This window comes from Streptomyces sp. NPDC052043 (assembly GCF_044548235.1).
GTDB lineage: Bacteria > Actinomycetota > Actinomycetes > Streptomycetales > Streptomycetaceae > Streptomyces.
On the sequence record NZ_JBIUBT010000006.1, the window covers coordinates 1 to 56,555 of the forward strand.

Consider the following 56,555-nt stretch of genomic DNA (forward strand, 5'->3'; position numbering starts at 1 on the left):
GTGCGTGCCGGTCGCGCACCGCGCACAAGACCACGATCAACAAGGTGATCACCGCGATAGCGATCACCTCCACCACCACGTTCCGCGAAGACACCCTTCCGGCGTACCAACCGTTGGCCGCCTCACCCGCCATGGCCAGAACCCCGATACCGGCCGTCGTCCAGGGGCCCGCGAACCACGCGGTGAGCGCGGGCGCGACCACCAGCAGGGGGCCGAGAACGATCTCTGGCCCAGTCGCGATGTCCGCGGCAGTGATCACCACGATGAGCACAACAGGAATCAGCAGCAGCAAATGGCTCGGCTGCCACGGCTGCCCAAGACCCACACGTCCCTGCCTGGAACCCACGCCTTCCACACTGCACCGCTACCGCGGCTCGCGCCACGACGGTTTTCAAGACCGCTGATCAAACGGCGCCTGCATGACGCCTGAGCTGCGCAAAGCGCCAACGCCGGACGTCGTGCAGGGATCACCGGCCCACATATGCAGGGCTGCGTCGTTCTGGCGGAGTGTCCAGTTTGATCACGTGATGCCGAGGGTGACGAGCGCTCGGGTGGCATCGCGTGCGTGGTGGCGTAGGCCGGCAGCGATGTTGTTGCGGCCGGTCAGCCGGAGTGCGCCGATGGCGAGGTTGCGCAGGGTCGCCATGGTGTGGGGTGCGTTCCCGTGCCGCACGCGGGAGGCGTCCTCGCCGTAGGTCACGTCCCTGACATGGTGGATCTTATTCTCGATGCCCCAGTGGTCCCGCGCCCGGTGGGCGATCTCGCCTGCATCTGCCTGATCTGCGCTCAGGCTGGTGACGGCGTAGATGCGTTCGAGGCTGACCTTGCCGGTGGTCACGATGCGTCGGCGGCGCACGACCTGCAGGGCCTGGGCGGCGTACGGGAAGGGCAGCTTGGCTACGGTCGCGGTCTTCATCCGCCGGATCTCATCGCGCCCGTGGGCGGTGGCGCGGGTCTTGTCAAGCAACGGCACCTCCTTCCACGGCAGGGTCTTCAGCAGCCGGTGCAGCGTGGGGTGGTTGCCCTTGACCAGCGCGATGTAGTGCGCGCTCTTGTCTTCCACCAGGAAGCGGGCGTGCTCGGTCTGGGTGTGCATCGCGTCGAAGGTGACCACGGTGCCGGTCAGGTCCAGCGGCGCGAGGAGGGGCTGGAAGACGGTGATTTCGTTGGTTTTGGCATTCACCTCGTGCTGGGCCAGCACCAGGCCGCGTCCGCTCATCGCGGACAGCAGGTGGACCTGGGTGCCGTCGGCGCGGACCGCACCGCGTACGGTCTTGCCGTCCACGGCGAGCGCGGGAGCGGCCGTATCCGCCGGGTCGCGAAATGGCGCCGCCCCTTCCTCCGACGAGGATCGGGCACGGTGGCCAGGCGGGCCAGCAGCCCGGGATGGTCATCGGGCGGAAGCGGTGCAGCGTCGGCTAGTTGGCCCAGGCCGGCGGGGATGGGCAATGATGAGGGGGCAGGCACGGTCTTCCGTCGCGGTGATCAGGGACTCGACACCTCGTGATCACCGGAAGCCGAGCCTGTGTGACTGAGCGCTTCAGTTGGCGAGTTGAGCACACCTCGCTCAGAAGCCATGGCCGGGAGTGGCCGCCAACTGGCGGGGACGTCGCGCATGACCAGAGCGCAGTCCAGGATCGCACTCCCCGACGGGAAGCGGTCCGGGTCGTCGAAGAAGGACGACGCAGCGGAGCGGACCCGGCCGGCTTCCACGTGCCAGACGTTGGTCCGCAGTTCCATACCGTCCAGGTGACGGCCAGAGCTGGTGGTCGAGAAGCCCTTTGCCCCGTCTCGGAAGAAACAGGAAGCCTCGGCGAGATCGGCGAAGAGCTCGCTGCCTCGCAGCTCGTCGGACAGCTCGACGGTGACATCCACTCGGGTATCGCCATCCCATGTCGCCAGCGCGACGCGCATCTGACCGGGCGTCTCGTGCACCTCGAAGTCGGCGCGGCCGTGTTCCCCGGGGAAGAGGCGGCCTCCGGCCCAGGCGTTGAGCCGCGAGGCGGTGTCGCGCCGTGGGATGTAGACGCCGGTCTCGACACCGTCCGGTCCGTCCCATTCGACGGCGATCCGATGCGCCGCGTTCTCGCTCCGCAGTCCGAACGCCTTGGGCGCCCAGGCGGGCCTGACACTTCCCAGGCGCAGCAGGCAGATACCCGCGACCGCGTAGCCGTGCACCAGTTGCGGGCGCAGTGGCCCGGGGAGCAGGCGTGCCGCAACATCCGGGGCAACTCGGTAGTTCACCAGTAGCCGTCGTTCAACGACGCTGGACAGTCGCGGCTGCCTCATGACCCCTCGCTCTGCGCCCCGGGGCGCCATTTGGTGTGGCGAAGCACGATCTGCTCGGGGCAGACGGCGCTGAGGAACCGACCGATGCAGGTGGCCAGGCGATCCTCGGCCAGCGCGTAGAAGATCCGGTTGCCTTCCCGTCGCTCGGTGACCAGTCCGGCTCCCTTGAGCACGCCGAGATGCCGTGAGATCGAGGGCGCACTGATCGCGAACCTGGCTGCGATCTCGCCGGCCGCGAGCTCACCGCCTCTGAGGTCCTCGAGGATCTGGCGCCTCGTCGGATCGGCGAGAGCACGGAAGGCTCCCGCCTCGTCTTGAGCTTCTGTCATACTTGATATTTAGCACCTTGGCTAAATATCTAACAAGGGGTCCTGCGGCCTCCGTCGGCAGTTGGCAGGCTGACCGCTTCGGCTCAGCCTGCCAACTGGACCGCTCACTCGCCAACTGGAGCACTTGAAGTCCCGGCAGGGCGAGACGCTCGGTCTGCGGTGGCCGTACGTCGACCTGGAGGCGGAGCTGTTCCGCCCGGAGTGGCAGCTCCAGCGCCTCACGTGGCGCCACGGCTGCAATGACCCGCGGGCCTGCGGCGCCCGTCTCCACCGGTTCGAGCCGTGCCCGCCCGACTACACCACGCACCGGAACTACAAGCGGGGCTGTCCGAAGCCCTGCCCCAAGACTTGCGTCAGGCACGCGAGCGCCTGCCCACAGCGCAAGGAAGGGGGACTCACCTTCACCCGGCCCAAGACCAAGAAGAGCCGGAATGCCTTCCCGGTCCCGCCCGTCTTCATCCCGTTCCTGCGCGACCACAAGGCACAGCAAGAGGAGATGCGAGCCGCGGCCGCGGAGCTGTGGGAGGAACACCACGTGGTGTTCTCACGCCCGGACGGGCGCCCTCTCGACCCACGACAGGACTACGAGGAATTCAAGGAGCTGCTTGCTGAGGCCGGAATCGACGACCGCCGCCTCTACGACGGGAGCCGCCACACGGCCGGCACGATCCTGAACGAGCTGGGCGTCGACATGCCCACGATCATGGAGATTCTGCGGCACACCCAGATCAGCCAGACCCGCCGCTACGTGAAGGGCAGATCTCACCTGTCGAAGGACGCGATGCGGCGCATGGGCGAGTTCTTCGTATCAGCTCCCCCGGACCCTGATTCGGGCCCCACTGAGACCAGAACTGAGACCGCCGACACCCGCGCGGCCCGCTCGCGGCGGCGCCGTCGTCTCCACTGAACGAAAAAGCCCAGCTCAGACGCTGTCTGAGCTGGGCTTCGGATGGAGCCGCTTTCGGGATTCGAACCCGAGACCTACGCATTACGAGTGCGTTGCTCTGGCCATCTGAGCTAAAGCGGCGTGCTGCCACACCAATGGTGCGATCGGCAACGTCCGTAAGTCTACACAGTTTCCGGGAGTGCTTCGTACACGCCCCCGGCCGCCCCCGGAACGGGGCGCGGGGGCGGGAGTGGCGGTTACGAGCAGCGCTTTCCGTTCGCCGGAGGGGTGCCCTGGAGGAGGTAGCTGTTGATCGCGGAGTCGATGCAGCGGCTGCCGCGGCGGTAGGCGGTGTGGCCGTCGCCGTCGAAGGTCAGCAGGCGGGCGGAGGAGAGCTGACGGGACAGGGACTGGGCCCAGCGGTAGGGGGTCGCCGGGTCGCGGGTGGTGCCGACGACCACGATGGGGGCCGCGCCCCTGGCCTCGATGCGGTGGGGCCTGCCGGTGTTCTTCACCGGCCAGTACGCGCAGTTCAGCGTGTTCCAGGCGAGGCCGCGGCCGAAGACCGGGGAGGCCTTCTCGAAGGCGGGGACGAATTCCTCCACCTGCTCCGGACTGGTGAAGGGGGCCGGCAGGTCCAGGCAGTTCACGGCGGCGTTGGCGTACATCAGGTTGGAGTAGTGGCCGCCGGAGTCGCGCTCGTAGTAGCTGTCGGCGAGGGCCAGCAGGGTGGCGCCGTCGTTCTTCTTCATCGCCGACGTGAGCGCCGCGCGCAGTTGCGGCCAGGCCGCCTGGTCGTACATCGCCGCGATCACCCCGAAGGTGGCGAGGGACTCGCCGAGGCGGCGGCCACCGGTGTCACCGGCAGGGATCGGGCGGGCGTCGAGTCTGCGGAAGAAGGCCGCGAGCTGGTCGCCGACCTGCTTCGGGGTCGCGGCGCGGCCGCCGAGCGAGCAGTCGCTCTGCCGTACGCAGTCCTTCGCGAACGACTGGAAGGCCGCGTCGAAGCCCGCCGCCTGGTCCAGGTTCGTCTGGCGTGCCGACAGCGAGGGGTCCAGGGCTCCGTCCAGGACCAGGCGGCCGACACGGTCCGGGAACAGGCCGGCGTACGTGGCCCCGAGGAACGTCCCGTACGAGGCGCCGACGTAGTTCAGTTTTCCGTCGCCCAGGATCGCGCGCAGGATGTCCATGTCGCGCGCCGCCTCCACGGTGGAGACGTGCCGCAGCAGGCGGGCGGAGCGCGCGCCGCAGCCCTCCGCGAACTTGCGGTACTCGGCGACGAGCGCGTCGACCTCCTCGCGGTCGTCGGGCGTGAAGTCGGTCTGCGTGTACGCGTCCATGTCCCGGTCGTCGAGGCACTGCACCGACTCGCTGCGGGCGACCCCGCGCGGGTCCATCGCGACCAGGTCGTAGCGGGCGCGGATCTCGTCCGGGTACCCGACACCGGCGTAGTGCTGGAGATAGGCGACGGCCGAGCCGCCCGGCCCGCCCGGGTTCAGCAGGAGCGAGCCGAGCCGCTTGCCCGGGCCGGTCGCCTTCTTGCGGGCCACGGCCAGCCGGACGTCGCCGGCGCCGGGCCGGTCGTAGTCGAGCGGCGCCCGCACCGTCGCGCACTCGAAGCCGGGCACCCCGCAGCTGCGCCAGGCCGGCTTCTGCCCGTAGTACGGCGACAGGGCGGGCGGCGTGGCCCGCGGCAGCGCGGCCAGCGCCGCGTCCGCCGCCGGTTCGGTCCGGCGATGCGTGGTGCCGGGCGTACAGGCCGAGACCAGCAGGGCGGCGGCCGCGAGGAGGGCGCCGCCCGCGCGAGCCGCGCGGAGGGAGGTTCGGGGCCGGGGGCCCGTGCTGCTGTTCGGACGAAGGGCGCGCCTGATGTGCATCCAGCGAGCGTAACTCTCCGCGATCGACTGGGTGCGATACGTGCGTAGCGTTGCCCGTACGAGTGACGCCGTCGACGCCGGTGTCCTCGTCAGCCCGCTCTCAGGGCCACGGTCATCGCCTCCACGGCCAGGAGCGGGGCCACATTGCGGTCGAGGGCGTCGCGGCAGGCGGCGATCGCCTCGATGCGGCGCAGGGTGGACTCGGGCGAGCTGCCGCGGGCGAGGCGCTCCAGGGTGTCCTCGACGTCCGCGTTGGCGATGGCCACGCGGGAGCCGAGCTGGAGGGCCAGGACGTCCCGGTAGAGGCCGGTGAGGTCGGTCAGGGCGAGGTCGAGGCTGTCGCGCTGGGTGCGGGTGCGGCGGCGCTTCTGCTTGTCCTCCAGGTCCTTCATCACGCCCGCCGTACCGCGGGGCAGCCTGCCGCCCTGGGCCGCGCCCAGCGCCGCCTTCAGCTCCTCGGCCTCCTTGGCGTCCATCTCCTCCGCGAGTGCCTTGGCGTCGTCCGCCGCCGCGTCGACCAGTTCCTGGGCCCCCCTGAGGCAGCCGCCTATCTCGTCGACGCGCAGCGGGAGCTTCAGGACGGCGGCGCGGCGTTCGCGTGCGGACGGGTCGGTGGCCAGGCGGCGGGCCCGGTCGATGTGGCCCTGGGTGGCGCGGGCCGCGGCGGCCGCGACGGCGGGTTCGACGCCCTCCCGGCGTACGAGCATGTCGGCGACCGCGTTCACCGACGGTGTGCGCAGGTTCACATGGCGGCAGCGGGAGCGGATCGTGGGCAGGACGTCCTCGACCGAGGGGGCGCACAGCAGCCAGACCGTGCGCGGGGCGGGCTCCTCGACGGCTTTCAGCACGGCGTTGGCGGACTTCTCGTTCAGCCGCTCGGCGTCCTCGACGAGGATCACCTGCCAGCGGCCGTTCGCCGGGGCGGTGAACGACTTGCGCACGGTGTCCCGCATGGCGTCGACGAGGATCTGCGTGCCCACGGCGGCGACCGTGTTGACGTCGGCGTGGGTGCCGATCAGCGCCGTATGGCAGCCGTCGCAGAAGCCGCAGCCGGGGACGCCGCCGAGGGCGCGGTCGGGGCTCACGCACTGGAGGGCGGCGGCGAAGGCCCGCGCCGTCTGTGTGATCCCCGCGCCGGGCGGTCCGGTGAACAGCCACGCGTGCGTCATTTTCGACGCCTCGGGCGGCGGCGCGGCCGCGGCGGCCGCGGTGACCAGGGCGTCGGCGTCCCGGGCAGCGGCGCTCAGCTGTTCGCCGACCTTCTCCTGCCCGACGAGGTCGTCCCACACGCTCATGGGTCACGCCGCCCTTTCGTCATGGTTCGTGATGCGGGATCCATTGTGCGGGGCGCCACTGACAACGCGGTGCGCGCCTCCGCCGGGCCCCACGCCGACCGCCTCCGGGACGCGGCCCGCTTCCGGGTCCGGTCGTCTCGGGTGCCGTGCTCGATCGGGCCTCCGGCGGCCTCACCGGAGCCCCGATCGGCCTCAGCCACGGCTCAGCGCTGCGGGCCCCGTCCCCGGCCGCCGTCGCCGAACTTCCCGCCGTCCTCGCGCGGGCCCAGCAGTTCGTCCGCCAGGGTCGGCAGATCGTCGAGCGGCGTCTCCTCGGCCCAGTCCGGCCGCGGCCGGCGCCGGGCGACCGCCTCGGCGTCGACCTGGGGCAGCTCCCGCGTACGGTCGTCGCCCTGGTCGGGCCGCGCGACCCGCGACCGCTCGCCCCGCTCGTCCCGGAAGAAACCGGGCGGAACCCGGTCCGTGGGGTCCTCCCCGCGCACCGGCGGCAGGACCGCCGTCTCGTCCGCGGCCCCCGGTGTGTAAGCGGGCAGTACGGCGGTCTCGTCGGCGGCCCCCGGCGGAACCACGGGCTGCGGCAGCTGCGCGGTCACCTCGGACTCCGACTCACCCGCCGTCCGCGGCCGCGACTCCGCCGACGCCTGTGACGCGCCACGGGAGTCGTCCCCCGAGCCCCGGCCCGAGCCCTCGCCCGAACCCTCACCCGAAGACCTGCCGCTTGCCCGCTCATCCCGCACCGGCGGCAGCACCGCCGTCTCGTCCGCGGGTCCGCCCGGCGCGTTCGTCGGCGTCACCACCGGCGTCGGCACGGTCAGCTCCTCCGGCGGCACCGCCGCGGGCTCGGTGGACCGACGCGGGCCCGCCTGCGCGCTGGCCGCGGCCTGCTCCGCCGCCCGCCGGGCCTCCTCGGCCCGCAGCAGGGCCTCCTCGGCCTTGCGCTGCTTCTCCAGCCGCCGCGCCTCGGCCTCGGCACGCAGCCGCTCCTCCTCCTCGGCCTGCCGGCGCCGCTGCTCCTCCTCGGCCTTGCGGCGTGCCTCGGCCTCCACCCGTGCCCGCTCCTCCGCGAGCAGCCGGGCCTGTTCCTCCTCGGCCTTGCGCCGGGCCTCCTCGGCGCGCTGCCGGGCCTCCTCGGCCTGCCGCTCCGCCTCGCGACGCTGCGCTTCCTCCAGCTCGCGCTGCTTGCGCTCCTCCTCCTCGACGCGCAGCCGCGCCAGCTGCTCCAGGCGCTCGCGCTCCAGGCGCTCCTCCTCGGCCTTGCGCCGGGCCTCCTCCTCGGCCTTGCGGCGCGCCTCCTCCTCGGCCTTCTTCCGCGCTTCCTCCTGCGCCTTCAGCTCGGCCTCGGACAGCGGCAGCATCTGGTCGAGCCGGTGCCGGACGACCGTGGTCACCGCCTCGGGCTCCTGCCCGGCGTCCACGACGAGGTAACGGCCGGGGTCGGCGGCGGCCAGCGCCAGGAAACCGGACCGCACGCGCGCGTGGAACTCGGCCGGCTCCGACTCCAGGCGGTCGGGCGCCTCCGTGAACCGTTCACGGGCGGTCTCCGGCGAGACGTCCAGCAGGACCGTCAGATGCGGCACCAGACCGTTCGTCGCCCAGCGGGAGATCCGCGCGATCTCCGTCGGGGACAGGTCGCGGCCCGCCCCCTGGTAGGCGACGGAGGAATCGATGTACCGGTCGGTGATCACCACGGCGCCCCGCTCCAGCGCGGGCCGTACGACGGTGTCGACGTGCTCCGCGCGGTCGGCGGCGTACAGCAGCGCCTCCGCGCGGTGGGACAGGCCCTGCGAGGACACGTCCAGCAGGATCGAGCGCAGCCGCTTGCCCACGGGCGTGGCGCCCGGCTCGCGGGTGAGGACGACCTCGTGGCCCTTAGACCTGATCCAGTCGGCGAGCGCCTCGGCCTGCGTGGACTTGCCGGCGCCGTCGCCGCCCTCCAGGGCGATGAAGAACCCGGACGCCGCGGGGGCCGTCACCGGGTCGTCGCCGCCCCGCAGAGCGTCGACGAGGTCCTGCCGCAGCGGCACGCCGGAGCGGTCGTCGACCTTGGCGAGGACCAGCGCGGCCACCGGCAGCAGCAGCGCGCCGACCAGCATCAGCGTGAACGCGGCGCCGCCGTGCGCGAACACGAACCGGCCGTCCTCCAGCCGGTGCGGGCCGATCCCGGCCGCGACCACGGGGGCGAGCACGACGCCGAGCGCCACGAAGACCCGTACCACCGTGTGCAGGTGCTCGGTCATGCGCGGCTTGCGGTAGTCCTCGGCCTCCTGGTCGAGCAGCGTGTGCCCGGTGTTGGCGGCGGCGCCCGCGCTCACCCCGGCCAGCGCGAGGAGCAGCAGCACCGTGGTGACGTCGGGGACCAGACCGGCCGCGAGCAGGGCGACGCCGGTGAGAGCGATCGTCAGGGCGAGCAGCCGCCGCCGCGACAGGGAGACCAGCGCCTTCGGCGCCGTACGGATGCCGACGACGACCCCGCCGGTCAGGGCGAGCACCGCAAGCCCGTACAGCACGGGGCCGCCGTGCAGGTCCGTGGCGTGCAGCACGCAGACGGCGACCGCGGCGGCGATCGCCCCGGCGACGGACGCGCAGGCGAGCACGAGCAGCGGAACGGCGCCCGTGCGGCCCTTGTCGACCCCGGTGCCCGTCTTCGGGCGGCGCAGCCCCTCCAACGGCGAGCGCGGGCGCGGGGTGCGTGTGCCGGGCAGTTCCAGATAGGTCAGCACGGACAGGGACCCGGCGAACAGTCCGGCCGCGACGTACGCGCCGAGAGCGGCCTGGTGCTGGTCGAACCAGACGACGCCGGTGCCCAGAAGGTTGTTGAGCAGGGAGGCGGCGACCAGGGCCGCGGCCGCCAGCGGGACCGCCAGGAAGGTGGTCCGCAGCGACAGGCGGCGCAGGGCGTCCATGTGGTCCGGCAGCGGGCGCACCGTGGCGCCCTCCGGGGGCGGGGCGGGCAGCAGCGCGGGGGCCGCGCTCTCCCGGCACACGCTCCAGAAACGCTCGGCGACCCCGGTCACGAAGACGGTGACCAGGAGGAAGGCCAGGGCGTCGTTCGGCGTCCAGTCGATCCACAGCGGCGCGACGATCAGCAGGGCGGCCCGCAGACCGTCGGCGCCGACCATGGTCCAGCGCCGGTCGAGCGGGCCCTCCTGGGAGGTGAGCGAGGTGAGCGGTCCGAGAAGGACCGCGCCGAAGAGCAGCGTCGCCAGGATGCGCACGCCGAAGATCGTCGCCACTGCGAAGGCCACGCCCCGGTAGCCGCCGCCGAAGGGGCTCGCGACGACCGCCGCCTGGAGGGCGAGGACGACCAGGACCAGGAGCGCGAGGGTGTCCCCCACGCCTCCCACCAGTTGGGCGCTCCACAGCCGTCGCACCTGCGGTCGGCGCAGCAGGGCGCGGACGGCGCGCTCCCGGGAGTCGACCAGGAGAGCGTCGTCGGAGGTGGAGGTGTGGGCCGTTGGCTGCTCGGCTCGCGTCATGCGTTCAGCCTATCGGGACCCACCGACACCACGGCGTGACGATCCGGGGGTGCGCACGCCCCGACACCAAAGTGATGCCGAGGCGTGCCTTTCGCAAAGGAGGCGCGAGGAATCCGCGGATCCGCGGGGATCCGCGGGGATCCACCCGCGGATCAGTCCTCCGCCGCCTTGGCGGCCGTCGCCTTCGCGGTGGTCTTCTTGGCGGCCGTCTTCTTGGCGGTGGTCGTCTTCTTCGCCGCGGTCTTCTTCGCCGCGGTCTTCTTCGCGGCCGTGGACGCCGTCTTCTTCGCGGGCGCCTTCTTGGCGGCGGCCTTCTTCGCGGTCTTCTTGGCCGGGCCCTTCGCGCGCTTCTCCGCGAGGAGCTCGAAACCGCGCTCCGGGGTGATCGTCTCGACACTGTCGCCGGAGCGCAGGGTGGCGTTGGTCTCGCCGTCGGTGACGTACGGGCCGAAACGCCCGTCCTTGACGACGACCGGCTTTCCGCTGACCGGGTCCTCGCCCAGCTCCTTCAGTGGCGGCTTGGCGGCCGCGCGGCCCCGCTGCTTGGGCTGGGCGTAGATCGCCAGCGCCTCCTCCAGCGTGATCGTGAAGAGCTGGTCCTCGGACTGGAGCGAACGCGAGTCCGTGCCCTTCTTCAGGTACGGGCCGTAGCGGCCGTTCTGCGCGGTGATCTCCTGGCCCTCCGCGTCGGTGCCGACGGTCCGCGGCAGCGACATGAGCTTCAGGGCGTCGTCCAGGGTCACGGTGTCCAGGGACATCGACTTGAACAGCGAGGCCGTGCGCGGCTTGACCGCGTTCTTGCCGGTCTTCGGGGTGCCCTCGGGGAGGACCTCCGTGACGTACGGGCCGTAGCGGCCGTCCTTGGCGACGATCGCGTGGCCGGTGTCCGGGTCGGTGCCCAGCTCGAAGTCGCCGCTCGGCTTGGCGAGCAGTTCCTCCGCGAGCTCGACGGTCAGCTCGTCGGGGGCCAGGTCGGCCGGGATGTCGGCGCGCTGGTGGGTGTCGGTCTCCTTCTCACCCCGCTCGATGTACGGGCCGTAGCGGCCGACCCGCAGCACGATGTCGTTGCCGACCGGGAACGACGACACCTCGCGCGCGTCGATCGCGCCCAGGTCGGTCACCAGTTCCTTGAGGCCGCCGAGGTGGTCGCCGTCGCCGTTGCCGGCCTCGGCGGCGCCGCCGTGGCCGGTGCCCTCGCCGAAGTAGAAGCGCCTCAGCCACGGCACGGCCTTCGCCTCACCGCGCGCGATGCGGTCGAGGTCGTCCTCCATCTTGGCGGTGAAGTCGTAGTCGACGAGCCGCCCGAAGTGCTTCTCCAGGAGGTTGACCACGGCGAAGGACAGGAAGGACGGCACCAGGGCCGTGCCCTTCTTGAAGACGTAGCCGCGGTCGAGGATCGTGCCGATGATCGACGCGTACGTCGACGGGCGGCCGATCTCGCGCTCTTCCAGCTCCTTGACCAGGCTGGCCTCGGTGTAACGGGCCGGGGGCTTGGTGGCGTGGCCGTCGACCGTGATCTCCTCGGCCGTGAGCGCGTCGCCCTCGCCGACCTGGGGCAGCCGGCGCTCGCGGTCGTCGAGTTCGGCGTTCGGGTCGTCGGCGCCCTCGACGTACGCCTTGAGGAAGCCGTGGAAGGTGATCGTCTTGCCGGACGCGGTGAACTCGACGTCCCGGCCGTCGGTCGCGGTGCCGCCGATCCTCACGGTGACGCTGTTCCCGGTCGCGTCCTTCATCTGGGAGGCGACCGTCCGCTTCCAGATCAGCTCGTAGAGCTTGAACTGGTCGCCGGTCAGGGAGGTCTCGGCGGGCGTGCGGAAACGATCACCCGAAGGACGGATCGCCTCGTGCGCCTCCTGCGCGTTCTTGACCTTCCCGGCGTACGTACGGGGCTGCGGCGGCAGGTAGTCGGCGCCGTACAGATGGGTGACCTGGGCGCGGGCGGCGGCGATCGCCGTGTCGCTCAGGGTCGTGGAGTCCGTACGCATGTACGTGATGTAGCCGTTCTCGTACAGCTTCTGCGCGATCTGCATGGTCGCCTTCGCGCCGAAGCCGAGCTTGCGGCTGGCCTCCTGCTGGAGCGTCGTCGTACGGAACGGGGCGTACGGCGAGCGGCGGTACGGCTTGGACTCGACCGACCGGACGGAGAAGCTGGTGTCCTCGAGGGCCGCGGCCAGGGCGCGGGCGTTCGCCTCGTCGAGGTGGAGGGTGTTCGCGCTCTTGAGCTGTCCGAGGGAGTCGAAGTCGCGGCCTTGGGCGACCCGCCGGCCGTCGACGCTCTGCAGGCGGGCGACCAGGGAGGACGGGTCGCTCGCGTCGCCCGCCCGGCCCGTCGCGAAGGTGCCGGTCAGGTCCCAGTACTCGGCGGAGCGGAACGCCATGCGCTCGCGCTCCCGCTCGACCACGAGCCGGGTCGCGACGGACTGGACCCGGCCCGCCGACAGGCGCGGCATGACCTTCTTCCACAGCACGGGCGAGACCTCGTAGCCGTAGAGGCGGTCGAGGATGCGCCGGGTCTCCTGGGCGTCGACCAGCCGCTGGTTGAGCTGGCGCGGGTTGGCGACCGCCTCCCGGATGGCGTCCTTGGTGATCTCGTGGAAGACCATCCGCTTGACCGGGATCTTCGGCTTGAGCACCTCCTGGAGGTGCCAGGCGATGGCCTCGCCCTCGCGGTCCTCATCGGTGGCGAGGAAGAGCTCGTCGGACTCCTTCAGGAGATCCTTGAGCTTCTTGACCTGGGCCTTCTTGTCCGCGTTGACGACATAGACCGGCTGGAAGTCGTGTTCCACGTCCACACCGAGGCGGCGCACCTCACCGGTGTACTTCTCAGGGACCTCCGCGGCACCGTTGGGAAGGTCGCGGATGTGCCCGACGCTCGCCTCGACGGTGTAGCCGGGGCCGAGGTAGCCCTTGATCGTCTTCGCCTTGGCAGGCGACTCGACGATGACGAGTCGGCGGCCGCCCTGTGCGGTCTCGCTGGTCGGGGACAACTTCGCTCTTCTCTCCGGTCGACGCTTGAGCCTCCCCAGGCCTTGATTTCCCGGGGGTCGGGTGGTGGTGACGCTGCGGAGTGTGACGGTACATCCCGCCCCCGTGTCAAACGGGAAAAGCCCGCAACGGCCACTCGAACGGTAACCCGACTACCCCCCTTCCTGCCGCCCGGACTGCTCACCAGGCCGTTCGGGCTGATGCGGAGGGTGCTCTCTCAGTTACGGAGACCGCACGAGTGCGGCGGCTGTCACAGGCGCCCGAAGCACCACACGCCGACGGTCAGGGCGGTCACGGCGGCCAGGGTCGCGACGGTCGCCGACACGGTGCGGGGCAGGCCGACGGCCACGGGTTCCCGGTGCCGGACCCGGACCGCCGTCCATCCCAACAAGGCTGCTCCGAACAGGGAGAACACCGTTCCCGTGAAGATCGCCGGAACGCTCTCCATGTCCGCCCCTCCGCTCTCCGGATGCCCCGGTACGGGAGGCTGACACCCACGGGCTACGACGACACCAACCCGCGGTGAACTCGTGTCGTCCCGCTCCCGGGGGCGGCGCTCCGACAGCCTCCGCAAGGTGACCGGAATCAAGCTCACCGGTTTTTCCGGTGTTTTCTTGCCCGGCCCCCCGCAAAGATCGAACGCCGTGACCGAGCGCCGTCGAAACGACCCACACGCCCCGAAAACGACGAGAACTCGCCGCCGCCACGAACGTCCCGGCGGCCCCGGCGACCGCCGCCGCCCCTGCCGGCCCGGGCGACGCTAGGGGCGCACCGGCCTCATCGGTCGCGCGAAACGGTCACCGAACCGGTCAGTGAACCAGTCACTGGGCGGGTTCCTCCGCCGAGTCTCGAGCCGGTTCCTGGGCGGGCTCGATGAACCCCTGTTCCACCAGCAGCCGGATCTGGGCCGGTGTGCGGTCGCGCAGGAGAAGCGGGTTCTCGCCCATCAGCTGGGCGATGGCGTCCAGAATGCGGCCGGCGCTCAGCGTGCCGTCGCAGACACCGGCGAAGCCGGCGCCCACCGTGTCCACCGCGGTGGCCCGGCGCATCCCGCGGTTCTGGCGCAGCACGACGTGCTCGGGGTCCTCGGCGCCCGGCAGCCCGACCTGCTCCTGGACCACCTCGCGCACCAGCCGGAAGTGACCGTCGAGCAGGGCCGCGTCGTCGTGGTCCCGCAGGTAGTCGACGCGGGCGAAGTGCGCCCGGACGGTGTCGCCGAGCGGCTGCTCCACCGGGTGCGGCCACTCCTCCACGGTGATCGACGAGGTCGCGGATCCCGTCCTGCGCAGGGTGATCCAGCCGAAGCCCACGGCCCTGACCTTGCGCGCCTCGAACTCCTCCAGCCAGGCGTCGTACCGCGCCTGGTACTCCGCGGCGTCACCGCGGTGGTCGCCCGCGTCCCTCAGCCACAGCTCGGCGTACTGCGTGACGTCCTGCACCTCGCGCTGCACGATCCACGCGTCGCACCCGCGGGGCACCCATGACCTGAGCCTGTCCTGCCAGTCCTCCCCCTCGACGTGCTGCCAGTTGGCGAGGAACTGCGCGAACCCGCCCTCGTTCAGCCGCTCCCCCGCCTGCTGGACGAGCGTGCGGCACAGATCGTCCCCGCCCATCCCGCCGTCGCGGTACGTCAGCCGGGCGGCCGGGGAGATCACGAAGGGCGGGTTCGACACGATCAGGTCGAAGCGCTCGTCGTCGTGGACCGGCTCGAACAGCGAGCCCTGGCGCAGATCGGCGGCCCGCGCGCCGGACAGCGCGAGGGTCAGGGCGGTGATCTGCAGCGCGCGCGGGTTGACGTCGGTGGCGGTCACGCGCGTGGCGTGCCGGCCGGCGTGCAGCGCCTGGATGCCGGAGCCGGTGCCGAGGTCGAGCGCGGAGCCGACCGGCGTGCGGACCGTGATGCCGGCCAGGGTCGTGGAGGCGCCGCCGACACCGAGGACGACACCCTCGTCGCGGCCGTCGGTCCCGTCCGCCTGCCGCCCGTCGTCGTCCCGCCGGCGGGCGCCGGCGCGCACACCTCCCGCTCCACCGACCGCGCAGCCCAGGTCGGACACGATGAACCAGTCCTCGCCGTCGAGTCCGCCGTAGGGCCGGACGTCCACGGTCGCGGCGACCTCGTCCGCGCCGACGCGCACCAGCCAGCCGGTCTCCAGGCACGCCTCGACGGGCAGGGCGCCCGCCACGCGCGCGTAGGGCACCGGCTGCTGGAGCAGGAACAGCCGGACCAGCAGTTCCAGTGGCGTGTCGCCACGCGTGGCCCGGAGCGCGGGCACGGTCTCGCTGCGCGCCAGCGCCGCGTACGCGGGCGCGCCGAGCAGTTCGAGCAGTCCGTCGGCGGTGAAGGAGGCGCCGAGCAGGGCGTCCCGGAGCCGGGCGGCGACGTCCGGTCGGTCGGAGGCAGGCAGTGCGGGCAGGCTGGTGTCACTCACGCCCCCATTGTGTCGGCTCACTCCGACAGCGCACACGCGCGTGTACCCGCGTGTGTCCGCGTGGGTCAGCCGCTCGCCGCCGGAGACGAGGCCGAGCCGGACGGGGTGGCGGGGGCGGAGGCGGACTTGCAGCTCGGCTGCTGGGCCATCGCCCGGCCGACGTCGCCCTCCTCGAGGTTCTTCAACGCGTCGTTCCCGGTCCGGCTCAGCTTGTCCAGCCGGGTGGCGATGTCCTTGAGCCCGTCGGCGAACTTGGCCTGGTCCTTGGTGTCGAGCTTGTCCACCTGCTCGTTCAGGGAGGTGTACGAGGCCGCGAGACCGTTGAGCTCCTTGACCGCGTCCTGCTGCTTCTTCTTGCCGTTGTCGACCTCGGGCGCGCCGGCGGTCTTCACGGCCAGGCCGATCGCCTTGTAGGCGTCGGCCATGTCCTGGAAGGCCTGCGCGTCGGTCTTCTGGACCTGGGCCGGGGCGCTGTTGTCCGAGGTCTCCTTCTGGATGGCGGTGTTGGCGGCCTCGATCTTCTTCGCCTGCGGCTGCACCGCGTCGCACACCTGCTTGGCCCAGGTGTTCAGCGCGTCGTTCTTGCTGTCGGCAGCGCTGCTGGTGCAGCCCGTCAGTGCCAGTACGAGTACCGCACCGCCGGACAGTGCGGCCGCGAGCTTCTTGTTCACCGGATGGGTCCCTTCCATGGCTCTCGGCCCCGGAACATACACGTCGCGCACGCCACACTCGGGAGTCAGTAGCCCCTTGTGTGGTGTTTTGCGGCCATTTGCACCAAGCGAGAGAAGGCTCACGGGCATCCGCACACGCGGCGGGCGGGCGACGCGTCGTACGCGCCGCCCGCCCGTTTCCTGAGCCGTGCCCGGGATGAGACCGCCTACGAGACCACCGCGGGATCGGCCGGCTTGGACACCCGCTCGGCGTTGTCGTCGTCGTCGCCCACGGCGATACCGCGCCGCTTGGAGACGTAGACCGCGCCGACGATCACGGCCAGCGACAGCACCGCGACCACGATCCGCACACCGAGACTCTTGTCGGCGCCGTAGGAGAACTTGATGACCGCGGGCGCGATGAGCAGCGACACCAGGTTCATCACCTTCAGCAGCGGGTTGATCGCGGGTCCTGCGGTGTCCTTGAAGGGATCGCCCACCGTGTCCCCGATCACCGTGGCCTCGTGGGCCTCGCTGCCCTTGCCGCCGTGGTTGCCGTCCTCGACCAGCTTCTTGGCGTTGTCCCAGGCACCACCGGAGTTGGCGAGGAACACCGCCATCAGCGTGCCCGCGCCGATCGCGCCCGCGAGATACGCGCCGAGCGCACCGACGCCGAGCGTGAACCCGATGAAGATGGGCGCCATGACGGCGAGCAGCCCGGGTGTGGCGAGCTCGCGCAGGGCGTCCTTGGTGCAGATGTCGACGACCTTGCCGTACTCCGGCTTCTCGCTGAAGTCCATGATCCCGGGCTTCTCACGGAACTGCCGGCGCACCTCGAACACCACCGCACCCGCCGACCGGGACACCGCGTTGATCGCCAGCCCCGAGAAGAGGAAGACGACCGCCGCGCCGGCGATGAGGCCGACCAGGTTGTTGGGCTGCGAGATGTCCATGATCAGGGTCATCGGCGCACCCGAACCGGTCAGTCTCTCCCCGACGTCGCGCGCGCCGGTGGTGATGGCGTCCCGGTACGACCCGAAGAGCGCCGACGCCGCGAGGACGGCGGTGGCGATGGCGATGCCCTTGGTGATGGCCTTGGTGGTGTTGCCCACCGCGTCCAGGTTGGTGAGCACCTGCGCGCCCGCGCCCTCGACGTCGCCCGACATCTCGGCGATGCCCTGGGCGTTGTCGGAGACCGGGCCGAAGGTGTCCATGGCGACGATCACGCCGACCGTGGTGAGCAGCCCGGTGCCGGCCAGCGCCACCGCGAACAGCGCGAGCATGATCGACGTACCGCCGAGCAGGAAGGCCCCGTACACGCTGAGGCCGATCAGCAGGGCGGTGTAGACCGCGGACTCCAGGCCCACGGAGACACCGGCGAGGACGACGGTGGCCGGACCGGTGAGCGAGGTCTTGCCGATGTCCCTGACCGGACGCCGGGTGGTCTCGGTGAAGTAGCCGGTCAGCTGCTGGATCACGGCGGCCAGCAGGATGCCGATCCCGACCGCGACCAGGGCGAGGATCCGCGGGTCGCCGTCCTTGCCCCTGATCGCCGCGTCGGTGACGCCGGTGAGACCGGCGTACGACGACGGCAGGTAGACGAAGACGGCGACCGCGACCAGGGCGAGTGAGATCACCGCGGAGATGAAGAAGCCGCGGTTGATGGCGCTCATGCCGCTGCGATCGGCCCGGCGCGGCGCCACCGCGAAGATCCCGATCATCGCGGTGATCACGCCGATGGCCGGTACCAGCAGCGGGAAGGCGAGCCCGTCGTTGCCGAAGGCCGCCTTGCCGAGGATCAGCGCGGCGACCAGCGTGACGGCGTAGGACTCGAAGAGGTCGGCCGCCATGCCCGCGCAGTCGCCGACGTTGTCGCCCACGTTGTCGGCGATGGTCGCGGCATTGCGCGGATCGTCCTCCGGAATGCCCTGCTCGACCTTGCCGACCAGGTCGGCGCCGACGTCGGCGGCCTTGGTGAAGATGCCGCCGCCCACACGCATGAACATCGCGATCAGCGCGGCACCGAGGCCGAAGCCCTCCAGCACCTTCGGCGCGTCGGCCGCGTACACCAGCACCACACAGGAGGCGCCGAGCAGGCCGAGCCCCACCGTGAACATGCCGACGACGCCGCCGGTGCGAAAAGCGATCTTCATGGCCTTGTGCGAGACAGCGGTGAGATCCTTTTCCGGCTCACCCTCCGAGGGGGTCGCCTCCCGGGCCGCCGCGGCGACACGTACATTGCTGCGCACGGCGAGCCACATGCCGATATAGCCGGTGGCCGCCGAGAAGGCGGCGCCGATCAGGAAGAACACCGATCGTCCGGCGCGCTGATTCCAGTCGTCCGCGGGCAGCAGCATGAGCAGGAAGAACACGACCACGGCGAATACGCCGAGGGTGCGCAGCTGACGGCCCAGATAGGCGTTCGCGCCTTCCTGGACCGCTTCCGCGATCTTCTTCATGCTGCTGGTGCCCTCGCCCGCCGCGAGCACTTGGCGCACCAGGACGCCTGCGACCACGAGCGCGGCCAGCGCGACGGCCCCGATGACCGCCACGATGATCCGATTGTCGTTGGTCAGCACTGCAGCTGCGAAGGTTGTGGGGTGGCCCAACTGATGAGGGGTAGAAAGCCCCGCCATTCGTCCTCCTTGACGCTTGGGCTGAGCTCAAGATGTGGACGGATTGTAGGTAGCGGAACCTGATCAAAACAGAGCGCGGCAAACCGAATTGCCCTTCACCTGCTCTTCAGCAAATGATCGCCGTCACGCCACGGAACCCGAAAGGGGTAATGGTTCAAAACCATTGACCCTCGATCAATGCTTGATCAAATGATCTGCCGACCGGGTCGTGAATTCGTTCACGAAACCAAATCTACCTGGTGGGAACGTCGGCGCAACAAGAAGGGCCCTGCGGAGCAGGGCCCTCATGTGTTGCGCCGAACGGGTGGAGTACGTCAGGGAAGCGCCACGACTGGCGGTGTGGTCGGCCAGGTCATCTTGATCAACCCGCCGTGCTCCCCTGCCGAGACCTCCACGTCGTCGACGAGACCGCTGATGACCGCGAGGCCCATCTGGTCCTCCTCGGCCTCCGCCTCGTCCGCCGCGCCCGGGGCGTCCCCGGTGTGGTACGGCGCGTGCCGGGCCTCGTCGCCGACCTCGATGGAGAACTGCTTCTCCTCCTCGGTCAGCATCACCTTCACCGGTGCCGAGATCCCGCCATTGCGATGCAGTCCCACCGCCCGGGAACAGGCCTCGCCGACGGCGAGTCTGACCTCGTCGAGGACGGCCTCGTCCACTCCGGCCCTGCGCGCCACCGCTGCCGCCACCAGACGGGCGGTCCTGACGTGCTCGGGCAGCGCGCTGAAGCGGAGTTCGACGGTGGCCATGCATCCCCCTCGGAGCTACGGGCGTGCTGTCGAGGGACCGGGCCGCCGAAATGCCCGGCCCCCCGTTGGGACTCTGCCGCCCCGGTCACCGGCCCGGGGCCGGCGGTCAGTCTGTGGCCGACACCGCTTCGTCGACCGATGTGTGGATCGGGAACACCTTGGTGAGACCGGTGATACGGAAGATCTTGAGAATGCGCTCCTGGTTGCACACCAGGCGCAGCGAGCCTTCATGGGCGCGCACTCGCTTCAGACCGCCGACCAGTACGCCGAGCCCGGTGGAGTCGAGGAAGTCCACGCCCTCCATGTCGACGACGAGGTGGAAATTCCCGTCGTTCACCAGCTCGACCAGCTGCTCGCGCAGCTTGGGCGCGGTATATACGTCGATTTCGCCACCGACCTCGACGACCGTACGATCGCCGACGGTACGGGTCGACAGGGACAGGTCCACGGATCCTCCAGCACCTTGCTATCGAGCGGTCGCCCCTCGGGACACCTCGGCTTGAAGCCCCCGGGACGGTTCGCCAGCCGCGATGGCATTCAATCACTTACCGGCAGGCGTGCACGACGCCTTGGTCTCATTGTCCTGCACGTCGGTGACAGACTCGGTGCCGATGGCCAAGAATCACCGACCCGACCGATCCCCGGCCGCCCCCGCAACCCGCCTGGCGCCGGGCGCGGTTCTCGACCGGCTCGCCGCGGGGCAGAGCAGGGCTGCGCGCATCACTCATACGGAGCACTTGCCCCCGCGGGCGGGGCGCCATGCCGTCTGGCCCGACCGGATTCGGCCGGAGGTGATCGCGGCGGTCCAGGAGTGCGGGATCGAGCACCCGTGGGCGCACCAGGCGCGCGCCGCGGAGCACGCCCTGGACGGCGACTCCGTCGTCGTCGCCACGGGTACCGCGTCCGGCAAGTCGCTGGCCTATCTCGTCCCGGTGCTCTCGACGTTGCTGGACGGCTCCGAGGCGCCCAACGGCCGCGGCGCCACCGCCCTGTACCTGGCCCCCACCAAGGCCCTCGCGGCCGACCAGTGCCGTGCGGTGAAGGAACTCGCCCGGCCGCTGGGCAAGGCCGTGCGCCCCGCGGTGTACGACGGCGACACCCCGCCCGAGGAACGCGAGTGGATCCGCCAGTACGCCAACCACGTCCTGACCAACCCCGACATGCTGCACCGCGGGATCCTGCCCTCGCACCCGCGCTGGTCCTCCTTCCTGCGGGCCCTGAAGTACGTGGTCGTCGACGAGTGCCACACCTACCGGGGCGTCTTCGGCTCCCATGTCGCCCAGGTGCTGCGCCGCCTGCGCCGGCTGTGCGCGCGCTACGGCGCCTCTCCCGTCTTCCTGCTGGCCTCGGCGACCGCCGCGGAGCCCGCGGTCGCCGCCCGCCGCCTCACCGGCGTGCCCGTGGTGGAGGTGGCCGACGACGCCTCGCCCCGTGGTGAACTGGTGTTCGCCCTCTGGGAGCCCCCGCTGACCGAGCTGCGCGGCGAGCGGGGCGCGCCCGTCCGGCGTACCGCCACCGCCGAGACGGCGGACCTGCTGACCGACCTCACCCTCCAGGGAGTGCGCTCGGTCGCCTTCGTACGGTCCCGGCGCGGCGCCGAGCTGATCTCGGTGATCGCCCAGGAGCGGCTGGCCGAGATCGACCGGCCGCTGTCCCGGCGCGTCGCGGCCTACCGGGGCGGCTATCTGCCCGAGGAGCGCCGTGCCCTGGAGCGCGCCCTGCACTCCGGCGAGCTTCTGGGCCTGGCCGCCACGACCGCCCTGGAACTGGGCGTGGACGTGTCCGGCCTGGACGCCGTCCTGATCGCCGGATACCCGGGCACCCGCGCCTCCCTGTGGCAGCAGGCGGGCCGCGCGGGGCGCTCCGGCCAGGGCGCCCTGGCGGTGCTGGTCGCCCGCGACGACCCGCTGGACACCTTCCTCGTCCACCATCCCGAGGCCCTGTTCGACCAGCCGGTCGAGTCCACGGTCCTCGACCCGGACAACCCCTACGTCCTCGCCCCGCACCTGTGCGCGGCCGCCGCCGAGCTGCCGCTCACCGAGGAGGACACCGAACTGTTCGGCCCGGCCTGCGCGGAGCTGCTGCCGCAGCTGGAGGCCGCGAAATTGCTGCGCCGCCGGACGAAGGCCTGGCACTGGACCCGCCGGGAGCGGGCCGCGGACCTCACCGACATCCGCGGCGAGGGCGGACGGCCGGTGCAGATCGTCGAGGCCGGCACCGGCCGGCTGCTCGGCACGGTCGACGCGGGCGCCGCGCACACGACGGTGCACGAGGGCGCGGTCCATCTGCACCAGGGCCGTACGTACCTGGTGCGCTCCCTCGACCTGGACGACTCGGTCGCCCTGGTCGAGGAGGCCGCCCCGCCGTACACGACGGCCGCCCGCGACACCACGTCCATCTCCGTCCTGGAGACGGACGTCGAGGTGCCCTGGGGCGACGGCCGTCTGTGCTACGGCTCCGTCGAGGTCACCCACCAGGTGGTCTCCTTCCTGCGCCGGCGTGTCATCACGGGTGAGGTGCTCGGCGAGACGAAACTCGACCTCCCTCCTCGTACGCTGCGCACCCGCGCGGTGTGGTGGACGGTCACCGAGGACCAGCTCGACGAGGCCCGGATCAACCCGGAGATCCTCGGCGGCGCCCTGCACGCCGCCGAGCACGCGTCGATCGGCATGCTGCCCCTGTTCGCGACCTGTGACCGCTGGGACATCGGCGGCGTGTCCGTCCCGCTGCACCCCGACACGCTGCTGCCCACGGTCTTCGTCCACGACGGCCATCCGGGTGGCGCGGGCTTCGCCGAGCGCGCCTTCCACACCGCACGCGCCTGGCTCTCCGCCACCCGCGAGGCCATCGCCTCCTGCGAGTGCGACTCCGGCTGCCCGTCCTGCATCCAGTCCCCCAAGTGCGGCAACGGCAACGACCCGCTGCACAAGAGGGGCGCCGTGCGTCTGCTGACGGTGCTGCTGAAGGCGGCCCCGGAGGAGAAGGAGGCGGAGGCTGACGCGGAAGGGGACACGGCAGGGGACACGGAAGGGGAAGCGGCGTTGGAGGCTTAGCCCGCACGGGTGAAAGGTGCCGGTGCCATGGACCCCGCGGAGGAGCTGGGCCCCGCTGTGGATCCCGCCGGGGTCGCCGGTCCCGCTCTCGCCCTCACCTTCGCGGTGAAGGGCCCCCGTTCCACCGCCGCCGTGACGTCCGAGGTGTCGCCCACGATCGCGCACTGGACGAGCCGGGTGCCGTGTGCCCGGGCCACCTCGTCCGCCCGGGCACAGGCCGCGTCGCCGCCCTCGGCCCAGTGGCCCGCCGCCGCCAGCGCCGCGAGGTCGGCGGCCCCGGCCGCGCGATGACGGTCGACCACCGCCTGCCCCAGGGCGAGACCGATGCCGAACACCACGCAGAGCAGGGCGATCGCCCCGACGCTCCACACGGTGGCGGAACCCCGGTCCGAGGGACGGCGTCCGCCACGTCCGCCACCGATGGGCCGGCGAAAGCCGCGGAAGCCCGAGACGCGGCGCCTCATGTCCCCGCCCCGCGCCTCATGCTCCCGCCGCCACCTCATGTCTCCGTCCCCCGCCCCATGCTCCCGCCACCGTTCATGTCCCCGTCCCCGGCTGTGCGCGCGTCCCGACCGTGTCCTCCGCCTCCGCGACGGCTTCCTCCCTCAGCCGGAAGGGCAGTACGCCCAGCCCCGGCGGGTCGGCCTCGACGACCACGTGCACGTGGTCTCCCCGGCGGGTCACCGTGACCTTCGCCCCGTGCGGTGCCACATCCCGGGTCACCCGGGTGACCGCGCCGTCCGGGTCCTGGCGGGCGGCGGCCCGGGCCCCCGCCCGAGCCGCGTCCACGCACTGGATCTGCGCGAGCACGACCAGCAGGACCCAGACCAGCGTCGTCACCACCAGCACCAGCACGGGCAGGACCGTGGCGGCCTCCGCCGTCACGAACCCCGCGTCGGCGCCTTCCCGTCCGGCCCGGTGCGCCCGTGCCCGTTCACATCCGCGCACTGAGCGCTCGCTTCACGATGTCCTGCAACTCCGTCTTGACCTGGCCGCTCGTCACCACCTCGTAGAGCAGCACGGCGAACGCCACCGCTGCGATGATCCCCATCGCGTACTCCGACGTCACCATTCCCGCGTCCCTGCGCGCCAGAGCACGCAGCCGTGCCCGCACCTTCCCGTACATCTCAACCCCCGTGAGGTCTTGGTCTGTTGGTTGTGGTCCATTGGTTGTGGCCCGTTGGTTGTGGCCTGTTGGTTGTGGTCCGTTGGTTGTCGACCCGCTGCTCCTGCGTCCGATCCGGCGCCGTCAGCCACCCCCTCCGCCCAGTACTCCGCCCGCGAGGCCGATCAGCACCGGCAGCACGCCCACCGCGACGAAGGCGGGCAGGAAGCACAGCCCCACCGGCGCGGTGACCAGCACGGCGGCCCTGCGTGCCCGGGCCGTCGCGGTGCGCGCCCGGTCGGCGCGGACGTCGGCTGCGAGCCGGGCGACCGGTCCGGCGGCGGGAAGGCCCGACTGGTCGGCGCGTTCCAGCAGCCGGGCCAGGGCCCCGGCCCCCGGTATCGAGGCGAGTCCGCGCCAGGCGTCGGACGGCTGCCCGCCGAGCCGGACCTGAGCGGCGCCCCGGGCCAGTGCGTCTCCGACGGGGCCGCCCAGGGCCTCCCCGACGGCCTGGGCGGCGATCACCGGACCGGCACCGGCCGCGATGCAGGCCGCCAGCAGGTCGGCCGCGAGCGGAAGTTGACGGGCGGCCTCGGCCGTGTCGGACTCCGCTTCGGGACGGCTCGGTGTCCGCCGCCGCCACTGCCACATCCCGGCCGCGCCGGCCAGCCCGAGCGCGAGCCCTCCGAGCCCGCCGACCAGCACCCACCCGGCCCCGGCCACACCCACCGCCGGCAGCCACCGCCGCACGGCACCCGCCGCCCGGATCCGTGAGCGCGAGCGCCACGCCTCCCGCGGTGCCCGCTCCGTCCCCAGCACCGCTGCCGTCCGCCGCCGAGCGCTCCGCTCCCGGCCCATCGCCTCCAGCCGTCCCGCCGACAGCCACAGGAGCACCGCCACCCCCGCGGCCATCCCCACCCTGTGGACAACGTCGTCCGCGCTCACATCGCCTCCGCCGTTCGCACGATCCGCAGGGCCCACCACAGCCCCGCGCCCTCCAGCACGCCACCGACGACCAGGCAGCCCAGTCCCGCTCCCGTGTGCAGCAGCACCCGCAGGGGGTCGGCCCCCATGGCGGTGCCCAGCAGCAGTCCGAGGACCGGCAGGCCGGCGAGCATGACGGCCGTGGCCCTGGCCCCCGCCAACTGGGCTCGCAGATCGGCGCGTTGGTCGCGCTCCGCCCGCAGCGCCCCTTCGAGCCGGTCCAGCCCGGCCGCCAGGCCCGCGCCCTGGTCCACGGCCACCCGCCAGCAGGCCGCGAGGCCGCGCAGGCCCTCGGCGCCCGGCTGCCGGGCCGCCGCGGCGAGCGCGGCGGGCACGTCACCGCCGAACCGGGCCGCGGCCAGCGCCGCTGCCTGGGCGTCGCCGAGCCCGCCCGAGTCCCGCGCGGCGCACAGCAGCGCCTCGCCCGGCTGCCGCCCGGCCCGGACCTCTCCGGCGAGCGCCCCGCACAGGGCGATCACCGCGTCCGCCCGCCGTTCCCGCCGTCGGCGTGCCGCCCGGGCGAGCCGGGTGCGGCGCAGCAGCGGCACCCCGACCGCCCCCGCGACGACCGGCAGCACCGAGGCGCCCAGCACCGCGAGCACCATCCCGGCGGCCGGCACCCAGTACTCGGCACGCAACCGCCCCCGCGCCCGGGCCAGTCCGCGAAGGACCCGGTCCGGGAGTGGTCCTCCCGTGCCCTGCGGTCCGCCGCCGGCGAGCAACGACCGTGCCCGCCGTGCCGCAGAGTGCCGGCCGCCCAGCAGCCACACGGCCGCCCCGGCACACACCGCGCCCACGGCCGCGCAGGCCGAGCCCGAGAACCCTTCATCCATCGCGGTCGTCACCGTCCCTCCCGCTCTCCCCCCGGAGCAGGCTCCGCAGCCGCTCCCACCCCCGTTCCGCCCGGAACGCCTCCGCGCCCCAGCGCAGCGCCGGCACGGTCCGCACCAGTCCCGACGCGTCCCGCTCCAGCACCCGCACCTCGGCGATCCGCCGCCGCCCGGAGCGGTCCCGCACGAGGTGCAGCACCACCGACAGCGCGGCCGCCAACTGGCTGTGCAGCGCCGCCCGGTCGAGCCCGGCGGCGGTGCCCAGCGCCTCCAGCCGGGCCGGGACGTCCGCCGCCGCGTTGGCGTGCACCGTGCCGCAGCCGCCTTCGTGGCCGGTGTTCAGCGCGGCCAGCAGATGGACCACCTCCCCGCCGCGCACCTCGCCCACGACCAGCCGGTCCGGCCGCATTCGCAGGGCCTGCCGCACCAGGTCCTCGAGGGTGACCAGGCCCGCGCCCTCCTGGTTGGCGGGCCTCGCCTCCAGGCGGACGACGTGCGGATGGTCGGGGCGCAGCTCCGCGGAGTCCTCGGCGAGGACGATCCGCTCGCCGGGCCCGGCCAGCCCGAGCAGCGCGCTGAGCAGCGTGGTCTTGCCGGTTCCTGTTCCCCCGCTGATCAGGAAGGACAGCCGGGCCTCGATCAGCGCCCGCAGCACGCGGTCCCCGCCGGGCGGCACCGTGCCCGCCGCGACCAGTTCCTCCAGGGTGAACGCGCGCGGCCGTACGACCCGCAGGGACAGGCAGGTGCAGCCGACGGCGACGGGAGGCAGCACCGCGTGCAGCCGGGTGCCGTCGGGCAGCCGGGCGTCGACCCAGGGCCGGGCGTCGTCCAGCCGGCGGCCGGCCACGGCGGCCAGGCGCTGCGCGAGGCGCCGTACGGCCGCCGCGTCGGGGAAGGCGACCGCGGCGCGCTCCAGTCCGCCGCCCCGGTCCACCCACACCCGGTCCGGGGCCGATACGAGGACGTCGGTCACCGACGGGTCGGCCAGCAACGGCTCCAGCGGTCCGCTGCCGATCAGCTCGGAGCGCAACTGCTCGGCCGCGCCGAGCACTTCGGCGTCCCCGAGCACACGGCCCTGTTCGCGCAGGGCCTGCGCGACCCGCGCCGGCGTCGGCTCGGACCCACTCTCGGCGAGCCACCGCCGTACGCCGTCCAGCAACTCGGCGGGCATCCGGGGCCCGTTGGGGGGCGCGGGTTCGCGGAGCGCGTCCGCCGATGCCGCGCGCCGGTCCGTCCGCAGGTGTTCGGCGACCGTCCTCATGCGGCGGCCGCCTCGATCAGGGCCCGCTCCCAGAACGCGGTGCAGAAGCGGGCGAGCGGTCCGCGCGCCACCGCGCCGGGCGGGGTCCTGCCCTCGCCGGGGGGCCGCAGCGCCGACTCCACGGGCACCTCGCCCGCCAGTGGCAGACCGAGCAGGCGGGCCACCTCGCGGTCGTCGAGCCCGGGCGCGTACGGCCCCCGGACCGCCGCCCGCAGATCGCGCAGGACCATGCCGACCGCGGAGGCCACCCGTGCCGCGGCCGCCACGGCACGCAGTTCGGCGGGGACCACGAGCAGGCCGAGGTCGATCTGGGCGAGCGCTTCGGCGCCCCCCTCGTCGACGCGGCGGGGCAGGTCGACCACCACGGCGCCGCCCCGCCGCCGGGCAGCTGCCAGCACCGCCCGGACGGCCTGCGGCGGGACGGCCACGCAGTCGCCGCGGTCCCAGCTGAGCACGCGCAGCGAGTGCAGTTCGGGCAGCGACTCCTCCAGCGCGCCGCCGCCGACTCTCCCGCGGGAGGCGGCGAACGCCGGCCAGCGCAGCCCCTCGGCCGTCTCCCCGCCCAGCAGGACGTCGAGGCCGCCGCCCAGTGGGTCGGCGTCCACGAGCAGGGTGCGCAGGCCCTGCCGAGCAGAGGTGACGGCGAGCGCGCAGGCCAGCGTGGACGCGCCCGCTCCGCCGCGGCCGCCGATGACGCCCACGGTGAGGGCGGGACGGCCGACGCCCTCGGCGACGTCGGCGATCCGGTCGACCAGCCACTGCTCGCCGTCGGGCAGCACCAGCACGTGGTCGGCGCCGATCTCGATGGCGCGCCGCCAGATGCCGGAGTCGTCCTGGTCGCGGCCGACCAGCACCACTCCGCGCCGGCGCACTGCCCCGCGCACCCGCCGGGCGGCGTCGTCGCCGACCAGCACCAGCGGCGCCGCCTCCCAGCCGCCTCCGCGCTCGGGCAGGCCGTGATGGACCTCGGGTGTGGCGCCCGCCGCCGCGCACAGGCGCAGCAGGTCGTCGAGGAGTGCGGCGTCCTCGGTGACGATCAACGGTCTGCCCTGGAGCCCTCCGGCATCGGGCGGTGGATCGTGTGTGACGGTTCCGGCCACGGGTCGAACCCCCTTCGCTGCTTCTTGCGCGCGGCCCGTGCGGCCCCGCGAATCCCGAACGTGGGAAGTACCGGCGAGCGGTCTTCCTTTGGGCGGCCGATACGAACCGGCCGCGCGCGCCCGGACAATCGGAACCGGCCATGAACTCGCCGGAAGCGGTGCGCGCAGGAATCACGGTGCAGTGATCCGGAAAATCGTGTGGATCTTGGTCAAAAACTGTGGACGACTCGATGGCTGTGAATATCGCCATCACCCATACCGGTGACCCGTGTACTGGTTCCCGTACGACTTCCACAGAGCAGCGCCACGACTACGCACCGTGACAGATCAGGGAAAGTGCCCGCATCCCGCGCGGCGCGGCCGATCCGGCTCGGCACCCACGGACGGAGGGGGAAAAACCCACCCGGACATGCGACGACCCCCGCCGGGGGGGAGAGCGGGGGTCGTCTCCACGGCCGACTCGGGGGGGGAGGAGTCGGACCGGGTTGGCACGGTCGCGAACGATCCGTGACTTCCATGGTGTACCCGAGAGCCTTCTCAGGCAAACCCACGCGCCCACCTTACGCCGAATGGGCTGCCCCTATGCTCAGGAGCGTGGAAAACCACTCCTTGCCCCGCACAGCGGCCTTCTTCGATCTGGACAAGACGGTCATTGCGAAGTCGAGCACGCTCACCTTCAGCAAGTCCTTCTACCAAGGTGGACTGATCAACCGCAGGGCCGTGATGCGGACGGCGTACGCCCAGTTCGTCTTCCTCGCCGGCGGCGCCGACCACGACCAGATGGAGCGCATGCGCGAGTACCTGTCCGCGCTGTGCCGCGGCTGGAACGTGCGGCAGGTCAAGGAGATCGTCGCCGAAACGCTGCACGACCTGATCGACCCGATCATCTACGACGAGGCCGCGTCCCTCATCGAGGAGCACCACACCGCGGGCCGCGACGTGGTCATCGTGTCCACGTCGGGCGCGGAGGTGGTCGAGCCGATCGGCGAACTCCTGGGCGCGGACCGCGTGGTGGCCACCCGGATGGTGGTGGGGGAGGACGGCTGCTTCACCGGCGAGGTGGAGTACTACGCCTACGGCCCGACCAAGGCGGAGGCGATCCGCGAGCTGGCCGAGTCCGAGGGGTACGACCTCAGCCGCTGCTACGCCTACAGCGACTCGGTGACCGACCTGCCGATGCTGGAGTCGGTCGGGCATCCGCACGCCGTGAACCCCGACCGGGCGCTGCGCCGGGAGGCCGTCGCGCGCGCGTGGCCGGTTCTCGACTTCCACCGGCCGGTGCGACTCAAGCAGCGGCTGCCCGCCTTCTCCGTACCGCCGCGTCCGGCTCTGGTCGCGGCGGCTGCCATAGGCGCGGCGGCGGCCACCGCGGGGCTCGTCTGGTACACGACCCGGCGCCGGAACGCGGTTGGCTGATCCGCCTTTCGGCCACCTGATCCGTCACTCGGCCGCCGGAAAATCCCGCGTGGCCCTTATGCGCCCGTTCCGCTCCTGTTTGAACCGGAAAGTAAAGAAGTGCAGCCGGGGGTTCCGCTTAGTCCCCCGCTTGCAGTACAAAGGACTCGACGGCCCGCGAGACCGAAGGACATCCGAAAGGATCACCTTTAGAGCGCAATTGGCCCCACGGACCGAGTATGAACACTGAGCACCCACGCGACGTCGACCCGTCGATTACGGGCCAGCCGCACCAGGTGACGGGCAAAGATCCCCACCTGATGGGCAACATATCGAGGACGCTTGGTAACTCGGTGCTCATGCCAGCGGCGGTACGAGTTCTCGTACCGCCGCAACCCTGTGTCCGGGCCCGTCACGCCGCCCCGCGCTGAAGCGCCTCGCACACCGCCGTGGACTCGCGCGCCCCCAGCTCCACCGCCCTGGCGCAGTGGGCGATCCAGGCCGCCACGCCCTCCGGAGTGCCCGAGACATAGCCGTCGAGGGCGGCCAGGTAGGCGGCGCGACCCAGTTCGGCGTGGCCGACCTCGGCGGGGCAGACCGACTTGGGGTCGAGGCCGCTGCCGACCAGGACGATGCGCTCGGCCGCCCGGGCGACCAGTCCGTTGTGGGAGACGAAGGGGCGCAGCGCCAGAAGCTCACCGTGCACCACGGCCGCGATCACCAGGGCGGGCGCGGAGCTCCCGGCGATGACCAGGTCCGACAGGCCCTCCAGGCGCCCGGAGACCTCCTCGGCGCTCGGCGGCGGCAGCTCGATCAGCGGCTCCGCGACTCCCTCACCCTCCTGGCGCGGCCGTCCGACGGCGTCCTCGCGGCCCGCGGCGGCCACCAGGTGCAGCCGGGCCAGCACCCGCAGGGGCGACTGCCTCCAGATGGACAGCAGTTGACCGGCCTCGGCGGTCAACCTCAGGGCGGCGCCCGTCACCCGCGCCTCGTCGTCGCCGCTGAAGTCGGAACGCCGGCGCACCTCCTCCAGGGCCCAGTCCGCACCGGACAGGGCCGCGGAGCCGCGGGCGCCGCGCAGCGCCGCCTCGGAGGTGACCTCGTTGCTCCGGCGCCGCATGACCCGGTGCCCGTACACCCGGTCCACGGCCTTGCGCACGGACTCCACGGACTCGGCCACACCGGGCAGCACGCCCAGGGCCGCGAGGGGGTCCGCCCCGCTCGAGCTCTCTCGGGAGCCCGGGGGAGGTTCGGCGGTCGCGCCTGTCGTACTCATGAGTACGACCCTACGGGGCCGGGCACTCCGCCCCACGAAGGAGTGGTCTTCTTCACGCACACCTCCACTCTCAGCGATCGGGACGCTACGCTTCGTGAACATGAAAATTGCTTTCGTCGGGAAGGGCGGCAGCGGCAAGACCACTCTGTCCTCCCTGTTCATCCGCCATCTCGCGGCCACCGGCGCGCCCGTCGTCGCGATCGACGCCGACATCAACCAGCATCTGGGGGCCGCGCTCGGCCTGGAGGAGGCGCAGGCCGCCGAGCTGCCGGCGATGGGCGACCGGCTGCCGCTGATCAAGGACTACCTGCGCGGCACCAACCCGCGCATCACCTCCGCCGAGACCATGATCAAGACGACCCCGCCGGGCGAGGGATCGCGCCTGCTGCGCCTGCGCGAGCACAACCCGCTCTACGACGCCTGCGCGCATCCGGTGGAACTCGACGGCGGCGCCGTGCGTTTGATGGTCACCGGCCCCTTCACGGACGCCGACCTGGGGGTCGCCTGCTACCACTCCAAGACCGGGGCGGTGGAGCTGTTCCTGAACCACCTGGTGGACGGCCGCGACGAGTACGCCGTGGTCGACATGACGGCAGGCTCGGACTCCTTCGCCTCCGGCATGTTCACCCGCTTCGACATCACGTTCCTCGTCGCCGAGCCGACCCGGAAGGGGGTCTCCGTCTACCGCCAGTACAAGGAGTACGCCCGCGACTACGGAGTCACCCTGCGCGTCGTCGGCAACAAGGTGCAGGGCCAGGACGACCTCGACTTCCTGCGCACCGAGGTCGGGGACGACCTGCTGGTGACCGTCGGGCACTCCGACTGGGTGCGCGCCATGGAGAAGGGCCGGCCGCCCCGGTTCGCGTTCCTGGAGGACGCCAACCGCCGCGCCCTGCGCCTGCTCCAGGTGGCCGCCGACGCCACGTACGAGCTGCGCGACTGGGACCGCTACACCCGTCAGATGGCGCACTTCCACCTGAAGAACGCCGCCTCGTGGGGTAACGAACGGACCGGCGCCGACCTCGCGGCCCAGATCGACCCCGGCTTCGCCCTCGGCGAGGGCGTCACCGCTCCGGCATAGGCACCGCCACCGCCGGAGCCCCGCCACAGCGCGAAGTCCCGGCACGCCCGGAACCCCGCCGCGCCCGGAGTCCCGCTACGCCCCGGGCGCCCCGGGAGCGCCCTTGGGAGCCGGGGCCGGGCGAGCCGGCAGGAAGGACGCCCAGCCCTGCTTCGGGGCCTCACCGACCCGGAGTGTCCGCAGCTCGGCGAGGGTCCCCGGGCTCTGGGCGTCCAGCCAGTCGGCCAGCTGGCGGAAGGAGACACAGCGCACTGCGGGCTTGTTGCACACCTCCTTCACGACGTCCTCGACGGCGCGCATGTAGGTGCCGCCGTTCCAGGACTCGAAGTGGTTGCCGATCACCAGCGGGGCGCGGTTGCCGTCGTAGGCCCGGTGGAAGCCCTTGAGCAGTCCGTCGCGCATCTGCTCGCCCCAGGAGTCGAACTGGGCGGGGTCCCCCTGGGTCCGTGTGCCGGACTGGTCGCCCATGAAGCGGTAGTCCGTGGTCAGCTGCTCGGAGGTGTGCCCGGGGAAGGGCACCAGCTGCATCGACAGGTCCCACAGGCCGTCCCTCTTCCCGGGCCACACCTGGTTGTTGACACCGCTGCTGTCGTAGCGGAAGCCCAGCTCGCTGCCCGCCTTGACGAAGTTGTTCCGACCCTCCAGGCACGGGGTGCGGCCGCCGATGAGTTCCTTGTCGTAGTCGAAGGGCAGCGAAGCGGCGTTGTTCAGGCCGGCGTTGGTCCTCCAGGTCTTCACGAACTGCTTGGCCTGGGCGATCTCGCTCTTCCACTCCTCGACCGACCACTTCCCGGCCCCGCCGTCGGGACCGCAGAAGTGACCGTTGAGGTGGGTGCCGATCTCATGGCCCTCCAGCCACGCCAGACGCACCTGCTCGACCGTGTCGGCGATGCCCCGGGCGTCGTTGAAGCCGATGTCGGAGCTGCCCGCGGCGTGCCGCGGCGGGCGGTACAGGTCCCGCTTCTCCCGCGGGAGCAGGTGCACTCCGCTGAGGAAGAAGGTCATGGTCGCGTTGTTGGCCTTGGCGACCTCGCGGAAGTGGGAGAACAGCCTCTGGCCGTCCTCCCCCGCCCCGTCCCAGGAGAACACGACGAACTGCGGTGGTTTCTCACCGGCCTTGAGCCGTTCCGGCCTGGGCAGGTGCGGCTGCGCCCCGGTGTACGCGGTGGACCCGTCGCCGATCAGGCGGACGAGACTCCCGGGCAGCTGCGGTCCCTTCTGCGGGGCGCCGGGCGCGCCCTGCCTCGGCGCCTCGGGGCCGCTCGCGCAACCGCCGAGCGACGAGGCGCAGACCGCGGCCACGGCGACTCCCACGGCGATCCTCCGGGTGGCGGCCATGTTCCGCCCACCTTCTTCCTTCTCTCGTCCCACGCCGGGACGGCGTGTGCCGGCGATGTGCCGGACGGCCGACAGCGCCGTCAAGATCGCACGGACAGGAGAAGGAATTAGCATGACAAGCCGACAGAAGGCCCACTTCACTCAACGAGGTGACGCACTGCCCCGTTCACGACTCGGCGACCCGCGCCCCGTGGGAGGTGACGGCACCTTTTCTCACAGTGCGCGACACCGCGAACACTCTGAGTGAGAAAGTGCTCCAGGAATGAACCTCCCGGGATCGCCGTGCGTGACCCGTGGATGAGCGGGTGTCAGGATGGGAGGGGTTGACCGACACCCTGGGCCCCTCGGAGAATCGGGCGCATTGAATGGTCTAAACCACTGGGACGGTGTGCGACGATGGCAGACAACGAGCGTTCTTCACTCTCCAACCTCCTGAAGGAGGAACGACGTTTCGCGCCGCCCGCCGACCTGGCCGCGAACGCCAACGTCACGGAGGACGCGTACGAGCAGGCCAAGGCCGACAGGCTCGGCTTCTGGGCGGAGCAGGCCCGCCGGCTGACCTGGGCCCAGGAGCCGACGGAGACGCTCGACTGGTCGAACCCGCCGTTCGCCAAGTGGTTCAAGGACGGCACGCTCAACGTCGCGTACAACTGCGTCGACCGGCATGTGGAGGCCGGGCACGGCGACCGCGTCGCGATCCACTTCGAGGGTGAGCCGGGCGACCACCGCGCCATCACCTACGCCGAGCTCAAGGACGAGGTCTCCAGGGCCGCGAACGCGCTGCTCGAACTCGGTGTCCGGACGGGCGACCGGGTCGCGATCTACATGCCGATGATCCCGGAGACCGCGGTCGCGATGCTGGCCTGCGCGAGGATCGGCGCCACGCACTCGGTGGTCTTCGGCGGCTTCTCCGCGGACGCGCTCGCGACCCGCATCCAGGACGCCGACGCCAGGGTCGTGATCACCGCCGACGGCGGTTACCGGCGCGGCAAGCCGTCCGCGCTCAAGCCGGCCGTCGACGAGGCGGTCGAGCGCGTGGACAACGTCGACCACGTACTCGTGGTCCGCCGCACCGGCCAGGAGGTCGCCTGGACCGAGGGCCGGGACCTGTGGTGGCACGAAGTCGTCGACCGGCAGTCCGCCGAGCACACCCCGGAGGCGTTCGAGGCGGAGCACCCGCTGTTCATCCTCTACACCTCGGGCACGACGGGGAAGCCGAAGGGCATCCTGCACACCTCCGGCGGCTACCTCACGCAGGCGTCGTACACGCACTGGGCGGTCTTCGACCTCAAGCCGGAGACCGACGTGTTCTGGTGCACGGCCGATGTCGGCTGGGTCACCGGCCACTCGTACATCGTGTACGGACCGCTGGCCAACGGCGCCACGCAGGTGATGTACGAGGGCACGCCGGACACCCCGCACCAGGGCCGCTTCTGGGAGATCGTGCAGAAGCACGGCGTGACGATCCTCTACACGGCGCCGACCGCGATCCGTACGTTCATGAAGTGGGGCGACGACATCCCCGCGAAGTTCGACCTGTCCTCCCTGCGCGTCCTCGGCTCGGTCGGCGAGCCGATCAACCCCGAGGCGTGGATCTGGTACCGCAAGAACATCGGCGGCGACCGCACCCCGGTCGTCGACACCTGGTGGCAGACGGAGACCGGCGCCATGATGATCTCCCCGCTGCCGGGTGTGGCCGACGCCAAGCCCGGCTCGGCCCAGCGGCCGCTGCCCGGCATCTCGGCGACCGTGGTGGACGACGAGGCGAACGAGGTGTCCAACGGCGGCGGTGGCTACCTGGTGCTCACCGAGCCGTGGCCGTCGATGCTGCGCACCATCTGGGGCGACGACCAGCGGTTCATCGACACCTACTGGTCGCGGTTCGAGGGCCGGTACTTCGCCGGCGACGGTGCCAAGAAGGACGACGACGGCGACATCTGGCTGCTCGGCCGCGTGGACGACGTGATGCTCGTGTCCGGGCACAACATCTCCACCACCGAGGTCGAGTCGGCCCTCGTCTCCCACCCGTCGGTCGCCGAGGCGGCCGTGGTCGGCGCCGCGGACGAGACCACCGGACAGGCGATCGTCGCCTTCGTGATCCTGCGCGGCACGGTCACGGAGACCGAGACCCTGGCCGGCGAGTTGCGCGACCATGTCGGCTCGACGCTCGGCCCGATCGCCAAGCCCAAGCGGATCCTGCCGGTGGCGGAGCTGCCGAAGACCCGCTCCGGGAAGATCATGCGGCGCCTGCTGCGTGACGTGGCGGAGAACCGGCAGCTCGGAGACGTCACGACGCTGACCGACTCCACCGTCATGCACCTCATCCAGGCCAAGCTCCCCACGTCGCCCAACGAGGACTGATCGGCCAACGCCCCAAGCCGGGCAGGGGACTGAGCAACGCGTCAAGGGGCACTCGGCGGAACATGCGCCGGGTGCCCCTTCCGCACCCCGGGAAGGCGGCCCCGAAGACGCCGGACCGTACGACCCGCCTTGGGTAAGGTAGGCGGGACAACACAACAGGAGACCCTCAGGTGCGCCGGGAAGTCTGGTCGGCATGTGTTCCGTCCTGCCCACCGACCGGAGGTTCCCGTGGCCGCGCCCCGCACCGACTCCCCTGCTCGCAAGTTCCTCGGACGCCTGTCCCTGCCCGAGCGGAACTTCGTGGCGGACGCGCTGCGCACCGAGACCGTCGGCGGCATGCTGCTGCTCCTCGCCGCGGTCGCTGCCCTGTTCTGGGCGAACATCCCCGCCCTGCGCGGCAGCTACGAGAGCCTCGGACACTTCCACCTCGGCCCCGCCTCCCTCGGCCTGAACCTCTCCGTGGAGCACTGGGCCGCCGACGGCCTGCTCGCCGTCTTCTTCTTCGTCGCCGGGATCGAGCTCAAGCGCGAACTCGTCGCCGGGGACCTGAAAGACCCCAGAGCCGCGATGCTGCCGGTGATCGCCGCATTGTGCGGCATGGCGGTGCCGGCGGCCGTCTACACCCTGACCAATCTCGTCCACGGCGGCTCGCTCGGCGGCTGGGCGGTGCCGACCGCGACGGACATCGCCTTCGCGCTCGCCGTGCTCGCCGTCATCGGCACCTCGCTGCCCAGCGCCCTGCGCGCCTTCCTGCTGACGCTCGCCGTCGTCGACGACCTGTTCGCGATCCTGATCATCGCCGTCTTCTTCACCGGCCATCTGAACTTCGCCGCGCTCGGCGGGGCGGCGGCCGGCCTCGTCGTCTTCTGGGTGCTGCTGCGCACGGGCGTGCGCGGCTGGTACGTGTACGTGCCGCTCGGCCTGGTCATCTGGGCGCTGATGTACAACAGCGGCGTGCACGCCACCATCGCGGGCGTCGCGATGGGCCTGATGCTGCGCTGCGCTCCCCACGAGGGCGAGAAGGCCTCCCCCGGCGAGCGCGTCGAACACCTCGTACGGCCTCTTTCGGCGGGCCTGGCGGTACCGCTGTTCGCCCTGTTCAGCGCGGGCGTCGCCGTCTCGGGCGGGGCACTGGCGAACGTGTTCACCAGGCCCGAGACGCTCGGCGTCGTACTCGGACTGGTCGTGGGCAAGACGGTCGGCATCTTCGGCGGGACCTGGCTCACCGCCCGCTTCACCAAGGCCTCCCTCAGCGAGGACCTCGCCTGGGCCGACGTGTTCGCGGTGGCCACGCTCGCCGGGATCGGCTTCACCGTCTCCCTGCTCATCGACGAACTGGCCTTCGCCGGCGACACGGCGCTCACCAACGAGGTCAAGGCCTCCGTGCTCGCCGGCTCCCTCATCGCGACGATTCTGGCGACCGTCCTGCTGAAGATCCGCAATGCCCGGTACCGGAACCTGTGCGAGTCCGAGGAGCGGGACGAGGACCTCGACGGCATCCCGGACGTCTACGAGCAGGACGACCCCGCCTACCACCTGCGCATGGCCGAGATGCTCGAGCGGAAGGCCGCCGAGCACCGCCGGCTCGCCGAGGCGAAGACCGCGGAACGCTCCGGGGGGCTTACCGAAGTGCCGGGCAGGGCAGGCGAGGAGGACGGCGGTCCGGCATGATCTGACGGGACGGTACAAATGACAGGAGCGTTCCCAGTCGGGCAGAAGTCAGGCAGTGACACCGGCCGGGCAGAGGCCGACGGAACGCAGTCCGAAGTCAGGCAGGAGAGGAAGACCGCGATGAGCGCACCCGACGGCAGCCCGGTCGGCGCCGAACGCAGCATCGGCCAGCTGTTCGCCTCGGCGACCACCGAGATGTCGGCGCTGGTGCACGACGAGATCGCGCTGGCCAAGGCCCAGCTGAAGAAGGACGTCAGGCGCGGCGCGACCAGCGGCGGGGTGTTCAGCCTGGCCGGTGCGCTGCTGCTGTTCTCGCTGCCGATGCTCAACTTCGCGCTGGCGTACGGCATTCACACCTGGAGCAAGTGGAACCTCGCCCTCTGCTTCCTGCTGTCCTTCGCGGCCAATTTCCTGATCGCCGGCGTACTGGCGCTGATCGGCCTCCTCCTCATGAAGAAGACGAAGAAGAGCCAGGGCCCGCAGAAGGTCGCCGCGTCCATGAAGGAGACGGCCGGGGTGCTCCAGAACGCCAAGCCGCACCCGCGCCCGGAGCCGGCCGCCCTGGAGGACCGCTCCCCCGCGGCCATCGAGGCTGTGGCACGCTCGACCTCATGACGGAGCCCACCCCTTCGGCCCAATCGACGTCGGTCGTCCGGATCGACCTGCCCGGCGGCAGGAAGGTGACACACCGGGACGTCGCGGCCAACGGCGCCCGCTTCCACATCGCCGAGCTCGGCGACGGACCGCTGGTCCTGCTGCTGCACGGCTTCCCGCAGTTCTGGTGGACCTGGCGGCACCAGCTCGTCGCCCTCGCCGACGCCGGTTTCCGGGCCGTCGCGATGGACCTGCGCGGCGTGGGCGGCAGCGACCGTACCCCCCGCGGCTACGACCCGGCCAACCTCGCCCTCGACATCACCGGCGTGGTCCGCTCGCTCGGCGAGCCGGACGCCGCGCTGGTCGGCCACGACCTCGGCGGCTACCTGGCGTGGACGGCGGCCGCGATGCGCCCCAAGCTGGTACGGCGGCTCGCGGTCGCGTCGATGCCCCACCCCAGGCGCTGGCGTTCGGCGATGCTCGGGGACGTCCGGCAGACGGCCGCGAGCTCGTACATCTGGGGGTTCCAGCGGCCCTGGATCCCCGAGCGGCAGCTCACCGCCGACAACGGCGCCCTGGTGGCCCGGCTCGTACGGGACTGGTCGGGGCCGCGACTGCCGGACGACGAGGCGGTGGAGACGTACCGCCGTGCCATGTGCATCCCCTCGACGGCACACTGCTCCGTCGAGCCCTACCGCTGGCTGGTGCGCTCCCTGGCCCGGCCCGACGGCATCCAGTTCTACCGCCGGATGAAGCGGCCCGTGCGCGTGCCGACGCTGCACCTGCACGGCTCCCTCGACCCCGTCCAGCGCACCCGCAGCGCGGCCGGCTCGGGCGAGTACGTCGAAGCCCCGTACCGCTGGCGCCTCTTCGACGGTCTGGGCCACTTCCCGCACGAGGAGGACCCGATGGCCTTCTCGGCGGAGCTGGTCAACTGGCTGAAGGACCCCGAACCGGATCGGTGACCCGGATCGGTGACCCGGACGACGCGCCCGGTATCCGAACGTGAACAGCTGTCCTGCGAACTGCCACTTGCCCGGCGCATAGGCCAATTGGAGAGTGCGTGGGCGGTTATCGACCATGCGGCGGGGGCAGACGTCCCGGTATGGGCTGGACGCACGACTACAACGACGTAGCACGCACCCGCCGTTCGGCGAGCGGTCCCAACTCCCATCAGCGCGGCACTCCGCAGCTGACGGACACGGACCCACGGGTGGGCATTCCCCGCATCCTGCGCCGCCGAGCGCGCTGGGTCTCGGTACGCCTGCGTCACAGCCGCAGCTGACCCGGCGCCGTCCGGCACGGCCTACAGCGCGCAGTCGTCGCTGCCCACCTGCTGGTTCGCGGTACGACCCTGCGCGATGTCCTGCCGGATCTCGTCGAACGTGAGCGCGTAGCCGGTGTCGGCGTCGTCGAGGGACTTGGCGAACACCACCCCGTACACCCTGCCGTCGGTCGTGAGCAGCGGGCCGCCGGAGTTGCCCTGGCGCACGGTCGCGTACAGCGAGTAGACGTCACGGCGCACGGTGCCGCGGTGGTAGATGTCCGGGCCGCTGGCCGTGATGCGCCCGCGCACCCGCGCGGCACGGACGTCGTACGACCCGTTCTCCGGGAAGCCGACGACGATCGCGCCGACGCCGCTGCGCGCCTCCGTGCCGGTGAACTTCAGGGCCGGCGCCTTCAGGTCCGGCACGTCGAGCACGGCGATGTCGCGGTGCCAGTCGTACAGGACGACCTTGGCGTCGTACTTGCGTCCCTCGCCGCCTATCTGGACGGTGGGTTCGTCGACGCCGCCCACGACGTGCGCGTTGGTCATGACCCGGCGGTCCCCGAAGACGAAGCCGCTCCCCTCCAGCACCTTGCCGCAACTGCGCGCCGTGCCCATGACCTTGACGACGGACTGCTTGGCGCGCAGGGCGACGGCGCTGTTCGCCAGCGCCGGGTCCGGGGGCTGGACGTCGGTGATGGGCTCGTTGGCGAAGGGGCTGAAGACCTGGGGGAAGCCGTTCTGCGCGAGGACGGAGGTGAAGTCCGCGAACCAGGTGTCGGCCTGCGCGGGCAGCACCTCGGAGACCCCGAGCAGCACCCGGGAGTTGCGCACCTCCTTGCCCAGCGTCGGTATCGTCGTGCCGCCGAGGGCCGAGCCGATCAGCCAGGCGACCAGCAGCATGGCGGCGACGTTGACGAGGGCGCCGCCGGTTGCGTCCAGGGCGCGGGCCGGGGACCAGGTGATGTACACGCGCAGTTTGCTGCCGAGGTGGGTGGTCAGCGCCTGACCGATCGAGGCGCAGACGATCACCACGACGACCGCGACGACCGCCGCGGTGGTGCTGACCGGTGTGTTGTCCGTCACCGCGTCCCAGATGACCGGGAGCGTGTACACGGCGACGAGCCCGCCGCCCAGGAAGCCGATCACCGACAGGACGCCGACGACGAATCCCTGGCGGTAGCCCACGACCGCGAACCACGCGGCGGCGATCAGCAGCAGGATGTCCAGCACGTTCACCGCGTCGAGCCTCGCCTCATCATGTTCCGATCACCCCGGGCCGGCCTGCGTCGGACGGGGGTTCCGCCCCCGGCTGCACCGCCGCGGTGCCCACCCTGTCATGATCGCCAGTCGAGCGGGACCTGCTTGTCCCTGTCCCAGGGACGCTCCCAGCCCGCGTAGTGGAGCAGGCGGTCGATGATCCCGGCGGTGAAGCCCCACACGAGGGCCGATTCGACCAGGAATGCCGGGCCTCGGTGGCCGCTGGGATGGACGGTCGTGGCCCGGTTGTCGGGGTTCGTGAGATCCGCCACGGGCACGGTGAACACGCGTGCGGTCTCCGCCGGGTCGACGACGCCGACCGGGCTGGGCTCGCGCCACCAGCCGAGCACGGGCGTGACGACGAAGCCGCTGACCGGGATGTACAGCCGGGGCAGCGCGCCGAACAGCTGGACGCCGCCCGGTTCGAGACCGGTCTCCTCCTCGGCCTCGCGCAGCGCGGCCCGCAGCGGGCCGTCGCCCTGCGGATCGCCGTCCTCGGGGTCGAGCGCCCCGCCGGGGAACGAGGGCTGGCCGGCGTGCGAGCGCAGCGAGCTCGCCCGCTCCATGAGCAGCAGCTCGGGTCCGCGCTCGGCCTCACCGAAGAGGATCAGGACGGCGGACTGGCGCCCCGCGCCGTTCTTGGGCGGCAGGAAGCGGCTCAGCTGGACCGGCCGGACCGTCTCCGCCACACGCGCGACCGGCTCGAGCCAGCCGGGCAGCCCTTCGGTGCTGAGTGCCGCCGAGCCGCCCTGCGCCCCGCTCACCTCACTCGCCCGCGTCATCGCCGCCCCCGTTCCCCTCGGCGCCCCGCCGTGTCCCTCGCCGTCCTGCCGTGTCCAACGCCCGACGGCATCGGGATCGTTCCGCCGGTGTCATCCGGCCCCCAGCGGAGGTGCCGGCCTGCCGCCGGCGTCCAGGTAGGACTGCGGCGGCTTGAGCCGCTGGCCCGGGAAGCCGCCCTTCTCGTACTTCAGCAGCTTCTTCGCCTTCTCCGGGTCCGTCTCGCCCTCGCCGTAGGCCGGGCAGAGCGGGGCGATCGGGCAGGCGCCGCACGCGGGCTTGCGGGCGTGGCAGATGCGGCGTCCGTGGAAGATCACGTGGTGCGAGAGCATCGTCCAGTCGCTCTTGGGGAAGAGCCCGGCGACGGCGGCCTCGATCTTCTCGGGGTCGGTCTCCTCGGTCCACTGCCAGCGCCGCACCAGCCGCTGGAAGTGCGTGTCCACGGTCAGGCCGGGCCGGCCGAAGGCGTTGCCGAGGACCACGAAGGCGGTCTTGCGGCCGACGCCGGGGAGCTTGACGAGATCCTCCAGCCGCCCCGGGACCTCGCCGCCGAACTCCTCCGCCAGCGCCTTGGACAGGCCTATCACCGACTTGGTCTTGGCCCGGAAGAAGCCGGTGGGCCGCAGGATCTCCTCGACCTCCTCGGGGTTCGCGGCGGCGAGGTCCTCGGGAGTGGGGTACCGGGCGAACAGCGCGGGCGTGGTCTGGTTGACCCGCAGGTCCGTGGTCTGGGCCGAAAGGACCGTGGCGACGAGCAGCTGGAAGGGGTTCTCGAAGTCCAGCTCGGGGTGGGCGTAGGGATACACCTCGGCGAGCTCGCGGTCGATACGGCGGGCTCGGCGGACCAGGGCCGTGCGCGACTCGTTCTTCGGCGTCCTCGGGGCGAGCGTCTTCGCCGGCGCGACCTTCCTGACGGCGGCGGTGGCCTTCTTCGGCGCGACCGCCACCTTCCGGGGAGCCACGGCCTTCCCGACGGGGGGCGCGCTCCCGGCCGAGGCCGCCTTCTTGGCGCGGGCCGCCTTCTTCGCGGGTGCCGTCTTCTTCGCAGCCGTCTTCTTCGCAGGTGCCGCCTTCTGCGCGGCTTCCGCCTTCTTCACGGGTGCCCTTTTCGCCGGTTTTGCCATGTTCGTTCCATCGCCGAGCCCTTGTTCGCCCACAGCGGAATCCTGACCTGCAACCACCCGCCCAGCCCCCTCGGCCTGCGCTCTCACCGGCGATTTGGACACCCGGCCAGCCTAAAGCCCAGCACCGACATCCGCTCCGGACCCCGGGGATCGGCCCCCGATTGGCCCCCTGCCGCGTATGAGGGCACACCTGTGCGGCATCCTTGTGACAGATCACACTGTTTGGACCGTCCGGCAAAATGGGGAACACGGACCCCTGGCACGCAGGGGAGCAAGATCCTCTGAGCAGGTCGACAAGGAGAGAACTCGTGGACGACGTTCTGCGGCGCAATCCGCTCTTCGCGGCGCTCGACGACGAGCAGGCCGCGGAGCTTCGCGCCTCCATGACGGAGGTGACACTCGCACGAGGCGACTCGTTGTTCCACGAGGGCGACCCGGGCGACCGTCTCTACGTGGTCACCGAGGGCAAGGTCAAGCTGCACCGCACGTCCCCGGACGGCCGCGAGAACATGCTGGCCGTCGTCGGCCCCGGTGAGCTCATCGGCGAACTGTCGCTGTTCGACCCGGGCCCGCGCACCGCGACCGCGACCGCGCTGACCGAGGTCAAGATGCTCGCCCTCGCCCACGGCGACCTCCAGCCCTGGCTGAACGCGCGGCCCGAGGTGGCCGGCGCCCTGCTGCGCGCCGTCGCCCGGCGCCTGCGCAAGACCAACGACCAGATGTCGGACCTGGTCTTCTCCGACGTTCCGGGCCGTGTCGCCCGTGCCCTGCTGGACCTCTCCCGCCGCTTCGGCGTGCAGTCCGAGGAGGGCATCCACGTGGTGCACGACCTCACCCAGGAGGAGCTGGCCCAGCTGGTCGGCGCGTCCCGCGAGACCGTGAACAAGGCCCTGGCCGACTTCGCCCAGCGCGGCTGGCTCCGGCTGGAGGCCCGTGCGGTGATCCTGCTGGACGTGGAGCGCCTCGCCAAGCGCTCGCGCTGACCCGTCCGCGACATCTGTGGGCCCCGTCCCGGCCGGGACGGGGCCTTCGTCGTCGGCTGTTCGCACGGGGCCGGCACAGGGCCCTCGGCGGCCGTCGGGCGGCGCCCCCGTCGTCGGTCGTCAGATGAGCCCGTGCTCCCGGAGGTACTCCATCTGGGCACGTACCGAGAGCTCGGCCGCGGGCCACAGGGAGCGGTCCACGTCCGCGTACACGTGCGCGACGACCTGGGACGGGGTCCGGTGGCCCGACTCGACGGCCGTCTCGACCTGGGCGAGCCGGTGGGCCCGGTGGGCGAGGTAGAACTCGACGGCGCCCTGGGCGTCCTCCAGGACGGGGCCGTGGCCCGGCAGGACCGTGTGGACGCCGTCGTCGACCGTGAGGGACCTGAGCCGTCGCAGCGAGTCCAGGTAGTCACCCAGACGCCCGTCGGGGTGCGCGACGACGGTGGTGCCGCGGCCCAGGATCGTGTCGCCGGTGAGCACGGCGCGGTCGGCCGGCAGGTGGAAGCACAGGGAGTCGGCGGTGTGGCCCGGGGTCGGCACGACGGCCAGCTCCAGCCCGCCCACCTTGATCAGGTCTCCCGCGCCCAGGCCCTCGTCGCCCAGCCGCAGGGCCGGATCGAGCGCACGCACGCGCGTGCGGGTCAGCTCGGCGAAGCGGGTGGCGCCCTCGGCGTGGTCGGCGTGGCCGTGCGTCAGCAGGGTCAGCGCGATCCGCTTGCCCGCCTCCTCGGCGGTGGCGACCACACGGGCCAGGTGACCCTCGTCCAGCGGCCCCGGGTCGACCACGACGGCCAGGTCGGAGTCGGGCTCCGAGACGATCCAGGTGTTGGTGCCGTCCAGGGTCATGGGGGACGCGTTGGGCGCGAGGACGTTGACGGCCCGCACGGTGGCGGGGCCGGCCAGTACGCCGCCCCGGGGCTGCCCGGGGAGCGCTGCTGCGTCCGTCATGCGAGGGGGCCTTCCTGGACCTCGGCCGGGCGGGGGCGGCGGCTCACGGGCGTGCCGTGCCGCTCGGGATGTGCTGGGTGAACTCGTCGTGCCCCGGCCAGGTCAGGACCACCTCGCCGTCCACCAGGCGGGCCCGCGCGAGCACAGGGGTCAGGTCGCGGGACGGTGCGGCAGCGAGCGCCTCGGCGGGGCTGCCGCAGGACGTCAGCTGGCGCAGGGTGGCGATGGTGGGCGGCATCATCAGCAGCTCGCCCCGGTCGTACGCGGCCGCCGCCTCGGCGGGGGTGGTCCACACCGTGCGGTCGGCCTCCGTGGAGGCGTTGCGGGTGCGCTGGCCCTCGGGCAGGGCGGCCACGAAGAACCAGGTGTCGTAGCGGCGGGGCTCGAACTCGGGGGTGATCCAGCGGGTCCAGGCGCCCAGCAGGTCCGAGCGCAGGACCAGGCCCCGGCGGTCCAGGAACTGCGCGAACGACAGCTCACGGGCGACCAGGGCGGCGCGGTCGGCCTCCCAGTCGCCACCCGTGGTGTCGCCGACGACACAGTCCGCGTCGGGGCCGGCGAGCAGGACGCCGGCCTCCTCGTAGGTCTCGCGCACGGCCGCGCAGACGATCGCCTGGGCCGCCTGCTCGTCGACGCCGAGCCGGTCGGCCCACCACGCGCGCGAGGGCCCCGCCCAGCGGACGTGGTGGTCGTCGTCACGGGGGTCGACGCCACCGCCCGGGTACGCGTACGCGCCTCCGGCGAAGGCCATGGAGGCGCGTCTGCGCAGCATGTGCACCGCGGGACCGGAACCGGTCTCCTTCAGGAGCATGACGGTGGCCGCGCGCTTCGGCGTGACCGGTGTGAGGGAGCCGTCCGCGAGTGCGCGGATACGGTCCGGCCAGTCCGGGGGAAACCACTGCCCATTCGCCATGGGCGGAGGCTATCCCCTGGTGAGCGAATGTTCGAGAGGTGGCCGAGGTCAGGCCCGGCTCCGGGCTCGGACTACGGCTCCAGCTCGACCTGGATCTCCACCTCCACGGGCGCGTCCAGCGGCAGCACCGCCACACCGACCGCGCTGCGCGCGTGCACGCCCTTGTCCCCGAGAACCTCGGCCAGCAGCTCGCTGGCGCCGTTGACGACCCCGGGCTGGCCGGTGAAGTCCGACGCCGAGGCGACGAAGCCCACGACCTTCACCACACGCGCGACGCGGTCCAGGTCGCCCGCGACGGACTTGACGGCCGCCAGGGCGTTCAGCGCACAGGTGCGCGCCAGCTCCTTGGCCTCCTCCGCGGTGACCTCCAGGCCCACCTTGCCGGAGACCGGGAGCTTGCCGTCCACCATCGGCAGCTGGCCGGCGGTGTAGACGTACACACCGGACCGCACGGCGGGCTGGTAGGCGGCCAGCGGCGGCACGACCTCCGGCAGCCTCAGGCCCAGCTCCGCCAGCCTCGCCTCGACCGCGCTCATGCCTGCTTCTCCCGCTTCAGGTAGGCCACCAGCTGCTCGGGGTTCGGCCCGGGCACGACCTGGACGAGCTCCCAGCCGTCCTCGCCCCAGGTGTCCAGAATCTGCTTCGTGGCATGGACGAGCAGCGGCACGGTTGCGTATTCCCACTTGGTCATGTGGGCGACTGTATCCCTGCCTCCACGGGGTCGTGCGGCCGACCACGACGCCGGTTGTCCACAGCCTCCCGCGTGACCCGAGCGCGGACTGGTTAGTCTCGAATACGTGAGCAGGCTCCAGGTCGTCAGCGGCAAGGGCGGGACCGGAAAGACGACGGTCGCCGCCGCCCTCGCGCTGGCCCTGGCCACGGAGGGGAAGCGGACGCTCCTCGTCGAGGTCGAGGGCCGGCAGGGCATCGCACAGCTCTTCGAGACGGAAGCGCTGCCCTACGAGGAACGGAAGATCGCGGTCGCTCCCGGGGGCGGGGAGGTGTACGCGCTGGCCATAGACCCCGAACTGGCCCTGCTGGACTACCTCCAGATGTTCTACAAGCTGGGCGGTGCCGGCCGGGCCCTGAAGAAGCTCGGCGCCATCGACTTCGCCACCACCATCGCGCCCGGCCTCAGGGACGTCCTGCTGACCGGCAAGGCGTGCGAGGCGGTGCGGCGCAAGGAGCGCAGCGGCCGGTTCGTCTACGACTACGTCATCATGGACGCGCCGCCCACCGGCCGCATCACCCGCTTCCTCAACGTCAACGACGAGGTGGCGGGCCTGGCGAAGATCGGCCCGATACACAACCAGGCCCAGGCGGTGATGCGGGTGCTCAAGTCGCCCGAGACGGCCGTGCACCTGGTGACGCTGCTGGAGGAGATGCCGGTCCAGGAGACCGTCGACGGCATCGCCGAACTGCGCGCCGCCCGGCTGCCGGTGGGGCGCACCATCGTGAACATGGTGCGCCCGCGGGTGCTGGACGCGGACGACCTGGAACTCGTACGGACCGCTTCGCGCACCGCGCTCGCCCGGTCGCTGTCCTCCGCCGGCCTCGGCGGGGCAGGCCGCGGCCAGAACGCCGAGCGGCTGGTGGGTCCGCTGCTGGAGCAGGCCGAGGAGTTCGCCGAGCGCTACACGCTGGAGGAGGAGCAGCGGTCGGTGCTGAGCGAGCTGGGTCTGCCCCTGCACGAACTGCCGCTGCTCGCCGAGGGCATGGACCTGGCGGGCCTGTACGAACTGGCGACCGAGCTGCGGAAGCAGGGGATGTCATGAGCCCGGACCCGGCACCCGCGAGGGAGACCGCGCGAACCTCCGCCCAGGCGTACGACGGCGCCCGTCATCTGGCACCCGCGCGCGTGCTCGAGGTCGATCCGCTGCTCGACGACCCGACGACGCGGATCGTGGTGTGCTGCGGCTCGGGCGGGGTCGGCAAGACCACCACCGCGGCGGCCCTCGGCCTGCGCGCCGCCGAGCGCGGCCGCAAGGTGGTCGTCCTGACCATCGACCCGGCCCGCCGGCTCGCCCAGTCCATGGGCATCGACTCCCTGGACAACGTCCCGCGCCGGGTGAAGGGCACCGAGGGCGAGGGCGAGCTGCACGCCATGATGCTGGACATGAAGCGCACCTTCGACGAGGTCGTCGAGGCGCACGCGGACTCCGAGCGGGCGGCCGCGATCCTGGCGAACCCCTTCTACCAGTCGCTCTCCGCCGGCTTCGCGGGCACGCAGGAGTACATGGCGATGGAGAAGCTGGGCCAGCTGCGGGCCCGGGACGAGTGGGACCTCATCGTCGTCGACACCCCGCCCTCCCGCTCCGCCCTGGACTTCCTGGACGCGCCCAAGCGGCTCGGCTCCTTCCTCGACGGGCGGCTGATCCGGCTGCTGACGGCCCCGGCGAAGCTGGGCGGGCGCGCGGGGATGAAGTTCCTGAACGTCGGGATGTCGATGATGACCGGCACGCTCGGCAAGCTGCTCGGCGGCCAACTGCTCAAGGACGTCCAGACGTTCGTGGCCGCGATGGACACGACCTTCGGCGGCTTCCGTACCCGCGCGGACGCGACCTACAAGCTGCTCCAGGCGCCGGGAACCGCCTTCCTGGTGGTCGCGGCCCCGGAGCGGGACGCGCTGCGCGAGGCCGCGTACTTCGTGCAGCGACTGGCCTCGGAGAGGATGCCGCTGGCCGGTCTGGTACTCAACCGGGTGCACGGCAGCGGTGCCGGCGAGCTGTCGGCCGAGCGGGCGCTCGCCGCCGCGGAAAATCTTGACGAGTCCCGCATTGTGGATCAGCAGGACGGGAAAGCTGGACTTCGTAACTCCCCCGAAACGTACGGTAGTTCCGACTCTCCCGTCGCTCATCCCGATCCCGGTGCGCCTTCTGCGGACCTCGAGACGCCCGCCGACGACGACTTCGAGCCGGAGCCGTCCGTCGACCAGGTCACCGCGGGCCTGCTGAGGCTGCACGCCGAACGCATGCAGCTGCTCTCCCGTGAGCAGCGCACGCGTGACCGCTTCACCGCCCTGCATCCCGAGGTGGCGGTGGCCGAAGTGGCCGCGCTGCCCGGGGACGTGCACGACCTCGTCGGGCTGCGGGACATCGGAAACCGGCTCGCGGAACACCGCCGCGAGCTGCCCGAGCCGGGCGCCTGACGCGCGCCCGCGGCCCAGGAGGCAGGAAGGCGGACCGCCCAGGAAGGACGACGCCCCAGCCCGTTGCTCAGCCCACCGCCGCGTAGTCCTCGTACACCTGGTCGTCGGCGAGGGCCACCAGGCCCGCGCCCCGCTCGTACTCCATGCGCGCGGTCTCCAGCAGCCGACGCCAGGAGGTCACGGTCGGGCGCCGGCGCAGCAGTGCGCGGCGCTCACGCTCCGTCATTCCCCCCCAGACGCCGAACTCGACGCGATTGTCGAGCGCGTCGGCGAGGCATTCGGTGCGGACCGGGCATCCGGTGCACACCGCCTTGGCCCTGTTCTGCGCTGCTCCCTGAACGAACAGTTCATCCGGATCGGTAGTGCGACAGGCCGCCTGCGCACTCCAGTCGGTTACCCAGCCCATACCGGCGCCGTCCTCTCCCGAATCGAGGCTCCCCCACGGCGGCAGCGGCATATTCACCGCCGCCAGTTGAGGACGTTACGGAAGGTGGGCACAGCGCAACACCCCCAGCGGGCCCAATCTTGAATGGTCCGAACGGACTATGGGGAAGCGGCAGATCACCCGGGGGAGTGAGCTGGCGACATGCGCGACATTCCCGGCAAAGCAGGGCAGTTACCGTGTGCCACAACGGGCACCGATTGACATACAGGGTGAATTCAGGCACGCATCCCACACGCCCCGACCGCGCGCCCCGCACCATCCGGACCACCCGGGCAGAAAAGCCGAACGGAGCCGGAACGTTCTGGAGCCGCCGGACGTATGGATACGTGTCCGCACCGCTGTGACAGTCGAGAGCAGCTTAGGCCAAGGCCTATACGCGTGTCCGGCGAATGAGAACGTAGACACCTCACGTCGCTCGCCGCGGGCACCGGCCGGCCCGCCGCCTCACCAATGGTTCGCGGCACCGGCGCACCCACCGGGCCGCCCGGGATGTCACGATCCTGTATTCGAACATTCCGAGAAGGCCCACTCCGTCGGAACGTTCATCACTACGGATTAGGCTGCCCCCATGCCAAAGAAGCGCTCGGGCGGTGGTCTGTCGCCAACGCAGCAGGCCGCCAAGTTCCTCGGTGTCAGTGTGCTCGCGGGAGCTGTGATGGCAGGCATCGCACTGCCCGCGGCCGGCGCGCTGGGCCTGGCCGCCAAGGGATCGGCCACGGGGTTCGACGACATCCCGGCCAACCTCAAGCGTCCGCCGCTCAGTCAGCGGACCACGATCCTGGACAACAAGGGCGAGCCGATCGCCCAGGTCTACTCCCGCGACCGCACGGTGGTCCCGCTGAAGGACATCTCGCCGTACATGCAGAAGGCGCTCGTCGCGATCGAGGACTCGCGCTTCTACGAGCACGGCGCGATCGACCTGAAGGGCGTGCTGCGCGCGCTCAACAAGAACGCACAGAGCGGCGGGGTCTCCGAGGGCGCCTCCACGCTCACCCAGCAGTACGTCAAGAACGTGTTCATCGAGGAGGCCGGCGACGACCCGACGAAGGTCGCGCAGGCCACCCAGCAGACCATCGGGCGCAAGATCAAGGAACTGAAGTTCGCGATCCAGCTCGAGCAGGACCTGGGCAAGAAGAAGATCCTCGAGAACTACCTGAACATCACGTTCTTCGGCCAGCAGGCCTACGGCATCGAGGCCGCGTCCGATCGCTACTTCTCCAAGCACGCCAAGGACCTGACCCTGCCCGAGGCGGCGCTCCTCGCCGGCATCGTCCAGTCCCCGAGCCACTACGACCCGGTCAACAACGAGGCCGAGGCCATCAAGCGGCGCAACACCGTCCTGCAGCGCATGGCCAGTGTCGGCGACATCTCGCAGGAGGAGGCCGACAAGGCCAAGAAGCAGCCGCTGGGCCTGAAGGTCACCCAGCCGCGCAACGGCTGCATCACGGCGGTCAGGGGCGCGGGCTTCTTCTGCGACTACGTCCGCGAAGTGTTCCTGAACGAACCGGTGTTCGGTAAGACCCGGACGGACCGGGCGAAGATCTGGAACCGCGGCGGTCTGACGATCCGCACGACGCTCGACCCCCAGGCGCAGGACTCCCTGGAGAAGTCCGTCCACGACCACGTCAACGCGAGCGACGCCGTGGCCACCGCCGCGACCATCGTCGAACCCGGCACCGGCAAGATCCTCGCCATGGGCCAGTCCCGTCCGTACGGCTTCGGCAAGAACGAGACCCAGATCAACCTCTCGGTGGACAAGGCCATGGGCGGTGGCGCGGGCTACCAGCCCGGTTCGACGTTCAAGCCGATCGTGGCCGCGGCCGCCGTCGAGGGCGGCAAGCCCGCCACCCAGGAGTACTCGTCGCCCTACAAGATGGCGTACCCGAGCCCGGTCGCCGCCTGCGACGGCAAGAACTGGGTGAACACGGAGGGCTACGATCTCACCAACGAGAACAAGACGGAGTTCGGCCCGTACGGCATGAAGGAGGCGACCGCCAAGTCGGTCAACACCTACTACGTGCAGCTGATCAGCGACATCGGCATCTGCCCGGTGACGACCATGGCCGGCAAGATGGGCGTGCGGCGCGCGGACGGCGGGCCGATCGAGCAGAACCCGTCGATCGCGCTCGGCACCCAGGAGGTGTCGCCGCTGACCATGGCGAGCGCGTACGCCACGTTCGCCTCCCGCGGCACGTACTGCACCCCGATCGCCATCGAGTCGATCACCCAGGCCACCGGCAACCAGAAGAAGTCCCTGGCCGTCCCGAAGTCGACCTGCTCGCGCGCGATGTCGGAGACCACCGCCGACACGATCAACACGCTGCTGAAGGGCGTGGTCGAGGACGGTACGGGCACGCAGGCCGGCCTCGGCGACCGTGCGAGCGCGGGCAAGACCGGTACGACGGACTTCCGCTTCGCGGCCTGGTTCGTCGGCTACACGCCGAACATGGCGGGCGCGGTCTGGGTCGGTGACCCGGCGCACAAGCGGAAGATGGTCGACATCACCATCGGCGGCGTCCCCTATGCGAAGGTCTTCGGTGGCCAGGTCCCCGGCCCGATCTGGCGCGACATGATGTCGGGTGCGCTGGCCGGCAAGGACGCCCCGACCTTCAACCTCGTGGACATCCCGGACCCCAAGAAGGACCAGGACAAGCACAAGGGCAGGGACCACGGAAACGGGCACGGGAACGGCGGTGACAACGGCGGCAACAACGGCCAGGGTCCCCGCCCGAACCCGACCTTCTCCCTCCCGGACGGCCTCTTCCAGGGCCAGAACGGCGGACCGCGCGGCAACGGCAACGGGGGACGCCACGGCTGACGGGCAGACGGCGGGGCGCGGTTCCGCGCCCCGCCCACGACGAAGGGGCGCCGGCCATCGCCGGCGCCCCTTCGTCGTACGTATCCGTATATCCGGTCCGTCCCCGAGGACCCGCCGCGTCCGTACCCGGGTCCCTCCCGAGGACCCGCCGGGTCAGCCGGCCAGGAGCTTCTTGACCGCGGCGGCGACACGGCCGCCCTCGGCCTGGCCCGCGACCTTGGGGTTCACGATCTTCATGACCGCGCCCATGGCCCGCGGCCCCTCCGCGCCGGCGGCCTTCGCCTCCTCCACGGCCTGGCCGACGATCCGGTCCAGCTCCTCGTCGGACAGCTGCTTGGGCAGGTACGCGGCGAGCACCTCGCCCTCCGCCTTCTCCCGCTCGGCCGACTCGGCACGACCACCCTGCGCGAAGGCCTCGGCCGCCTCCCGGCGCTTCTTGGCCTCCTTGGTGATCACCTTGAGGACCTCGTCGTCGGAGAGTTCACGCTTCTCCTTGCCCGCGACCTCCTCCTTGGTGATCGCGGTGAGCGTCAGCCGGAGCGTCGAGGAGCGGAGCTCGTCACGCTTCTTGATCGCGGCGTTGAGGTCATCGTGCAGCTTCGACTTGAGCGTGGTCATGTATTTGATTGTCGCAGGTACGGCAAGGCACCCGCGCGCCGATTTACGGAGCCCGGGGGAACGTGGATCTCCGGACGGGGCCCGCCCGTTGGCGCCGCACCCGACCACCGGCGATTTCCGCCGCACGGCACCGGCCTGAGACGATGGACACATGCGCGCGCGATACGGAGTTCCCCTGGGCATCACGGCGGTCGCGGCCGCCGGTCTTCTCTACTCGGCGGGGTTCGAAGCCCGCTCCTTCCGCCTGAGGCGGGTGACGGTCCCGGCCCTGCCCTCCGGAATGCGCCCCCTGCGTGTCCTCCAGGTCTCCGACATCCACATGGTCGGCGGCCAGCGCAAGAAGCAGCGCTGGCTGCGTTCGCTGGCCGGACTGCGCCCCGACTTCGTGATCAACACGGGCGACAACCTGTCCGACCCGGAAGGCGTGCCGGAGGTCCTCGACGCCCTCGGCCCGCTGATGGAGTTCCCCGGTGCCTACGTCTTCGGGTCCAACGACTACTACGGCCCCAAGCTGCGCAACCCCGCCCGCTACCTGCTGGAGAAGACCAGCGGCCGGCACGGTCTGAACGGCAACGCGCCCGCCGTGGGGGCGATCCACAACCCGTGGGAGGACCTGCGCGACGGCTTCGACGCGGCCGGCTGGGTCAACCTGACGAACACCCGCGGCACGCTCAAGCTCGAGGGCCTCTCGGTGGAGCTGACGGGCCTGGACGACCCGCACATCAAGCGGGACCGTTACGCGCGGGTGGCGGGCGGCCCGTCCACCTCGGCGGACTTCTCGATGGGCGTGGTGCACGCCCCGTACCTGCGCGTCCTGGACGCCTTCACGGCCGACGACTACCCCCTGGTCCTGGCCGGCCACACCCACGGCGGCCAGCTCTGCGTCCCCTTCTACGGCGCCCTGGTCACCAACTGCGATCTGGACACCGACCGCGTGAAGGGCCTCTCCACCCACACCGCCGAGGGCCGCACGTCCTACCTGCACGTCTCGGCCGGCTGCGGCACCAACCGCTACACCCCGGTCCGCTTCGCCTGCCCGCCGGAGGCGACCCTGCTGACGCTGGTGGAGCGGGACTGACGCGGTAGCGGGGCGGGGGTCGGTCTCCAACGGGGCAGGGGCCGGTACGGGCCCGGAATCGTGTCCTTGGCACCGGGCCGGTTCCGTGCCCTCGGCACCGGGAACGGCCCCTCCCCCGGTACGGGAATCCATAACCCGAACGGGTTACCCGAATCGCCCCCTATGTCCGCCCTTCCTACCGTGAGGGAATGGCCGCCGAGACCCCCGAACTGCCCGAGGTGCCGGAGATACCTCCGACGCCTTCCCTGCCTCGGGACATACCGGAGCTCCCCGTGATCCCGGGCATCGTCAAGCTGATGCCCCCCTCCTTCGTCCCCCCGACCGCCGTCGTGGCGCCCACCCGCCACCTCGGGGCCGCGGTCTACCGCCTCCTCACCGCCGCGGCGATCACAGCCGCCGTGGCGGTGGAACTGCACCTCGGCTCCCCACCCCGCGTCCTGAGCGCGTTCGCGATCCAGAGCAGCATCCTCCTGGCCCTGGTCCTCTTCCTCTCGGCCCGCCGGGCCTGGACCGCCCGCCAGCCCCTGCCGGCCTGGCTGACCGGAGCGGCCGTGCTCTACACGGTGATCACGGCTCTCGTGCACCACGTGCTGCTGACCCGCACGTCGCCGGCGTTCTCGATCACGGGCGAGCCCGGCACCCACCCGCTCTGGCAGCGGACGGCCACCCTGATCCTGCTGACGGCGGCCCCGATCGCCGCCCTCCTGGACTGGCTCCTGCTCACCGCACCCGACCGCCTCCACCTGCACCAGGCCGCGCCGTGGCTGCTCTACCCCCTGGCCTACCTGGCCTTCTCCCTCATCCGCGGGGAACTGCTCCCCGCCGACGCCCCCGACCGCTATCTCCACCCCTTCCTGGACGTCTCCGAGCACGGCTACAAGCACGTCCTCGCCACCGCGCTCCTCCTGGGCCTCTCCATCTACGCCCTGGCGCTCCTCCTGGTGGCCGCCGACCACACCCGCCCGAACCCGATCCGCCGCCGAGCCAGAATCGGATTTCGTCTCCGGCCACCAGTGGGCTAAAGTAAACGTCGTCGCCGCGACAAGCAGCGACATCGGGGTGTGGCGCAGCTTGGCAGCGCGCTTCGTTCGGGACGAAGAGGTCGTGGGTTCAAATCCCGCCACCCCGACGCTGGTCCAGAGGCCGCATACGGATTTCCGTATGCGGCCTCTGTCGTGCTCGGGGGGCCAAACAGGGGGCCAAAGGATTCTGATCAAGCCTCGCGGGCGGCTGTCGCCCGCCGCTGGGCAAAGATCACGTCCATGGCCTCCGCGCCGATCTCTGCGTGCCGGGTGGCCCCGGCGATGCGGCTACGAGGGCCAGAAGGCTGCCCCCGGCGTGGAAGCATGCATGAACGGATACGCGGGCCTGGGCCTGGTTGGCCTCGTGGTACTCGTCTTCCGTGAGCGCGATCTTTTCGGTGCGCCGCTCCGTCCCGTGGGAGCGGGTGTAGTAGTAGCCGCCGTGCCCGTCAGTCTCGACTCCGTTGCGCGACGCGGCACCGCCATCGGTTGCGAGAGCCAGCAGGAACACGGCGATTACCACCGCAGCGCATGGCCAGGGCGTCCACCAGGAGCAGACCGCGACCCGACTCCCCGTCGGGGTGGGTCGAAGGGGCACTCGCCGGTGGGCGTTTGGCCAAGGCGGCGTCCGCCACTTCGACGCGGATCACGTCGGCCGTCGTGTCGAGGGCGAGACTCAGTGCGAAGCCGTGGCCGGGGACCCGGCCGTGCCGTACGGCGTTCGCCGCAAGTTCGGCGACGATGAGCGCGATCGTGCACGACGCGTCCGACGCCGGCGGGTACCCCCACCCCTCCATGCGCCGCACGGCAAGGCGCCGGGCCAGCCGCGCGCCCCTAGGCGTGGAGGCGAACTGCTCCGTGGAGTGGTGGTAGTTGGGCGCTACGCCCTCTCCCGGTGTGTTCGTTCCTGTCAGCACGGCCTGTCTACCTTCCCGCCAAGTGCACGAGTCGTCACGTTCCGTTCCCAAGCGTCGTCCGGTCGCCCTACGCTCAACAGGTGGCGCAGGCTTACTTTTCAGGCCGTAAGGAACGGAAGTGATGCTTTGGCCCATGGAATTGACCCGAGCGCGTCCATGGCGGCCCTGTTCGGCGCGCGAGTGCGCAGGCTGCGCATGGCGGCCGGGCTGACCCAGGCCCAACTCGGCGAGATCACCCACGTGGTGAGTACGCGGATCACGCAGATCGAGCGGGCTTCCGGCGCGAAGCCAACGCTGGAGCTGGCGCGGGCGCTGGACGCGGCTCTCGGTACGGACAACTTGTTGGTCGAGCTCTGGCCGTACGTGTACCGGGAGGCGTTTCCGGACTGGTCGCGGACGTTCATGGAGTACTCGGAGCGGGCGGTGTCCATCAAGGAGTACGCGGCCCACGTGGTACCGGGCTTACTGCAGACCGAGGCGTACGCGCGAGCGGTGCTGAGCGTCGGCCGGACGCTGAACAGTCAGGAACAGTTGGAAGAGCGGATCACCGCCCGCCTGGAGCGGCAGGAACGCCTCAGTGCTCCCGGTCGGCCTGAGCTGTGGGGTCATCCTCGACGAAGCGGTACTGAGGCGTCCCGTCGGTGGCCAGGCCGTCATGCGCGAGCAGTTGGAGCGACTGCTTGAGGCCGCATCGCAGCCCCATGTCACCGTGCAGGTATTGCCGTTCGACCAGGGCGAGCACGAAGTGATGGGCGGCTCGCTGACAGTTCTGGCCATGCCGGACGAGTCCGAAGTCGCCTACACCGAAGACGCACACTACGGCCAGCTTCACGGATCGGATCATGTCGAGCGACATGAGCGGGGGCAGAGCTGCCGCCCGTAGCCGATCGTAGGTCAGCGCGAAACTCCTGACCTCGGCCAAATCCTCGATGATGGAGGGCAACCACCGTGGAGCGAAGGTCCCGTCCCGATCTGAACGGCGCCGTGTGGCACAGGAGCAGCTACAGCAATCAGGAGGGCGGCAACTGCGTGGAGGTGGCGGACGGGTTCCCCGGCGTCGTCCCCGTCCGTGACAGCAAGGCCCCGCACGGTCCCGCCCTGACCTTCGAGGCTGACTCCTGGGCGGCCTTCATAGGCGAGTTGAAGGTCGGCCGTCACCGCGTCTGAGCCGACCAGGTCCTCCCAAAGGAACCCATGGCACATGGGTTCGAGGTGCGTGTCCTTGTTCTGGAGGTCATCTTCCGTGCGGGGAAGGGGAATTCGGTGGTCGGGAAAGTTCCGCGGGTGTCGAATTCTCCCGTCCGGGTCTTCGGCCGGATTCAGGTGGAGTGTTCGGAAGGGTTCGCATTCTGTAATCGGTGATGATCTCCGCGTTGTCCCGGACGGGCTGATCTGCAATATTCACGGCCCCACCACAACCCTGTCGAACATTCGCACCCTCTCCACAAACAACTGATTCGCGCCCACGACGGCCGGGATCATGAGTCCGAATCGCGATCAAGACCTGCTGGTGGCCGGCAAATATCCGGACATCTGAGGTGGGCGAACAGGTCTTTCACGTGGCGCATCTCACGGAGCAATGTC

47 protein-coding genes, 2 tRNA genes and 3 pseudogenes are annotated in these 56,555 nt (G+C 71.4%); 18 read left to right on the forward strand and 34 right to left on the reverse strand.

What is annotated here, in order from left to right; genetic code table 11:
- From ACIHCX_RS16850 to ACIHCX_RS16865, 4 genes and pseudogenes are all read right to left on the reverse strand, one after another.
- A pseudogene (locus tag ACIHCX_RS16850) lies at window positions 1-346 on the reverse strand (serine/threonine-protein phosphatase); the annotation flags it as partial.
- Window positions 347-520: 174 nt separating this feature from the next.
- Window positions 521-1,285: an ISAs1 family transposase gene (locus ACIHCX_RS16855; protein WP_400030011.1), complete on the reverse strand. Its 765-nt coding sequence runs from the start codon at window positions 1,283-1,285 to the stop codon at window positions 521-523.
- Between the two features lie 200 nt (window positions 1,286-1,485).
- A complete protein-coding gene (locus tag ACIHCX_RS16860; protein ID WP_400030013.1) occupies window positions 1,486-2,289 on the reverse strand; it encodes a DUF2071 domain-containing protein in 804 nt (267 codons plus the stop codon).
- Window positions 2,286-2,618, reverse strand: coding sequence for a metalloregulator ArsR/SmtB family transcription factor (locus ACIHCX_RS16865; RefSeq protein ID WP_399867651.1), 333 nt, complete (start codon window positions 2,616-2,618; stop codon window positions 2,286-2,288). The genes ACIHCX_RS16860 and ACIHCX_RS16865 overlap by 4 nt, the downstream gene beginning before the upstream one ends.
- Window positions 2,619-2,751: 133 nt before the next feature.
- Here ACIHCX_RS16865 and ACIHCX_RS16870 point away from each other — a divergent pair.
- Window positions 2,752-3,525 (forward strand): annotated as a pseudogene (locus ACIHCX_RS16870) (tyrosine-type recombinase/integrase); the annotation flags it as partial.
- A 43-nt stretch (window positions 3,526-3,568) separates the two neighbouring features.
- Here the strand turns inward: ACIHCX_RS16870 and ACIHCX_RS16875 are convergent.
- The 11 genes from ACIHCX_RS16875 to bldG form a co-directional block, all read right to left on the reverse strand.
- A tRNA-Thr gene (locus ACIHCX_RS16875) sits at window positions 3,569-3,645 on the reverse strand.
- Window positions 3,646-3,761: 116 nt separating this feature from the next.
- Window positions 3,762-5,381 carry an alpha/beta hydrolase gene (locus ACIHCX_RS16880; protein WP_400030015.1) on the reverse strand — a complete coding sequence of 540 codons (1,620 nt, stop codon included), beginning with the start codon at window positions 5,379-5,381 and terminating at the stop codon, window positions 3,762-3,764.
- An 89-nt stretch (window positions 5,382-5,470) separates the two neighbouring features.
- Complete coding sequence (locus ACIHCX_RS16885; RefSeq protein WP_400030017.1) at window positions 5,471-6,676, reverse strand: DNA polymerase III subunit delta'; 1,206 nt, start codon at window positions 6,674-6,676, stop codon at window positions 5,471-5,473.
- 203 nt (window positions 6,677-6,879) lie between these two features.
- On the reverse strand, window positions 6,880-10,152 hold the full coding sequence (gene tmk / locus ACIHCX_RS16890) for a dTMP kinase (RefSeq protein WP_400030019.1): 3,273 nt from the start codon (window positions 10,150-10,152) through the stop codon (window positions 6,880-6,882).
- A 152-nt stretch (window positions 10,153-10,304) separates the two neighbouring features.
- Window positions 10,305-13,139, reverse strand: a complete 2,835-nt coding sequence (topA, locus tag ACIHCX_RS16895) for a type I DNA topoisomerase (RefSeq protein WP_400030021.1) — start codon at window positions 13,137-13,139, stop codon at window positions 10,305-10,307.
- Window positions 13,140-13,387: 248 nt separating this feature from the next.
- The gene (locus ACIHCX_RS16900; protein ID WP_400030023.1) at window positions 13,388-13,585 is read right to left on the reverse strand and encodes a hypothetical protein; all 198 of its coding nucleotides are present in this window, start codon (window positions 13,583-13,585) and stop codon (window positions 13,388-13,390) included.
- A gap of 373 nt (window positions 13,586-13,958) precedes the next feature.
- Window positions 13,959-15,566, reverse strand: coding sequence for a methyltransferase (locus ACIHCX_RS16905; RefSeq protein WP_400030025.1), 1,608 nt, complete (start codon window positions 15,564-15,566; stop codon window positions 13,959-13,961).
- A gap of 65 nt (window positions 15,567-15,631) precedes the next feature.
- Window positions 15,632-16,255, reverse strand: a complete 624-nt coding sequence (locus ACIHCX_RS16910; RefSeq protein WP_400030027.1) for a small secreted protein — start codon at window positions 16,253-16,255, stop codon at window positions 15,632-15,634.
- A 188-nt stretch (window positions 16,256-16,443) separates the two neighbouring features.
- On the reverse strand, window positions 16,444-18,852 hold the full coding sequence (locus ACIHCX_RS16915) for a sodium-translocating pyrophosphatase (RefSeq protein ID WP_400030029.1): 2,409 nt from the start codon (window positions 18,850-18,852) through the stop codon (window positions 16,444-16,446).
- A gap of 314 nt (window positions 18,853-19,166) precedes the next feature.
- Window positions 19,167-19,598 carry an ATP-binding protein gene (locus tag ACIHCX_RS16920; RefSeq protein WP_400030031.1) on the reverse strand — a complete coding sequence of 144 codons (432 nt, stop codon included), beginning with the start codon at window positions 19,596-19,598 and terminating at the stop codon, window positions 19,167-19,169.
- Window positions 19,599-19,704: 106 nt separating this feature from the next.
- Window positions 19,705-20,046 carry an anti-sigma factor antagonist BldG gene (gene bldG / locus ACIHCX_RS16925; protein ID WP_121787637.1) on the reverse strand — a complete coding sequence of 114 codons (342 nt, stop codon included), beginning with the start codon at window positions 20,044-20,046 and terminating at the stop codon, window positions 19,705-19,707.
- Window positions 20,047-20,128: 82 nt separating this feature from the next.
- Here bldG and ACIHCX_RS16930 point away from each other — a divergent pair, with 82 nt between their 5' ends.
- Complete coding sequence (locus ACIHCX_RS16930; RefSeq protein WP_400030033.1) at window positions 20,129-22,651, forward strand: DEAD/DEAH box helicase; 2,523 nt, start codon at window positions 20,129-20,131, stop codon at window positions 22,649-22,651.
- On the opposite strand, the gene ACIHCX_RS16935 is transcribed toward ACIHCX_RS16930, so the two are convergent.
- From ACIHCX_RS16935 to ssd, 7 genes are all read right to left on the reverse strand, one after another.
- Window positions 22,648-23,115 carry an Rv3654c family TadE-like protein gene (locus tag ACIHCX_RS16935; protein WP_400030035.1) on the reverse strand — a complete coding sequence of 156 codons (468 nt, stop codon included), beginning with the start codon at window positions 23,113-23,115 and terminating at the stop codon, window positions 22,648-22,650. The two genes, ACIHCX_RS16930 and ACIHCX_RS16935, sit on opposite strands and share 4 nt — an antisense overlap.
- A 73-nt stretch (window positions 23,116-23,188) precedes the next feature.
- On the reverse strand, window positions 23,189-23,599 hold the full coding sequence (locus ACIHCX_RS16940; protein ID WP_400030037.1) for a TadE family type IV pilus minor pilin: 411 nt from the start codon (window positions 23,597-23,599) through the stop codon (window positions 23,189-23,191).
- A complete protein-coding gene (locus ACIHCX_RS16945) occupies window positions 23,586-23,777 on the reverse strand; it encodes a DUF4244 domain-containing protein (RefSeq protein WP_400030039.1) in 192 nt (63 codons plus the stop codon). The genes ACIHCX_RS16940 and ACIHCX_RS16945 overlap by 14 nt, the downstream gene beginning before the upstream one ends.
- A gap of 123 nt (window positions 23,778-23,900) precedes the next feature.
- Window positions 23,901-24,668 carry a type II secretion system F family protein gene (locus tag ACIHCX_RS16950; protein ID WP_400030788.1) on the reverse strand — a complete coding sequence of 256 codons (768 nt, stop codon included), beginning with the start codon at window positions 24,666-24,668 and terminating at the stop codon, window positions 23,901-23,903.
- 29 nt (window positions 24,669-24,697) lie between these two features.
- Window positions 24,698-25,573: a type II secretion system F family protein gene (locus ACIHCX_RS16955; RefSeq protein ID WP_400030041.1), complete on the reverse strand. Its 876-nt coding sequence runs from the start codon at window positions 25,571-25,573 to the stop codon at window positions 24,698-24,700.
- Window positions 25,566-26,741: a TadA family conjugal transfer-associated ATPase gene (locus ACIHCX_RS16960; protein ID WP_400030790.1), complete on the reverse strand. Its 1,176-nt coding sequence runs from the start codon at window positions 26,739-26,741 to the stop codon at window positions 25,566-25,568. Before ACIHCX_RS16960 ends, ACIHCX_RS16955 begins: the two co-directional genes overlap by 8 nt.
- Before the next feature lie 86 nt (window positions 26,742-26,827).
- Window positions 26,828-27,931, reverse strand: a complete 1,104-nt coding sequence (gene ssd, locus ACIHCX_RS16965; protein ID WP_400030043.1) for a septum site-determining protein Ssd — start codon at window positions 27,929-27,931, stop codon at window positions 26,828-26,830.
- 582 nt (window positions 27,932-28,513) lie between these two features.
- Here ssd and ACIHCX_RS16970 point away from each other — a divergent pair.
- Entirely contained in the window at window positions 28,514-29,347 is an 834-nt protein-coding gene (locus ACIHCX_RS16970) for an HAD family hydrolase (RefSeq protein WP_400030045.1), read from the forward strand.
- Between the two features lie 391 nt (window positions 29,348-29,738).
- Here the strand turns inward: ACIHCX_RS16970 and ACIHCX_RS16975 are convergent, their stop codons facing one another.
- Entirely contained in the window at window positions 29,739-30,602 is an 864-nt protein-coding gene (locus ACIHCX_RS16975) for an oxidoreductase (protein WP_400030047.1), read from the reverse strand.
- A gap of 100 nt (window positions 30,603-30,702) precedes the next feature.
- On the opposite strand from ACIHCX_RS16975, the gene ACIHCX_RS16980 reads away from it, so the two are divergent.
- The gene (locus ACIHCX_RS16980; protein ID WP_400030049.1) at window positions 30,703-31,683 is read left to right on the forward strand and encodes an ATP-binding protein; all 981 of its coding nucleotides are present in this window, start codon (window positions 30,703-30,705) and stop codon (window positions 31,681-31,683) included.
- Between the two features lie 75 nt (window positions 31,684-31,758).
- Here ACIHCX_RS16980 and ACIHCX_RS16985 read toward each other — a convergent pair whose 3' ends face one another.
- Window positions 31,759-33,021: a hypothetical protein gene (locus tag ACIHCX_RS16985; protein WP_400030051.1), complete on the reverse strand. Its 1,263-nt coding sequence runs from the start codon at window positions 33,019-33,021 to the stop codon at window positions 31,759-31,761.
- A 396-nt stretch (window positions 33,022-33,417) separates the two neighbouring features.
- On the opposite strand from ACIHCX_RS16985, the gene acs reads away from it, so the two are divergent.
- The 5 genes from acs (at window position 33,418) to ACIHCX_RS17010 (ending at window position 38,932) form a co-directional block, all read left to right on the forward strand.
- Window positions 33,418-35,382: an acetate--CoA ligase gene (gene acs, locus ACIHCX_RS16990; RefSeq protein WP_400030053.1), complete on the forward strand. Its 1,965-nt coding sequence runs from the start codon at window positions 33,418-33,420 to the stop codon at window positions 35,380-35,382.
- A 228-nt stretch (window positions 35,383-35,610) separates the two neighbouring features.
- Window positions 35,611-37,053 carry a Na+/H+ antiporter NhaA gene (gene nhaA, locus ACIHCX_RS16995; RefSeq protein ID WP_400030055.1) on the forward strand — a complete coding sequence of 481 codons (1,443 nt, stop codon included), beginning with the start codon at window positions 35,611-35,613 and terminating at the stop codon, window positions 37,051-37,053.
- Window positions 37,054-37,173: 120 nt separating this feature from the next.
- On the forward strand, window positions 37,174-37,668 hold the full coding sequence (locus tag ACIHCX_RS17000) for a phage holin family protein (protein ID WP_400030057.1): 495 nt from the start codon (window positions 37,174-37,176) through the stop codon (window positions 37,666-37,668).
- Entirely contained in the window at window positions 37,665-38,612 is a 948-nt protein-coding gene (locus tag ACIHCX_RS17005; protein WP_400030059.1) for an alpha/beta fold hydrolase, read from the forward strand. The genes ACIHCX_RS17000 and ACIHCX_RS17005 overlap by 4 nt, the downstream gene beginning before the upstream one ends.
- Before the next feature lie 140 nt (window positions 38,613-38,752).
- On the forward strand, window positions 38,753-38,932 hold the full coding sequence (locus ACIHCX_RS17010) for a hypothetical protein (RefSeq protein WP_400030061.1): 180 nt from the start codon (window positions 38,753-38,755) through the stop codon (window positions 38,930-38,932).
- A 21-nt stretch (window positions 38,933-38,953) separates the two neighbouring features.
- Here ACIHCX_RS17010 and ACIHCX_RS17015 read toward each other — a convergent pair whose 3' ends face one another.
- From ACIHCX_RS17015 to nth, 3 genes are all read right to left on the reverse strand, one after another.
- Window positions 38,954-40,153, reverse strand: coding sequence for a MarP family serine protease (locus ACIHCX_RS17015; protein WP_400030063.1), 1,200 nt, complete (start codon window positions 40,151-40,153; stop codon window positions 38,954-38,956).
- A gap of 98 nt (window positions 40,154-40,251) precedes the next feature.
- Window positions 40,252-40,956, reverse strand: a complete 705-nt coding sequence (locus tag ACIHCX_RS17020) for an NUDIX hydrolase (RefSeq protein WP_400030065.1) — start codon at window positions 40,954-40,956, stop codon at window positions 40,252-40,254.
- Window positions 40,957-41,046: 90 nt separating this feature from the next.
- Window positions 41,047-42,078, reverse strand: a complete 1,032-nt coding sequence (gene nth / locus ACIHCX_RS17025) for an endonuclease III (protein WP_400030067.1) — start codon at window positions 42,076-42,078, stop codon at window positions 41,047-41,049.
- A 308-nt stretch (window positions 42,079-42,386) separates the two neighbouring features.
- On the opposite strand from nth, the gene ACIHCX_RS17030 reads away from it, so the two are divergent.
- Entirely contained in the window at window positions 42,387-43,061 is a 675-nt protein-coding gene (locus ACIHCX_RS17030) for a Crp/Fnr family transcriptional regulator (RefSeq protein WP_125498000.1), read from the forward strand.
- Window positions 43,062-43,181: 120 nt separating this feature from the next.
- On the opposite strand, the gene ACIHCX_RS17035 is transcribed toward ACIHCX_RS17030, so the two are convergent.
- The 4 genes from ACIHCX_RS17035 to ACIHCX_RS17050 form a co-directional block, all read right to left on the reverse strand.
- Window positions 43,182-44,012, reverse strand: a complete 831-nt coding sequence (locus tag ACIHCX_RS17035) for an MBL fold metallo-hydrolase (RefSeq protein WP_400030069.1) — start codon at window positions 44,010-44,012, stop codon at window positions 43,182-43,184.
- A gap of 43 nt (window positions 44,013-44,055) precedes the next feature.
- The gene (locus ACIHCX_RS17040; RefSeq protein ID WP_400030071.1) at window positions 44,056-44,925 is read right to left on the reverse strand and encodes an NUDIX hydrolase; all 870 of its coding nucleotides are present in this window, start codon (window positions 44,923-44,925) and stop codon (window positions 44,056-44,058) included.
- 71 nt (window positions 44,926-44,996) lie between these two features.
- A complete protein-coding gene (locus ACIHCX_RS17045; RefSeq protein ID WP_400030073.1) occupies window positions 44,997-45,461 on the reverse strand; it encodes a RidA family protein in 465 nt (154 codons plus the stop codon).
- Window positions 45,458-45,616 carry a DUF4177 domain-containing protein gene (locus ACIHCX_RS17050; RefSeq protein ID WP_009189813.1) on the reverse strand — a complete coding sequence of 53 codons (159 nt, stop codon included), beginning with the start codon at window positions 45,614-45,616 and terminating at the stop codon, window positions 45,458-45,460. The genes ACIHCX_RS17045 and ACIHCX_RS17050 overlap by 4 nt, the downstream gene beginning before the upstream one ends.
- 106 nt (window positions 45,617-45,722) lie before the next feature.
- Here ACIHCX_RS17050 and ACIHCX_RS17055 point away from each other — a divergent pair, with 106 nt between their 5' ends.
- Both ACIHCX_RS17055 and ACIHCX_RS17060 read left to right on the forward strand, forming a co-directional pair.
- Window positions 45,723-46,700, forward strand: a complete 978-nt coding sequence (locus ACIHCX_RS17055) for an ArsA family ATPase (protein WP_400030075.1) — start codon at window positions 45,723-45,725, stop codon at window positions 46,698-46,700.
- The gene (locus ACIHCX_RS17060) at window positions 46,697-48,073 is read left to right on the forward strand and encodes an ArsA family ATPase (RefSeq protein ID WP_400030077.1); all 1,377 of its coding nucleotides are present in this window, start codon (window positions 46,697-46,699) and stop codon (window positions 48,071-48,073) included. The genes ACIHCX_RS17055 and ACIHCX_RS17060 overlap by 4 nt, the downstream gene beginning before the upstream one ends.
- Before the next feature lie 67 nt (window positions 48,074-48,140).
- On the opposite strand, the gene ACIHCX_RS17065 is transcribed toward ACIHCX_RS17060, so the two are convergent.
- The gene (locus ACIHCX_RS17065) at window positions 48,141-48,479 is read right to left on the reverse strand and encodes a WhiB family transcriptional regulator (RefSeq protein ID WP_400030079.1); all 339 of its coding nucleotides are present in this window, start codon (window positions 48,477-48,479) and stop codon (window positions 48,141-48,143) included.
- Window positions 48,480-49,086: 607 nt separating this feature from the next.
- Here ACIHCX_RS17065 and ACIHCX_RS17070 point away from each other — a divergent pair.
- Window positions 49,087-51,336 (forward strand): transglycosylase domain-containing protein, encoded by a 2,250-nt coding sequence (locus ACIHCX_RS17070; RefSeq protein WP_400030081.1) that lies wholly within the window; start codon window positions 49,087-49,089, stop codon window positions 51,334-51,336.
- Window positions 51,337-51,489: 153 nt separating this feature from the next.
- Here the strand turns inward: ACIHCX_RS17070 and ACIHCX_RS17075 are convergent, their stop codons facing one another.
- On the reverse strand, window positions 51,490-51,954 hold the full coding sequence (locus tag ACIHCX_RS17075) for a GatB/YqeY domain-containing protein (protein WP_400030083.1): 465 nt from the start codon (window positions 51,952-51,954) through the stop codon (window positions 51,490-51,492).
- A gap of 151 nt (window positions 51,955-52,105) precedes the next feature.
- Between ACIHCX_RS17075 and ACIHCX_RS17080 the strand changes: the two genes are divergently transcribed.
- From ACIHCX_RS17080 to ACIHCX_RS17090, 3 genes are all read left to right on the forward strand, one after another.
- Entirely contained in the window at window positions 52,106-53,032 is a 927-nt protein-coding gene (locus ACIHCX_RS17080) for a metallophosphoesterase (RefSeq protein WP_400030085.1), read from the forward strand.
- Window positions 53,033-53,220: 188 nt separating this feature from the next.
- On the forward strand, window positions 53,221-54,054 hold the full coding sequence (locus ACIHCX_RS17085) for a Pr6Pr family membrane protein (RefSeq protein ID WP_400030087.1): 834 nt from the start codon (window positions 53,221-53,223) through the stop codon (window positions 54,052-54,054).
- A gap of 33 nt (window positions 54,055-54,087) precedes the next feature.
- Window positions 54,088-54,161, forward strand: a tRNA-Pro gene (locus tag ACIHCX_RS17090).
- A gap of 342 nt (window positions 54,162-54,503) precedes the next feature.
- On the opposite strand, the gene ACIHCX_RS17095 is transcribed toward ACIHCX_RS17090, so the two are convergent.
- On the reverse strand, window positions 54,504-54,968 hold the full coding sequence (locus ACIHCX_RS17095) for an ATP-binding protein (RefSeq protein ID WP_400030792.1): 465 nt from the start codon (window positions 54,966-54,968) through the stop codon (window positions 54,504-54,506).
- Between the two features lie 159 nt (window positions 54,969-55,127).
- Between ACIHCX_RS17095 and ACIHCX_RS17100 the strand changes: the two are divergent.
- Both ACIHCX_RS17100 and ACIHCX_RS17105 read left to right on the forward strand, forming a co-directional pair.
- Window positions 55,128-56,044, forward strand: a pseudogene (locus ACIHCX_RS17100) (Scr1 family TA system antitoxin-like transcriptional regulator).
- Complete coding sequence (locus tag ACIHCX_RS17105; protein WP_400030089.1) at window positions 55,956-56,138, forward strand: DUF397 domain-containing protein; 183 nt, start codon at window positions 55,956-55,958, stop codon at window positions 56,136-56,138. The pseudogene ACIHCX_RS17100 and the gene ACIHCX_RS17105 overlap by 89 nt, the downstream one beginning before the upstream one ends.
- Window positions 56,139-56,555 lie beyond the last annotated feature (417 nt).

Bases quoted from the DNA above. Each gene is read 5' to 3' on its own strand.
- ACIHCX_RS17060 (WP_400030077.1), top strand. From the start codon at position 46,697: ATGAGCCCGGACCCGGCACCCGCGAGGGAGACCGCGCGAACCTCCGCC.
- ACIHCX_RS17075 (WP_400030083.1), bottom strand. From the start codon at position 51,954: ATGACCACGCTCAAGTCGAAGCTGCACGATGACCTCAACGCCGCGATC.
- ACIHCX_RS17045 (WP_400030073.1), bottom strand. From the start codon at position 45,461: ATGAGCGCGGTCGAGGCGAGGCTGGCGGAGCTGGGCCTGAGGCTGCCG.
- ACIHCX_RS17000 (WP_400030057.1), top strand. From the start codon at position 37,174: ATGAGCGCACCCGACGGCAGCCCGGTCGGCGCCGAACGCAGCATCGGC.
- ACIHCX_RS16865 (WP_399867651.1), bottom strand. From the start codon at position 2,618: ATGACAGAAGCTCAAGACGAGGCGGGAGCCTTCCGTGCTCTCGCCGAT.
- tmk (WP_400030019.1), bottom strand. From the start codon at position 10,152: ATGACGCGAGCCGAGCAGCCAACGGCCCACACCTCCACCTCCGACGAC.
- ACIHCX_RS16900 (WP_400030023.1), bottom strand. From the start codon at position 13,585: ATGGAGAGCGTTCCGGCGATCTTCACGGGAACGGTGTTCTCCCTGTTC.
- ACIHCX_RS16915 (WP_400030029.1), bottom strand. From the start codon at position 18,852: ATGGCGGGGCTTTCTACCCCTCATCAGTTGGGCCACCCCACAACCTTC.
- ACIHCX_RS16985 (WP_400030051.1), bottom strand. From the start codon at position 33,021: ATGGCCGCCACCCGGAGGATCGCCGTGGGAGTCGCCGTGGCCGCGGTC.
- ACIHCX_RS17065 (WP_400030079.1), bottom strand. From the start codon at position 48,479: ATGGGCTGGGTAACCGACTGGAGTGCGCAGGCGGCCTGTCGCACTACC.
- ACIHCX_RS17010 (WP_400030061.1), top strand. From the start codon at position 38,753: ATGGGCTGGACGCACGACTACAACGACGTAGCACGCACCCGCCGTTCG.
- ACIHCX_RS17005 (WP_400030059.1), top strand. From the start codon at position 37,665: ATGACGGAGCCCACCCCTTCGGCCCAATCGACGTCGGTCGTCCGGATC.
- ACIHCX_RS17050 (WP_009189813.1), bottom strand. From the start codon at position 45,616: ATGACCAAGTGGGAATACGCAACCGTGCCGCTGCTCGTCCATGCCACG.
- acs (WP_400030053.1), top strand. From the start codon at position 33,418: ATGGCAGACAACGAGCGTTCTTCACTCTCCAACCTCCTGAAGGAGGAA.
- ACIHCX_RS16860 (WP_400030013.1), bottom strand. From the start codon at position 2,289: ATGAGGCAGCCGCGACTGTCCAGCGTCGTTGAACGACGGCTACTGGTG.
- nth (WP_400030067.1), bottom strand. From the start codon at position 42,078: ATGGCAAAACCGGCGAAAAGGGCACCCGTGAAGAAGGCGGAAGCCGCG.
- ACIHCX_RS16945 (WP_400030039.1), bottom strand. From the start codon at position 23,777: ATGTACGGGAAGGTGCGGGCACGGCTGCGTGCTCTGGCGCGCAGGGAC.
- ACIHCX_RS16930 (WP_400030033.1), top strand. From the start codon at position 20,129: ATGGCATTCAATCACTTACCGGCAGGCGTGCACGACGCCTTGGTCTCA.
- ACIHCX_RS17085 (WP_400030087.1), top strand. From the start codon at position 53,221: ATGGCCGCCGAGACCCCCGAACTGCCCGAGGTGCCGGAGATACCTCCG.
- ACIHCX_RS16910 (WP_400030027.1), bottom strand. From the start codon at position 16,255: ATGGAAGGGACCCATCCGGTGAACAAGAAGCTCGCGGCCGCACTGTCC.
- ACIHCX_RS16880 (WP_400030015.1), bottom strand. From the start codon at position 5,381: ATGCACATCAGGCGCGCCCTTCGTCCGAACAGCAGCACGGGCCCCCGG.
- ACIHCX_RS16920 (WP_400030031.1), bottom strand. From the start codon at position 19,598: ATGGCCACCGTCGAACTCCGCTTCAGCGCGCTGCCCGAGCACGTCAGG.
- ACIHCX_RS16935 (WP_400030035.1), bottom strand. From the start codon at position 23,115: ATGAGGCGCCGCGTCTCGGGCTTCCGCGGCTTTCGCCGGCCCATCGGT.
- ACIHCX_RS16975 (WP_400030047.1), bottom strand. From the start codon at position 30,602: ATGAGTACGACAGGCGCGACCGCCGAACCTCCCCCGGGCTCCCGAGAG.
- ACIHCX_RS17035 (WP_400030069.1), bottom strand. From the start codon at position 44,012: ATGACGGACGCAGCAGCGCTCCCCGGGCAGCCCCGGGGCGGCGTACTG.
- ACIHCX_RS17080 (WP_400030085.1), top strand. From the start codon at position 52,106: ATGCGCGCGCGATACGGAGTTCCCCTGGGCATCACGGCGGTCGCGGCC.
- ACIHCX_RS16955 (WP_400030041.1), bottom strand. From the start codon at position 25,573: ATGGATGAAGGGTTCTCGGGCTCGGCCTGCGCGGCCGTGGGCGCGGTG.
- ACIHCX_RS16950 (WP_400030788.1), bottom strand. From the start codon at position 24,668: ATGGCCGCGGGGGTGGCGGTGCTCCTGTGGCTGTCGGCGGGACGGCTG.
- ACIHCX_RS17070 (WP_400030081.1), top strand. From the start codon at position 49,087: ATGCCAAAGAAGCGCTCGGGCGGTGGTCTGTCGCCAACGCAGCAGGCC.
- ACIHCX_RS17020 (WP_400030065.1), bottom strand. From the start codon at position 40,956: ATGACGCGGGCGAGTGAGGTGAGCGGGGCGCAGGGCGGCTCGGCGGCA.
- ACIHCX_RS16980 (WP_400030049.1), top strand. From the start codon at position 30,703: ATGAAAATTGCTTTCGTCGGGAAGGGCGGCAGCGGCAAGACCACTCTG.
- ACIHCX_RS16970 (WP_400030045.1), top strand. From the start codon at position 28,514: ATGCTCAGGAGCGTGGAAAACCACTCCTTGCCCCGCACAGCGGCCTTC.
- ACIHCX_RS16960 (WP_400030790.1), bottom strand. From the start codon at position 26,741: ATGCCCGCCGAGTTGCTGGACGGCGTACGGCGGTGGCTCGCCGAGAGT.
- ACIHCX_RS16885 (WP_400030017.1), bottom strand. From the start codon at position 6,676: ATGAGCGTGTGGGACGACCTCGTCGGGCAGGAGAAGGTCGGCGAACAG.
- ACIHCX_RS17040 (WP_400030071.1), bottom strand. From the start codon at position 44,925: ATGGCGAATGGGCAGTGGTTTCCCCCGGACTGGCCGGACCGTATCCGC.